Source organism: Oceanobacillus neutriphilus (assembly GCF_014645515.1).
In the GTDB taxonomy this organism is placed as follows: Bacteria; Bacillota; Bacilli; order Bacillales; family Amphibacillaceae; genus Oceanobacillus; species Oceanobacillus neutriphilus.
In genome coordinates this window covers 345,521-396,688 of sequence record NZ_BMLW01000003.1, presented here as the reverse complement: position 1 = coordinate 396,688, position 51,168 = coordinate 345,521, and the positions used below count along the sequence as shown (strand labels likewise).

At 37.0% G+C, this 51,168-nt stretch carries 45 protein-coding genes and 2 riboswitches (1 of these 47 running past the window's edge); of the genes, 18 read left to right on the top strand and 27 right to left on the bottom strand.

The genetic code is table 11. The features are described 5' to 3' along the window. Positions 1 to 884: 884 nt before the first annotated feature. The 3 genes from thiT to IEX29_RS07355 all read right to left on the bottom strand — a co-directional run bounded on the left by thiT (position 885) and on the right by IEX29_RS07355 (position 3,934). Positions 885 to 1,472, bottom strand: coding sequence for an energy-coupled thiamine transporter ThiT (gene thiT, locus IEX29_RS07365; protein ID WP_188733806.1), 588 nt, complete (start codon positions 1,470 to 1,472; stop codon positions 885 to 887). Positions 1,473 to 1,621: 149 nt separating this feature from the next. Further along, a riboswitch (TPP riboswitch) is annotated at positions 1,622 to 1,726 on the bottom strand. A 61-nt stretch (positions 1,727 to 1,787) separates the two neighbouring features. Beyond that, a complete protein-coding gene (locus IEX29_RS07360) occupies positions 1,788 to 3,584 on the bottom strand; it encodes a M3 family oligoendopeptidase (RefSeq protein WP_188733805.1) in 1,797 nt (598 codons plus the stop codon). Between the two features lie 125 nt (positions 3,585 to 3,709). Then, entirely contained in the window at positions 3,710 to 3,934 is a 225-nt protein-coding gene (locus IEX29_RS07355; protein WP_188733804.1) for a phage holin, read from the bottom strand. Positions 3,935 to 4,148: 214 nt separating this feature from the next. On the opposite strand from IEX29_RS07355, the gene IEX29_RS07350 reads away from it, so the two are divergent. After that, on the top strand, positions 4,149 to 4,682 hold the full coding sequence (locus IEX29_RS07350) for a YceI family protein (RefSeq protein ID WP_188733803.1): 534 nt from the start codon (positions 4,149 to 4,151) through the stop codon (positions 4,680 to 4,682). Between the two features lie 59 nt (positions 4,683 to 4,741). Here IEX29_RS07350 and IEX29_RS07345 read toward each other — a convergent pair whose 3' ends face one another. The 3 genes from IEX29_RS07345 to IEX29_RS07335 form a co-directional block, all read right to left on the bottom strand. Then, positions 4,742 to 5,614, bottom strand: a complete 873-nt coding sequence (locus IEX29_RS07345) for a VanW family protein (protein ID WP_229720125.1) — start codon at positions 5,612 to 5,614, stop codon at positions 4,742 to 4,744. A gap of 317 nt (positions 5,615 to 5,931) precedes the next feature. Continuing rightward, positions 5,932 to 7,140: an NAD(P)/FAD-dependent oxidoreductase gene (locus tag IEX29_RS07340; RefSeq protein WP_188733802.1), complete on the bottom strand. Its 1,209-nt coding sequence runs from the start codon at positions 7,138 to 7,140 to the stop codon at positions 5,932 to 5,934. A 208-nt stretch (positions 7,141 to 7,348) separates the two neighbouring features. Then, a complete protein-coding gene (locus IEX29_RS07335; protein ID WP_188733801.1) occupies positions 7,349 to 8,230 on the bottom strand; it encodes a hypothetical protein in 882 nt (293 codons plus the stop codon). 318 nt (positions 8,231 to 8,548) lie between these two features. Continuing rightward, positions 8,549 to 8,653: riboswitch (SAM riboswitch) on the top strand. Positions 8,654 to 8,732: 79 nt separating this feature from the next. On the opposite strand from IEX29_RS07335, the gene IEX29_RS07330 reads away from it, so the two are divergent. Beyond that, a complete protein-coding gene (locus IEX29_RS07330; RefSeq protein ID WP_188733800.1) occupies positions 8,733 to 9,839 on the top strand; it encodes a methionine biosynthesis PLP-dependent protein in 1,107 nt (368 codons plus the stop codon). A gap of 250 nt (positions 9,840 to 10,089) precedes the next feature. Here IEX29_RS07330 and spx read toward each other — a convergent pair whose 3' ends face one another. Both spx and dacB read right to left on the bottom strand, forming a co-directional pair. Further along, positions 10,090 to 10,497: a transcriptional regulator Spx gene (gene spx / locus IEX29_RS07325; protein WP_147207997.1), complete on the bottom strand. Its 408-nt coding sequence runs from the start codon at positions 10,495 to 10,497 to the stop codon at positions 10,090 to 10,092. Between the two features lie 243 nt (positions 10,498 to 10,740). Then, on the bottom strand, positions 10,741 to 12,105 hold the full coding sequence (gene dacB, locus IEX29_RS07320; RefSeq protein WP_188733799.1) for a D-alanyl-D-alanine carboxypeptidase/D-alanyl-D-alanine endopeptidase: 1,365 nt from the start codon (positions 12,103 to 12,105) through the stop codon (positions 10,741 to 10,743). Between the two features lie 137 nt (positions 12,106 to 12,242). Here dacB and IEX29_RS07315 point away from each other — a divergent pair, with 137 nt between their 5' ends. Beyond that, complete coding sequence (locus IEX29_RS07315) at positions 12,243 to 12,338, top strand: YjcZ family sporulation protein (RefSeq protein WP_188733798.1); 96 nt, start codon at positions 12,243 to 12,245, stop codon at positions 12,336 to 12,338. A 201-nt stretch (positions 12,339 to 12,539) separates the two neighbouring features. On the opposite strand, the gene IEX29_RS07310 is transcribed toward IEX29_RS07315, so the two are convergent. Both IEX29_RS07310 and IEX29_RS07305 read right to left on the bottom strand, forming a co-directional pair. Then, the gene (locus tag IEX29_RS07310; RefSeq protein WP_188733797.1) at positions 12,540 to 12,755 is read right to left on the bottom strand and encodes a twin-arginine translocase TatA/TatE family subunit; all 216 of its coding nucleotides are present in this window, start codon (positions 12,753 to 12,755) and stop codon (positions 12,540 to 12,542) included. A 77-nt stretch (positions 12,756 to 12,832) separates the two neighbouring features. Continuing rightward, positions 12,833 to 14,449 (bottom strand): M20/M25/M40 family metallo-hydrolase, encoded by a 1,617-nt coding sequence (locus IEX29_RS07305; protein WP_188733796.1) that lies wholly within the window; start codon positions 14,447 to 14,449, stop codon positions 12,833 to 12,835. 661 nt (positions 14,450 to 15,110) lie between these two features. On the opposite strand from IEX29_RS07305, the gene htpX reads away from it, so the two are divergent. Further along, positions 15,111 to 16,016 (top strand): protease HtpX, encoded by a 906-nt coding sequence (htpX, locus tag IEX29_RS07300; protein WP_188733795.1) that lies wholly within the window; start codon positions 15,111 to 15,113, stop codon positions 16,014 to 16,016. A gap of 65 nt (positions 16,017 to 16,081) precedes the next feature. On the opposite strand, the gene IEX29_RS07295 is transcribed toward htpX, so the two are convergent. The 3 genes from IEX29_RS07295 to pruA all read right to left on the bottom strand — a co-directional run bounded on the left by IEX29_RS07295 (position 16,082) and on the right by pruA (position 19,930). Beyond that, positions 16,082 to 17,116, bottom strand: a complete 1,035-nt coding sequence (locus IEX29_RS07295; RefSeq protein ID WP_188733794.1) for a lactonase family protein — start codon at positions 17,114 to 17,116, stop codon at positions 16,082 to 16,084. Positions 17,117 to 17,200: 84 nt separating this feature from the next. Then, entirely contained in the window at positions 17,201 to 18,205 is a 1,005-nt protein-coding gene (locus IEX29_RS07290) for a proline dehydrogenase family protein (RefSeq protein WP_188733793.1), read from the bottom strand. 177 nt (positions 18,206 to 18,382) lie between these two features. Next, the gene (pruA, locus tag IEX29_RS07285) at positions 18,383 to 19,930 is read right to left on the bottom strand and encodes an L-glutamate gamma-semialdehyde dehydrogenase (RefSeq protein WP_188733792.1); all 1,548 of its coding nucleotides are present in this window, start codon (positions 19,928 to 19,930) and stop codon (positions 18,383 to 18,385) included. 236 nt (positions 19,931 to 20,166) lie between these two features. Between pruA and IEX29_RS07280 the strand changes: the two genes are divergently transcribed. The 4 genes from IEX29_RS07280 (at position 20,167) to floT (ending at position 24,302) form a co-directional block, all read left to right on the top strand. After that, on the top strand, positions 20,167 to 21,528 hold the full coding sequence (locus IEX29_RS07280) for a sigma-54 interaction domain-containing protein (RefSeq protein ID WP_188733791.1): 1,362 nt from the start codon (positions 20,167 to 20,169) through the stop codon (positions 21,526 to 21,528). Between the two features lie 166 nt (positions 21,529 to 21,694). Then, complete coding sequence (locus tag IEX29_RS07275; RefSeq protein WP_188733790.1) at positions 21,695 to 21,874, top strand: aspartyl-phosphate phosphatase Spo0E family protein; 180 nt, start codon at positions 21,695 to 21,697, stop codon at positions 21,872 to 21,874. 202 nt (positions 21,875 to 22,076) lie between these two features. Beyond that, entirely contained in the window at positions 22,077 to 22,604 is a 528-nt protein-coding gene (locus IEX29_RS07270) for an NfeD family membrane protein (RefSeq protein WP_188733789.1), read from the top strand. Between the two features lie 144 nt (positions 22,605 to 22,748). Then, positions 22,749 to 24,302, top strand: a complete 1,554-nt coding sequence (gene floT / locus IEX29_RS07265; RefSeq protein WP_188733788.1) for a flotillin lipid rafts scaffold protein FloT — start codon at positions 22,749 to 22,751, stop codon at positions 24,300 to 24,302. Between the two features lie 95 nt (positions 24,303 to 24,397). Here floT and IEX29_RS07260 read toward each other — a convergent pair whose 3' ends face one another. Continuing rightward, positions 24,398 to 24,811 (bottom strand): HIT family protein, encoded by a 414-nt coding sequence (locus IEX29_RS07260; protein ID WP_188733787.1) that lies wholly within the window; start codon positions 24,809 to 24,811, stop codon positions 24,398 to 24,400. An 18-nt stretch (positions 24,812 to 24,829) separates the two neighbouring features. Beyond that, entirely contained in the window at positions 24,830 to 25,399 is a 570-nt protein-coding gene (locus IEX29_RS07255) for a helix-turn-helix domain-containing protein (protein WP_188733786.1), read from the bottom strand. Between the two features lie 251 nt (positions 25,400 to 25,650). Between IEX29_RS07255 and IEX29_RS07250 the strand changes: the two genes are divergently transcribed. Genes IEX29_RS07250 through IEX29_RS07240 form a run of 3 tightly spaced genes read left to right on the top strand, consistent with a single transcriptional unit; the run spans position 25,651 to position 28,731 of the window. Next, a complete protein-coding gene (locus IEX29_RS07250; protein WP_188733785.1) occupies positions 25,651 to 26,202 on the top strand; it encodes an RNA polymerase sigma factor in 552 nt (183 codons plus the stop codon). Continuing rightward, positions 26,199 to 26,510, top strand: coding sequence for a hypothetical protein (locus IEX29_RS07245; RefSeq protein ID WP_188733784.1), 312 nt, complete (start codon positions 26,199 to 26,201; stop codon positions 26,508 to 26,510). The genes IEX29_RS07250 and IEX29_RS07245 overlap by 4 nt, the downstream gene beginning before the upstream one ends. Then, a complete protein-coding gene (locus IEX29_RS07240; RefSeq protein ID WP_188733783.1) occupies positions 26,500 to 28,731 on the top strand; it encodes a carboxypeptidase-like regulatory domain-containing protein in 2,232 nt (743 codons plus the stop codon). The genes IEX29_RS07245 and IEX29_RS07240 overlap by 11 nt, the downstream gene beginning before the upstream one ends. A gap of 61 nt (positions 28,732 to 28,792) precedes the next feature. Here IEX29_RS07240 and IEX29_RS07235 read toward each other — a convergent pair whose 3' ends face one another. Then, positions 28,793 to 29,695: a hydroxymethylglutaryl-CoA lyase gene (locus IEX29_RS07235; protein WP_188733782.1), complete on the bottom strand. Its 903-nt coding sequence runs from the start codon at positions 29,693 to 29,695 to the stop codon at positions 28,793 to 28,795. Positions 29,696 to 30,171: 476 nt separating this feature from the next. Here IEX29_RS07235 and IEX29_RS07230 point away from each other — a divergent pair, with 476 nt between their 5' ends. Next, positions 30,172 to 31,767, top strand: a complete 1,596-nt coding sequence (locus IEX29_RS07230) for an amidohydrolase (RefSeq protein ID WP_188733781.1) — start codon at positions 30,172 to 30,174, stop codon at positions 31,765 to 31,767. A gap of 216 nt (positions 31,768 to 31,983) precedes the next feature. Here the strand turns inward: IEX29_RS07230 and IEX29_RS26975 are convergent, their stop codons facing one another. Further along, positions 31,984 to 32,115: a hypothetical protein gene (locus IEX29_RS26975; protein WP_268239027.1), complete on the bottom strand. Its 132-nt coding sequence runs from the start codon at positions 32,113 to 32,115 to the stop codon at positions 31,984 to 31,986. Positions 32,116 to 32,318: 203 nt separating this feature from the next. Here IEX29_RS26975 and guaC point away from each other — a divergent pair, with 203 nt between their 5' ends. The 5 genes from guaC (at position 32,319) to IEX29_RS07205 (ending at position 38,738) form a co-directional block, all read left to right on the top strand. Beyond that, a complete protein-coding gene (gene guaC / locus IEX29_RS07225) occupies positions 32,319 to 33,302 on the top strand; it encodes a GMP reductase (RefSeq protein ID WP_188733780.1) in 984 nt (327 codons plus the stop codon). A 371-nt stretch (positions 33,303 to 33,673) separates the two neighbouring features. Further along, the gene (locus IEX29_RS07220) at positions 33,674 to 35,953 is read left to right on the top strand and encodes an ATP-binding cassette domain-containing protein (RefSeq protein WP_188733779.1); all 2,280 of its coding nucleotides are present in this window, start codon (positions 33,674 to 33,676) and stop codon (positions 35,951 to 35,953) included. Next, positions 35,943 to 36,851 carry a helix-turn-helix transcriptional regulator gene (locus IEX29_RS07215; RefSeq protein ID WP_188733778.1) on the top strand — a complete coding sequence of 303 codons (909 nt, stop codon included), beginning with the start codon at positions 35,943 to 35,945 and terminating at the stop codon, positions 36,849 to 36,851. Before IEX29_RS07220 ends, IEX29_RS07215 begins: the two co-directional genes overlap by 11 nt. Positions 36,852 to 37,480: 629 nt before the next feature. Continuing rightward, positions 37,481 to 37,933 carry an HIT family protein gene (locus IEX29_RS07210; protein WP_188733777.1) on the top strand — a complete coding sequence of 151 codons (453 nt, stop codon included), beginning with the start codon at positions 37,481 to 37,483 and terminating at the stop codon, positions 37,931 to 37,933. Further along, complete coding sequence (locus tag IEX29_RS07205; protein WP_188733776.1) at positions 37,926 to 38,738, top strand: PP2C family serine/threonine-protein phosphatase; 813 nt, start codon at positions 37,926 to 37,928, stop codon at positions 38,736 to 38,738. Before IEX29_RS07210 ends, IEX29_RS07205 begins: the two co-directional genes overlap by 8 nt. 106 nt (positions 38,739 to 38,844) lie before the next feature. On the opposite strand, the gene IEX29_RS07200 is transcribed toward IEX29_RS07205, so the two are convergent. From IEX29_RS07200 to lepB, 6 genes are all read right to left on the bottom strand, one after another. Then, the gene (locus tag IEX29_RS07200; RefSeq protein WP_188733775.1) at positions 38,845 to 40,560 is read right to left on the bottom strand and encodes an ABC1 kinase family protein; all 1,716 of its coding nucleotides are present in this window, start codon (positions 40,558 to 40,560) and stop codon (positions 38,845 to 38,847) included. Positions 40,561 to 40,716: 156 nt separating this feature from the next. Next, on the bottom strand, positions 40,717 to 41,136 hold the full coding sequence (locus tag IEX29_RS07195; protein WP_188733774.1) for a hypothetical protein: 420 nt from the start codon (positions 41,134 to 41,136) through the stop codon (positions 40,717 to 40,719). A gap of 39 nt (positions 41,137 to 41,175) precedes the next feature. Then, entirely contained in the window at positions 41,176 to 42,267 is a 1,092-nt protein-coding gene (gene ddlA / locus IEX29_RS07190) for a D-alanine--D-alanine ligase (protein WP_188733773.1), read from the bottom strand. A 269-nt stretch (positions 42,268 to 42,536) separates the two neighbouring features. Then, entirely contained in the window at positions 42,537 to 43,703 is a 1,167-nt protein-coding gene (gene rodA / locus IEX29_RS07185) for a rod shape-determining protein RodA (RefSeq protein ID WP_188733772.1), read from the bottom strand. Between the two features lie 16 nt (positions 43,704 to 43,719). After that, positions 43,720 to 44,349 carry a helix-turn-helix domain-containing protein gene (locus IEX29_RS07180; protein ID WP_188733771.1) on the bottom strand — a complete coding sequence of 210 codons (630 nt, stop codon included), beginning with the start codon at positions 44,347 to 44,349 and terminating at the stop codon, positions 43,720 to 43,722. Positions 44,350 to 44,627: 278 nt separating this feature from the next. After that, positions 44,628 to 45,176, bottom strand: coding sequence for a signal peptidase I (gene lepB, locus IEX29_RS07175; protein WP_188733770.1), 549 nt, complete (start codon positions 45,174 to 45,176; stop codon positions 44,628 to 44,630). A gap of 318 nt (positions 45,177 to 45,494) precedes the next feature. Here lepB and IEX29_RS07170 point away from each other — a divergent pair, with 318 nt between their 5' ends. Continuing rightward, positions 45,495 to 45,782 (top strand): hypothetical protein, encoded by a 288-nt coding sequence (locus tag IEX29_RS07170; RefSeq protein ID WP_188733769.1) that lies wholly within the window; start codon positions 45,495 to 45,497, stop codon positions 45,780 to 45,782. A gap of 811 nt (positions 45,783 to 46,593) precedes the next feature. Here the strand turns inward: IEX29_RS07170 and IEX29_RS07160 are convergent. The 4 genes from IEX29_RS07160 to addA all read right to left on the bottom strand — a co-directional run. Continuing rightward, on the bottom strand, positions 46,594 to 48,093 hold the full coding sequence (locus tag IEX29_RS07160) for an alpha-amylase family glycosyl hydrolase (RefSeq protein WP_188733768.1): 1,500 nt from the start codon (positions 48,091 to 48,093) through the stop codon (positions 46,594 to 46,596). A gap of 225 nt (positions 48,094 to 48,318) precedes the next feature. After that, positions 48,319 to 48,696, bottom strand: a complete 378-nt coding sequence (locus tag IEX29_RS07155; protein ID WP_188733767.1) for a YisL family protein — start codon at positions 48,694 to 48,696, stop codon at positions 48,319 to 48,321. A 243-nt stretch (positions 48,697 to 48,939) separates the two neighbouring features. Continuing rightward, the gene (locus tag IEX29_RS07150; RefSeq protein WP_308423626.1) at positions 48,940 to 50,097 is read right to left on the bottom strand and encodes a DUF418 domain-containing protein; all 1,158 of its coding nucleotides are present in this window, start codon (positions 50,095 to 50,097) and stop codon (positions 48,940 to 48,942) included. Positions 50,098 to 50,099: 2 nt separating this feature from the next. Beyond that, positions 50,100 to 51,168 carry the 3' portion of a helicase-exonuclease AddAB subunit AddA gene (gene addA, locus IEX29_RS07145; protein ID WP_188733766.1) on the bottom strand. It continues 2,654 nt past the right edge of the window, so only the last 1,069 of its 3,723 coding nucleotides appear in the window; its start codon lies off the right edge, out of view; it ends in the stop codon at positions 50,100 to 50,102.

Here is a 51,168-nt window from a genome sequence, read left to right as displayed (position 1 = left end):
TTACCAGGAGAACTTAAATAGCCTGACACCGTTAGAATACCGGTATCAGACTGTTGCATAGATTTTTGTTTTTTTACTGTCTACTTGACAGGGTGCAGTTCACCGCTGCGGCGGACCGTTTTGCTTTCCTAGGGGCATGCTCTTCAGCTAACTTTTGCCAAGAAGAGCACTTGGCAAAAGTGGATCTTCAGATGATGCTATTCCCTCAGGAGTCAAAACGGTCCGCCTTCGCTAGAAGGATGTTCTATACTGTTTAATACAGCTGATCCAATAGAAATTAGACTAGCAAAGAACATATTTTTCGTGGTGCATATAAAAATGTCGCATCATGATTACTTTCTGTTCATGAAAGCTATTCCCGATATTTACAATTCATGCCGTATCTTCATTTAAATTGCCAAATTAACCATTTGAAACACTAAAATGATCTTTTCATCAAGCAAAAAACGGTTATTTCCAGCTTCATCAGGTTATGATTTCTGTCATTCGCTGTAGAAGCCTAACTGAGCGCAGACCAACCACGCAGACTCCTATGGGAACAGGGCGAGCTGAAGATCCACTTGAAAAGCGGTTTTCTTTTCAAGTTAGCTGAAGCCGTCCCCATGGAAAGCGGAGTGGTTGGTCGGAGCGGCGTTATACACAATTTTCATTTCAATAGAAGGATGATTTTACAACATACAAGCAGGATAAATGATGGACATGTTCAAATAGTAAGGTATATATGCTTCTCCTCAAGTCCGAAAATTAAGTTATTTAAATATATTTCTGTTATTCTTTACAAAAAAATCCTGAAGCGATAAATGCTGCAGGATTTTTTGTGTGAGGGAGTTTTCCAAAGTATAATTTGTTAAAAAGCTAATTCGTGGCTGCTTTTCTCTTTTATTTTAAATTTTTCCTGTTAATGTTCTCGGCTGCTTGTAGAATAGAAGAAACACAATAATTAGACTTAGTATAAAAGACGGGATCATATAAGATGAATTATAAATTAATGAGTAGAGCCAGGCCGGCTGCCCGTCTACTGCAGATCCGAAGAAAACCATTCCTGCAATATAATGACAAACAAAACGTGCAGCAGATCCTAAAAATACTCCAATTAAAATATAAGAAAAAGCTTTCTTCATCTGCTTACCTTTTATACTTTCCATAACCTGTTTAGAGACTATTCCGGCCAGGCCGACAACAGTAAATGCTAATCCATACTCAATAATCCCCTGTACTGGATGCATAATGAATGCCGTCCCTGTTGCAACCTGTAAAACGCCCCAAAGAAACCCGGATAAAAGACCGCCTTTAAGCCCCCAGCGAAAAGCAACAATAAAAATAGGAATCATTGCAAAAGAAACGGACCCGCCCTGCGGCCACAGCTTAAACCCTATCGGTAAAATATCCAGTAATAATGCAAGCGCAGTAAATATTGCTACCTCAACTAAAAATAATGTTTTATTTTTCAATTTCTTCTCCCCCAAATACATGACGCTATGCCAAAATCAAATTGCAGTTTTCTCATAGCCTCAACAGTCTTTTTTACACAACAAAAAAGTAATGCCAAGGGAGTCTTCTTGATGGCGACATTCTTAAGATACAGAACATCTAAAACTCCGCTCACACATTACTTTTATATCCATCAAAAAGTCCACAATCCCTACGCCAGCGCTAACTGACAGGTTCAAAGGGTCAGAACATGAATCATGTTCACTCTCAGCCAATGGCTCCCCTTGCAGGCTTTTTTTATTCACTTTTTTGTATAAATTCAGTATAAATCACTTTTCAGTAAATCGCAATAGCTTCTATAACTTTTGAAGTTTCCTGGACAATTCTAAAAATGTCTGGACATCTTGTTCACAGATTTCTATTGCATTTTCCCAGAAATCAGGTTTTGTCAAGTCAACCTGCAGATGTTTTTCAGCAAGCTCTTCAACTGTCAATCGGCCTGTATCTCTTAACAAAGCAGTATATTTTTCTTCAAAGTCTCCTTCGTATTCCTGTGCATATGCATAGATTCCCTGGCTGAATAAATAACCAAAGGTATAAGGGAAATTGTAAAATGGCACACCGGTAATATGAAAATGCAGCTTGGATGCCCAGAAATGCGGATCATATTCTGACAGATTGTTACAATATGCTTCTTTTTGTGCCTCTACCATAAGCTCATTTAATCTGTCTGTGCTTACCATTCCTTGCTTACGTTCTTCATAGAATTGCTTTTCAAATAAGAATCGTGCATGGATATTCATAAAGAAAGCGATACTGCGCGACACTTTATCCTCCAGCAGTGTCAGTTTTTCTTCGTCTGTTTTAGCCATTTTAACAGATGCATCAGCTATAATCATTTCAGCAAAGGTAGAAGCAGTTTCTGCCACATTCATCGCATAGCCTTGATTTAAGCCGTTCACATCATTCATCACATACTGATGATAGCCATGTCCCAGCTCATGAGCCAATGTAGCTATATTAGAAGGAGTGCCTGAATAGGTCATAAAGATACGCGTCTGTTCGCTGGCAGGAAAGCTTGTACAGAATCCGCCCGGGCGTTTTCCTGCCCGATCTTCTGCTTCAATCCAGCGTTTTTCAAATGCCATTTGCGCGAAATCAGCCATTTGTGGACTAAAGCCGCGGAACTGTTCAACGATAAAAGCAGCTCCCTCGTCATAGCTTTTCTTCTCGACCTTTGATTGGATAGGAGCGTTCACATCAAAAATACTTAATTGATCCAAATTTAATAGAGACGCTTTTTGATTTAAGTATTCTACAAATAAAGGCTTATGCTTCTCGATCGCTCCCCACATAGCATTTAATGTTTCTTCCTTCATCCTGTTCTTTTCCAACGGCTCTTTTAAAACATTATCCCACCCATAATGCTTATATGTTTGCAGCCGAAAACCGGCCAAGTGATTTAAAGTTTGTCCAAATAAGTCTTCATTATCTTTCCAGGCCTTGCTTATTTGCCTGTATACATATTCCCTCTGTTCACGGTCTGGTGTTGATAATTTATTAGAAGCCTGTCCGACAGAATAACTTTGTGTTTCTCCGTCTTCGGTAATATCGATTTTCATGTTGCCGACAATGGTACTATACATCTGATTCCACGCATGATATCCATCGACGGCTAAATCACCGATTAAAATTTCTTCATTTTTAGATAATTGTTCGCGTGCCCGTTCTCTTCTTTCCGTCAATATAAATTTAAGAGGTTTTATCGCTTCCTGATCTAATAACATATCCCAGTTTGCTTCTGTTACCGCTCCAAGCTTTTGATCGATTATTTTTGTCAAAGCACTGCTTGAAGCCTGTACTTGAGCTGCCTCAGCAACATATAAAGCAGCCTGTTTATCTGTTACATCCTGCGCACTTAAACAGCTGATGTATGCCCCCATTTCACGTGATCTCTTTGTTAAAAGCTCTAATTTTTCTAAAATTATCTCCCAGGCTTCTGTTTCCCCATTAGCATCTAAGTGATTAGCTTCTACGGTTAATTCTGCAATATTTCTCTTTACCTCATTCACAAATTGGCGAAATTCCTCTGAGTTACTTTGTCCAGGAAAAATAACATCTAAATCCCATGTTGGCTGTAGTTTTTGACCCATTAACATCTCTCCCTTTTTTTATTCTATTATCTAATATTTAGTATACCGAAATTTATAAAAGGAAGCATTAAAAAAGCCTGTAAAGAAAATATTTTTTACAGGCATTATCTCTATTTATATTTGTACTATTTCTTTTTCTTCTTATTCTTTTTCTTTTTCGGCTTCGCCATATATGCTTTCTTCCGTCTCATCCAAGCAATGAGAACAGTGATGATTGTAAATATGGCAGATAATAATTGTTCTATAATGGTACTATCGATAAGCATTGGTGACTTACCTAATAGCACAAAAACTTGGTTTGTTGCAGCGATAATCACGGCAATTATACTAATCATAGTACCTTTGTCCACTTTTTGCCCCCTCCTTTACAACCCTTATATATTATTATTAAAAAAACAGGTGTTTGGAAACGGCGTAAACCTTTAGAAGTTTAATCCTGTATGCATTTGGGTACAGTATATATGTATTTAAAATATTTTTAATTAAAGATACTTGACTTTCTTAATTTATTATTTTACACTAAGTAACATAAAGTAAGTAACTATTTTTTAGGAGGATTTAATAATGGCAAAAATTAATTGGACAGTAGACAAAGCGCATAGTGAAGTAGGCTTTTCTGTAAAGCATATGATGATTTCAAAAGCAAAGGGTACTTTCGATAATTTTGATGCAAAAATCAGTGCTGACGCTGAGGATTTAACAGATGCTGATATTGAAGTAACAATTGATGTAGCAAGCATCAATACTCGTAATAACGATCGTGATAACCATCTTCGTTCTGCAGACTTCTTTGATGCAGAGAATTATCCAAATATCACATTTACTGCAAAAGATATTAAAAAATCCGGCGATGACTATGAAGTTGCCGGCGATTTAACAATAAAAGGAACTACAAAATCTGCTATTTTTAAAGTAACATTTGAAGGTCAAAGTAAAGACCCAATGGGCGGCGGCATTGTTGCAGGATTCAGCGGCTCTACAAGTATTAACCGTAAAGAATTTGGCTTAACATGGAATGCTTCCCTTGAAACTGGTGGCGTTCTTGTTGGAGAAGACGTAAAAATTAACTTCGAATTAGAATTGCAGAAAGCTGAATAATACAAAATAGCTTTAGCTGATAAACAAGTAAGGCTCTGATTTTATTCTCAACGGTAAAATCAGGGCTTTTTTGCTTGAAAAAGTGTGGCATCATTACTTGTATAGATGGCTACCGTCATTTCTCCTCCTATAGTTCTCGCTTGAATAAGCACAGGTTGATTAAATTTATTCCGGAACGCAAAATCAGGCCCCCACCAGCTTACAGTCGCATCTCTTCCCTTTGGAACATATGGAACCTCCCTGCTGTGTGCATAGCGCTCTGTGATTTCAATTCCTTGAAGATCTACTGCATTGAATAATGTCGATGATACTTGACAAATCCCTCCGCCAATATCTTCACTAAACTCCCCTTTTACAATAACAGGAGCTGGCAGATAACCTCTTTCCCTTGTTCTTTCCCCGACAACTTCATTAAAAGAAAAATGCTCGCCCGGGAAAATAACTGTATTATTAATTGCGTCTGCAGCAAGCTCAATATTACGCGTTCTTTCTATATTTCCTTTTCTGAACCTTGTCGTAAAACGATTTAACTCTTTCTCTTTAATTTCTTTTAAAAGCTCTTCATTGACTCGTGCCGGGATTTTTTGCTTCGGTACATGTAAACGCCGGTTATCTGCTCCGCTATAGTAAAATTCATTAATCAGTGTATGAAACTGGTTTACATCCAGCGCTAATCCTGGTTTTTCCTTTACAATCTCTCCATTTTTAGCAATATAAGCATTTTCCGGTTTTTGATAGACCTGTTTTTGCATATATTTTGTTAAATCCTCAATGTCATTCCAATTTAATAACGCCTCATCCATTTCAAATATATAGGGCTTTAAATCAATAAGCCAGGAATCATTCTGTTCATCATAAAGCTCCATGACTGAAGCATGAGATATATGAGGAAATATAAGAAATAAAAATAATAGCAGTACAATCATTCGCATCTTAACACACCCCTTTAGTGTTATTATGTTTGGGATGTTTTATTTCTATACAGTGAATAAAGTTGGAATTATTGTTTCGTTAAGGAAAAGGACACTTATCTTTACTAAAAAACCACAAAAAAAATGCCGGGAATCTATCCCGGCAATTTTTTCGAACTTATCTAAAGTCCCTGTTATCTTCTAAATATTCACTCGCAACACGGTAACCTACCAATGCTGTCAAAGCAAGTAAAACATAGCAAAATAAATTCTTCATATTTCTTACCTCCTGTGGAGTATTTTATCGAATACAGCGATTAGGCCTGTCATCCTATTATTTAGAAAGGACGGAATTTACCTTTTTTAAGTAACGTTTTTGCACCACCGACTAAGAATAGAGAACGGTCATCAACAACTTTCTTCATTGCTGCCGCTGCTTTACCACTCAGTTTTTTACCGTCAAGTACGTTTCCGATACCATCAGATAAACCAAGAGATGCAACTGTACCTTTGTTAGAGTAAACAAAATCAGTAACAACTTCATCGCGGATCAGGGCAACAATGTTGTCAGCAGCTTTTGCTCCTTCTTGAACAGCTAACTGACCAGTTGGTGGGAATGGTCTGCCACTTTCCGGATCCATTGTCCAAGAGCAATCTCCAAGGATAAAGATATTTTCTTCACCTTCTGGACGAAGATCTAATCCAACATTTACTTTTCCTTTAAATAATTCAAAACCTGAATCAGCCAATACCGGGTTACCCATTACTCCACCCGTCCAAACAATTGTACCAGCTTTAATTAATTCGTTATCTTCACCTACAACAAATCCATCTTCTGTACATTCTTTGATTGCAGTACCAATACGGAATTCAACACCACGATTTTCTAAAGATTGCTTTCCGTAAGCAACCAAGTCTTCGTCGAACATAGGTAAAATAGATGGCATTGCCTCTACGTTAATAATTCTTGCTTTGCTGCGGTCAATATCATATTTTTTGCATAGTTCAGGTACTTTATCCGCAAGTTCACCGACAAACTCAATACCAGTAAAACCACCGCCGCCAACAACAATTGTAAGCTGCTCATCACGCTTTTCCTCGCTTGAAGAATACTGCGCAAATTGATACTCAATATGTTCAGCAATTAAACGGCTTGAATCAATATCTGTGATTGCATAAGCGTTATCTTCCATACCCGGAATTCCAAATGAATTGGATACAAATCCAAGCGCAAACACAAGATAATCATAAGCAACTTCACTATTTTCTAATACAACACGTTTGTCTTCACGCTTCACTTCTGTAACGGTATCATAGATTAAGCGTACACGTTTAGGATTAACAACATCTGTCAACATAAAACGGGCCTGGTTCGGGCTGATCGTACCCGCTGCAACCTCATGTAACCATGTACTTTCATAATGATAATTATGTTTGTTAATTAAAACAATCTCAGCTTCTTCAGCAGAAAGCTGTTGAGTTAAACGTCTTGTTGCAACTAATCCAGCATAGCCTGCACCAAGCACAACTACTTTTGGTTTACTCATAATTCATCTTCCATCCTTTCTATACTTCCATAAATAAAATGTAATTTAATAACGAACTATCCTATAATAAATAGTCACTGCAATTAATATAATATCAAATTTTGTTAAAATAGGCTAATATTCGTTGTAATTTCTTAAAAAAATCTCTTTTTGTCTTTTTTTGTTTTCGATTATATTCAAGTTTTAAGAAGAGAAGAGGTATATTTATTTACTCAGAATAAGCAGCCGTGGCTACATTCTTATTGTCATTATCTTTAGGGTTCTTATCTTTTTCCGGCTCCTGATCATGCTCATCATCTTCCTTTTCCTCACCGTCAGCCTGATCTCCATCTTCCTTATCCTCTTCAACCTGGTCAGGGTCATCACTATTTCCCTGCTCACTTTCATCTGTGCCTTCCTCTTCTTTCCCACCATTATCTACATTATTTTCTTTATCCTCTGGCGGATTTTTATTTTCTTTTCCAGTTTCCTCTGTGTCCTCTTTTGAAGACTCAGAATCAGAATCATTTGATCCGGAAGATGACCCACTTTCTTCAGATTGTGGCTTGCTGCCAGACGCTTTGGAGCTTTGATAACGACCAGCTTCTGAATTTTCATTTTTATTCTTCTTTTCATCGCCGGCAGTATATTTTTCACTTGAATGATTATTATTTTGATCATTCTCTTCAGTCTGTGCTTGATTGCTTTCATGTTTTGTTATCTGTGAAGACGACTCTTCTCCGGAAGCTGAATAGGTTTTACTCTTCCCTTCCGTTTCCCGCTTTGCCTCACTCTTATCATTAATTTCTGTTTTTTGAGCAGTTTGCGTACTTTCCTGCACTTCTGCTTCGTTATCCTGAGAGCTATCATGATAATTTAAATCGACAGTCTGATAAATTTGCTGATTATTTGATAACAATTTATTTTCCCAGGAATTTGTGAAAAGCTCTACACTTTCATCAGTTTGTCCATTTGCAGCTTCTCCGACCCTGGTATCCAGCTCCATCTGGTATTGCGTGGAGCGATTTCCATTATAAATCCCTATACCTACAATAATGATACAACCTGCTAACATACAAATGTTAACCCATAACAGCTTTTTTTTACGCATATATCTTCTTCCTTTATATATTTTTTTCAACTAATTCATTTTCACCCTTTTTATTTCAGACCTTCACAATCTTTCATACGTGTCTAATTTACAAATCATTATTCATAAAATACTATCACTACCATTGTAATCTTCCTATGATACCTTTTCAAATACTTTTCGCTTTTTTTTGAATACTGCTTCCCTGTTATTCGCTATCCTATAGAGCAAACGCCTGTTATGACTGAAGTCTGCTTTTAAACATTATTCAAAATAAAACTTGATTTTTTTTCCTGGCTCTTGTACAGTAAACGTAATTATAAATGAATAAAATTTTAATTCTTATCCAGAGAGACGGAGGGACTGGCCCGATGATGTCTCAGCAACCAGCTTGAAACAGCAAGGTGCTAATTCCAGGAGGGTCTATCCCTTTAAAGATAAGAAGCGTATGATACGGATGTTATACCCTTCTTATTCCTAAAATTAAGAAGGGTTTTTTATTTTTAAGGAGGCTGAAGGAAAGATGAAAAAAATAGAAACTGCGTTAGTACAGCTAGGTAACAAAACAGATAAGCGGACAGGAGCAATAAATCCTCCTATTTACATGTCAACAGCCTATCAGCATCAGGGAATCGGACATTCCACCGGCTATGATTATTCCCGCACCAAAAGTCCAACCAGATCTGTATTAGAGGAAGGATTTGCAAAATTAGAAGAAGGGGATGCTGCCTTTGCCTGCAGTTCAGGCATGGCTGCTATTCAATTAATCCTTTCCTCTCTTTTTCGTCATGGAGATCATCTTATTGCTACGAAAGATATTTATGGCGGTACTTATCGAATTTTTGACCATTTTGAAAAAGCATATAATATTTCTGTAACCTATGATGAGTGTCAGGATATCTCGGAAACGGAACAATGTATTACCGACAATACGAAAGCGATCTTTTTAGAAACACCAACGAATCCTTTACTTCAGGAAGTAGATATTGAAAAATACTCGAAACTGGCCAAAAAATATGATCTGCTGCTTATTGTCGATAATACATTTTTAACCCCTTATCTGCAGCAGCCTATTACGCTTGGCGCAGATATTGTCGTTCATAGTGCAACGAAATATATCGGGGGTCATAATGATGTACTGGCAGGTATTGTGGTTACCAAAAGTCCGGCACTATCTGAAAAAATATTTGAAATGCATAACGCTTCCGGCGCAACATTATCTGCGTCAGACTGCTGGCTTCTTATCAGAGGGTTAAAAACACTTGCACTTCGTATGCAGCGTCACGAGGAAAACGCAAAGCAAATTGCGGATTATTTACAAAAGCATCCGGCAATCCGCCAGGTTTATTATCCTAATAAAGGTGGTATGCTCTCTTTTTGTTTAGCAGATCCAAATCATGTAAGGTCATTTTTAGCTAATCTAAATCTAATTGTATTTGCCGAAAGTTTGGGCGGGGTAGAAAGCTTTATTACCTATCCCACTACACAAACACATGCTGATATGCCGGAAGAAGAGAGAAATAAACGGGGAATTGGTAATGATCTTCTTCGTTTCTCTGTAGGAATTGAAGATGCAGGGGATATAATAGCAGATATTGAACAAGCGTTGCAGGATGGCGGGGAAAAATAAAAAACAAAACTCTACTCAAAAAGCCCCCGCTCTTCTCCCAGGAAATTAAGCTGATGCTTTCATTATCCGCACTGGCAAAGAGTGTTACATTGTAATAAATGAGTTACAAAAACGAGGCAGCCTCAACTTGAGACTGCCCCGTATTTTTCTTTATAAAGAAAACCTATTCTTTTTCATAGTCTGTTCAAATTTTAAAAACATACGCTGTTCTGTAGTATGTTCCAATATTTAAAGTTAATTTAAGGTTTATTTAACCTTTTATCAATCCTAAATCTACCTTCCATTGTAACCATTGAAGCTGCCGTGTTTTCCTAGGTAAAAATTGACGAATATCCTCCTCGTGATAACCGACCTGGAATCTTTTTTCATCAACCAGAATCGGACTTTTCAGCAGTCTCGGATACTTATGGATTAATTTTAGTAAGGTTTGTAAAGGAAGCTCCTCTACATTCAAATTTAGTTCTTTGTAAATTTTAGAACGGGTTGAAAGAATTTCATCCGTACCTTCTACAGTCATTTGTAAAATATTTTTCAATTCCTCAATAGTCAATGGTTGGTGTAAAATATTACGTTCCTTATATGCAATCCCATGTTTGCGAAACCACTGTCTCGCTTTTCTTGTAGATGAGCAAGATACTCCGTAAATATGCACTGTCATATCCATTCTCCTTATTATTTGACATATTCATTACAAGAATCAAATTGATAATGTTTGAAATGACAACTATTTTTTAGCTTTTTCATTTCATTAATCTATCTTAGATACAACTTTAGCATGGAAATGTGGTAAAACTATGGTAAGGCCATGAAAAAAACATAAAATGAAGCTTAATTTATATACAATATCCAAATTTCTAAGCAGTATATTTGTCCATATCCCTGATTTATCAACACTTTTACCTTAAACCCAATTTTCTATTTCAGTCAATACAGTGATTAATTCATCCTCCAGTTCTTTCCCTTTATCTTCATCTAATAAATGATTAAATAAAATGGAAAAAATAAGCCGCTCTCCATTTACGTTCGTTAAATAACCTGAAAGTGTGCTGGTTCCTTCAATAGTACCTGTTTTCGCCTGAACATCTAAACCTTTCATCCGCTTCCTTAATGTCCCGCCGACCATTTTATCTTCTTCTCCTGCTACCGGTAAACTCTTTAAAAATACAGGAAACCAGTTTTCCTCCTGTATTTCAAAAAGTAACTGTGTTAATTCTTCAGCTGGAATAAAGTTAGCAGCTGAAATTCCAGAACCATCCTTTAATTGAATAGTATCCAGATTTATACGATACGGAGCTAAATTTTCTTTTACTGCCGCTATGCCAGATTCCCATGAACCGTCATCATACATAATACGCCCTAATTCTTTTGTAAGCATCTCACCTATCCCATTATTGCTCAGCTTCATAAATGGAATTAAAATACTGGATAATGGCAAGGACGACTGTCTGTAAATACATTCTGCCTCTGTTTTTATCTTTCCTCTTTTTATTTGACCTTCCAAAACAATCCCAGTGCTTTTAAAAATATGCCGGATTGTTTTTGCAATATAATTATCAATATCTTTGATAGCCATATATACTTCTTGTTTTCCTTCTTTGATTCCTATTTTCCCGGATATTAAAAAATGATTTTCATCATTAATTCGTTTTACAATCAGTTCTTCTTCATCAGCCTCCTCAACTGTTATTGCTTCATTGGTTATCGAAATTCCTTCAGCATGCGGGAAAATATCTACAGTTGGAGGTTGATTATTTGTCTCCGGTTCTATCGTAAGCTTAATGGCATTCGTATCATAATCTGAATCTGGGACAATCGTTAAAGCAGAGACCTCTGCCCCATACGCAAATTGCTGATCCTTCCATATTAAATCTTCTGACCACCGAATATCGTCATACCAGCTGTCATCAAGAATAAAATCCCCTAAAATATGTCTGATGCCTTGTTGCTTTATAGAAGCTGCAAATTGCATATAATCCTTTAACTGTAAGGTTGGATCTCCTTTTCCAACTAAATATATATTTCCATGGCAGCATTTATTTTCTATTTCTCCATCGTAATATATGCCAGTTTGAAATGTATAATCTGGACCCAGCTTTCTCAAAGCAGCAACAGCTGTCAGTATTTTTAAATTGGAGGCCGGCTGAAGACGTGCGGAAGCAAAATAATTGTACAAACTCGTTCCACTTGTGCTGGAGCGGACATGGAGCCCTAGAATGCCTCCTTCATTTTTACATTTATTTATTAAAAAATTATCCAGCTTCTTCATTGATTTCACCTCAAATTACAGAATATGTGTATCTGAGATTAATTCGATATTCGTAGGTTAAATTCCTTTTTTCTAGTCAAATACCCTCTCAAACAGAAAAGCATTTCATATATTAACCTTACAGGGGGTGTAAATAAATGAGCAGTTATAATGAATTTGGCGGAGGTTTTGCACTGCTGGTAGTCTTATTCATATTATTAATTATTGTAGGTACTTCCTATTGGGGATGCTAATGACACCATGGTAATCAAAATTTTTCCTCCTCTTCTCTATGATTAACCAGCTATTTTGCGTGCAATTAGCTTGTATAAACAGATCGTGATTATGAACGCTTGTAAAGATACTCTGCAAAGCCTCTTTACAAGCAATTTTTATGTTTATTTTCAAATAAAAAAAGGCGCGTGATTTAAACATCAAACGGCGCCTTGTACTTCTTATTTTGTTGAGTTGTTTCCTGATTCATCATTATTCTCTTGCAGTTCGTTCTTTTTGTCTTCCTCAGACATTATATTATTTGCTGAATTTTTGAATTCCCTTAAGGTTTGTCCGGCTGCCTTCCCGATTTCCGGAAGCTTTTTAGGACCGAAAATAATTAAAGCAAGTACAACAATCAAGATCAAACCTGGAATACCTATATTTGCTGGACTCATGGAACTACACCTCCATTCTGATTTTATTATAAAGCATTTCCTTCTATTTTATAATGGGTAAATCAATAAAAATATGACTAATTGTCTTCTTTTTGTGAAATTTGCAGAATGAGCTGACGAATTAAATATGGAAATTGCTCAAAGGCATTGGTTATATGCAGCCTTTCTGTCCTTTTATGCGCATCATGACCAAATGGCCCTACATTTAAAACAGGTGCGTTCAGTTCACGCATGGACGAAAACGGTAATTCATAGGAGTCACCCCAGACTGGTGTATTTTCTTCATAAACCTGTAAATCCGTATCACTTCCCTGGTAATTGACATAGCTCAAATCACAAATACCATTTAAGAAATGGCTCCTTTTTATCTCTAATTGAAATTTCTTTTTCGCTTCTCCTTCTACAAAGTCCACACAAAATTCTACAAAAGGGTTTCCACTGGAATTCACAGACGGATAAAAGGGCGGTGCAAATAAAATTACAATTGCAGGTGCGAGCTCCTGACAATGAATCATTAAACTATCTGTAATCCGCAGCGATTTTTCTCTGTCATCATATTCATCATTATAATGAATATCTTTTTTCAATTCTTCAATAAATTCTTCGCCCAATTTATCCTTAGCATACTCCAATAACTCACTATAGGCAATTACTTTGACATGCCCAATCGGCTGTACCTGATTATCTTTACATATCTGTTTATACCGTTCATTGCATTGTAATGCTGCTTTTTTTGCAGTCTGCTCAAATAATGCGAAGGCTTCCTCAACAGTCCTCTCTAAAAGAAAAATATTATATAAAGCTGAAGAACGATATGGTGTTTGTGTAGAATAGCGCAGCCGTAAATCGGTTTGCTGCAGTGTAACGGGCAGCGGAGCAGTTTCTTCCAGCGCCGTTTCCTGAAAAATCGGATTCCATTCCATCTCTCTTGTTAAAAATGAAGATATAAATGGGGACGTCATTCCGCTTAAAGGCTCCCCGGCATGCGTTTCCTTTCCATAAAATAAAGCTCCCCCCAGTATCTTTCCAATCGTTCCGCTATAAATATAGTGAGTGTTATCTTTGGGATTATGCCTAAAGGTCGGCTCACTATTTAAAAACAGAGTATAGGTTATATTATGCTGTTTCTGTAAATCAATAAGTGCAGGTATTGCATAGCGCATCCCAGCGGAATTCACCTCTTCATCCGGGACTGTCAATAGAACCAAATTAATCGGCCACTCCTCTATACTTGCCTGTTCAATCAAGCTCATATGCATGACAAGACCCATCTTCATATCCATTGTTCCGCGTCCAAATAAGAAATCTCCAGATTCAATATCTGCACGAATATCTCTTGTAAAGGTATCCTTTTGTTCCAAATATACTTTGGTAAGCTCCTCCGGCTGTGTAGCAAGCGGCTCTAAGGAACCGTATTCCTCCGTATTTACTGTATCGAAATGACTAATTAAACAAATTGTTTGCCTGGCATCCGGATGTTTATATAAAGCAGTTAAAAGCTTACGACGCTGATCTGCCTCATGTAAATTTAAGTAAGAAGGATTTTTATGAAAATAATCTAAATCTTGAAGCTTTGCATACAACTTTCTGGGAAACTGTTTTTCTCCTTCTGAAAGACTGATACTTTTCCAGGTGACAAGCTCATTTAGCAGCTGCCGCAATTGACCGGCACTGTTCCATTGAAATTTACTCACTAAAAACCCCCGCCTCTCTCTCAACATTACTTTCTATTATACCAGCAATTGAATGCGTTTACATTATTTACAGTTATTCTCTTTTTTAAGAATTTACATTTGCAAGCTAGATAACAGTTCAGCCTGCCGGAAAAAATATGATATGATTTATATAAGTTGAACTTATATACTATCCATGCTGTGTGCTGTGGCATAATTTTAATTGCCAAATCAACCATTTGAAACGCTAAAATGATCTATTCATCAAGCAAAAAGCGATGATTTCCTACAACTCCATCAGGATATGATTTCTGTCATTCGCTGTAGAAGCCTAACTAAGCGCAGACCAACCACGTAGACTCCTATGGGAACAGGGCGAGCTGAAGATCCACTTGAAAAGCGGGTTTCTTTTCAAGTTAGCTGAAGCCGTCCCCATGGCAGACTAAAATCGCAACGTCCTGTTGCAACGTCTGCACTAGTACGTCCTGTACGTCGGAAAGCGTAGTGGTTGGTCGGAGCGGAGCTATACACAATTTTTATTTCAATAGAAGGATGATTTAACAACATACAAACAGGATAAATGATGAACATGTTCATTCTGGAATAGCAAGGTATAGATGCTTATTCTCAGGTGCGAAAGTTGAATGATTTAGAAAAGAGAAAATTCATCAGGAGGTTATTTATGGGGAAAAGAATTACTTTATTTCTGTTAACAAACATCTTAGTTTTGACGACAATCGTCATTGTCTGGTCCATTATTACAAGTATATTTGATATTGGACCAAGCTATCGTTCAGATGGTGGAATTAATTACCTTTCACTTATGGTGTTTAGTATTATTGTAGGTTTCACCGGCTCCTTTATTTCTTTAGGGTTGTCACGCTGGATGGCCAAAACCATGATGAAGGTCAGGATAATTGACCCAAATAATGCTGTCAGCGGTCAGGAACGTGCTGTTTATGAAAAAGTAGAACGGTTATCCCGTGCTGCAGGACTGAGCCACACACCACAGGTTGGTATTTACCCTTCTCATGAGGTAAATGCATTTGCAACAGGACCGAGTAAGAAACGTTCTTTAGTTGCTGTGTCTCAAGGGCTGCTGGATAGCATGGATGATGATGCGGTAGAGGGAGTAATTGCGCACGAAGTAGCTCACGTAGCAAACGGTGATATGGTAACAATGACTTTATTACAAGGAATTATTAATACATTTGTCGTTTTCTTATCCCGTGTTGCTGCTATGATTGTTTCCAGATTTGTACGTTCTGAGCTGCAATGGATCGTTCAATTCGCCGCTATTATTATTTTTCAAATCTTATTTTCTATTTTAGGAAGTTTTGTCGTCAGTGCTTATTCCAGACATCGGGAATATCACGCAGATCGAGGCGGCGCTGATTTAGCAGGAAAAGATAAAATGACGCATGCTTTACACTCTTTAAAAGCCTATATTAATCGTGCAGAAGCAGATGATCACACAAATGATACAGCAATTCAAACAATGAAAATCAGTAATAAATCCGCTATTTTTAAAGCTTTATCCTCTCATCCCCCACTGGAGGAACGAATTGCCAGATTAGAACAGCGTTAAAAAAATAAACTTCCTTCTATGGAGAGTTTACACTCTTCCGCAGAAGGAAGTTTTTTAATACTTAATTATGAAAGAAATTTCACACAAACTACTTCTGGTACATCAATTACCTGATCTGTCTGCGTTAATTTTCCTGTTTCTGTATCTCTGTTAAACAGCACAACATTTCCAGTGTTCTGATTAGAAGCAAGCAGGAATTGTTCCGTGGGATCAAGAACAAAGTCTCGTGGCCAATCTCCGCCAGATGCTGTAAATTCAAGGAATGTCAATTCGCCGCTATTTTCATCGACTTTAAATGAAGCTATACTGTTATGCCCGCGATTGCCGGTATAAAGAAACTTTCCATCTGAAGTGATATGGATGGCACTTGCATCATTTGTTTCTTTAAAATCAGCAGGTTTTGCAAGAATCGTCTGCTTCTCCGTAAATTCCCCTGTTTCACGATTATAGTCTAAAACAATAACTTCTGTAGAAAGTTCTGTAATTAAGTAAGCAATTGGTTTATTGGGATGAAACGTAATATGCCTTGGTCCGCTTCCCGGCTTTGCATGAAAGGTACTTACTTCTTTCAAAGAGGAATCTTCTACCTTATATGTTACTAAACGATCTGTTCCCAAATCTGCAACGACAACAAATTTTTTATCTGGTGTAAATCCAGTGAAATGAACATGTGGTTTTTCTTGTCTCTCATGCGGACCATTTCCTTCATGATTTGTAAAATGGCCCTGTTCTACTTCTCCATCTTCATTTATAAAATGGAGTCCAACATTTCCCTTATGGTAATTTCCTGTTAACACTATATTTTCTGCAGCCTCTACATAACAAGGAGGGTTTCCTTCTACCAATTGACCGTTTACCGGAAGTAATTCACCGCTTGTTTTATCAACACGGAAAGCATTTACGCCTCCCATATCCCCTTCCTGGGCAACAGCATATAAGAAATCTTGCTTTTCATTAAAATTAATATATGTCGGACTTCCAAGCTCTGCTGCTATCTCAGAAGCAGACAGCTGTCCTTTCTCTGTATCCAAGGTAAATCGATATACTCCCTGGCTTGTCTTTCTTGTGTATGTTCCTGCGTAACCAAAGTATTTACTCATTTGAATGCATCCTTCCTTAAAGCTAACTTGTTTATTAGCCTATTGTACCATCTAACTTAAAAAGGTTACATTCAAAAGTATTTTCTAATATTCTTTCTTCTTTCGCTTCCCAAGAAAGAACAGCAGTGCCAGTACTGCCGAACCTATGATAATTGGCTGTTTTTTTATCTTATTTTCCTCTGTATAAAAAACATCCTTTACAAGCAGATTCAGATTCTGCGGCCTCTCTGCCAGACGGCGCATAAAGTAGCCGAACCAATCTTCTCCAAACGGAATATACGTACAGAATCGATAGCCTTCTTTTACAATTTGATGCTGCATATCTACACGGAAACCATAAAGCATTTGAAATTCAAAGTTATCTTTAGAAATTTGATGTTCTTCTATAAACTTCTTCAGCTCATTGATAATACGGTGATCATGTGTTGCAATAGAAGTATAAGCTTTTCCAAGCAGTCTTTTCTTAGCAATTGCAAGGAAATTGTTATCGATCTCTTCTTTAGTAGAATATGCTACCGTGCTTTCTTCTTTATAGGCTCCTTTTACAATACGCAGCCGTACATCCTCGAGCTCTTCTATGTCTTTCTCCACATCGTACAAATAAGTCTGTATGACTGTACCGATATTAGAATATCTTTGACGAAGCAGCTTTAAAATCTCTAAAGTCTTTCCATAGTGGCTATACTTCTCCATGTCAATATTCACAAAAATATGATAATCATTTGCTGCTTTTAAAATTTGTTCCACATTTTGAATACAGAAAGACTCTTCTATGTCTAAGCCTAATTGCGTTAACTTAATAGACACGTGACAATCTAAATTCTCTTTATGAATTTGATGAAGCATATGAATAATTTTCTCTTTAGCACGTTCTGACTCTTCTCTGTCTGTCACGAACTCGCCGAGGTGATCCATTGTACAAGATATCTTTTTTTGGTTTAATTCCCTGATAACAGGAATAACCGCATCAAAATCAGTCCCGGCTACAAAGCGCTCTGCTCCAAAGCGCGCCCCGAATTTTTTAGCACTTTTATTTAAAATTTCATTGTTTGAAAGCCCTATAAAAAAATCCTTTGCCAAGCTCGCCATTATAACTTCCCCCATCTCCCAAAACAAACTATGTGTTTGCAGAGCTTTTTTATATCTGTCCCTGCCGTTTATTATCTTAGAAAAACTCTAACCTTCTCAAATAAATCTGAAATGATAAAAAGCTCCCTCTAAGCAAAGAATGATGTTTTCTTCTGCTTACAGGGAAACCTTCATTTATTAAAACTGTTCAGATACAATCTTGGCTTCTAAGAAATGCTGCAGATAATCCGGTCCTCCAGCTTTAGAATCTGTTCCTGACATTTTAAACCCGCCAAACGGCTGATAGCCGACAATTGCTGCTGTGCAGCCGCGATTAAAATAGAGGTTACCTACATGAAAGTCTTCCCGGGCTCTTTCTAAATGTGCTCGATTTGTAGATATTACAGCTCCAGTCAGACCGTATTCTGTATTATTTGCTATTTCCAACAGTTCATCAAAATCCTTTGCTTTTGCAAAAGCAACAACAGGTCCAAAAATTTCCTCCTGCATAATGCGTGCCTTAGGATCTAAATCTTTGAAAATTGTCGGATAGATAAAGAACCCATTGGTGTCATCTGCTTCTCCACCAAAAACAAGCTCTCCTTCTTCTTTACCGATTTCTATATAATTTTTAATTTTATCAAATTGCGCTTGATTAATAACAGAAGCCATATAAACATTTTCTTCTGATGGATTTCCGACTGTTAATGTCTTCGCAATTTCAATAGACTTCTCTATGACTTCCTCATAGACATCCTCATGAATGATAGCACGGGAACACGCAGAACATTTTTGTCCTGAGAAACCAAATGCAGAATGAACAATAGATTCTGCAGCCAGATCTAAATCTGCAGTTTCATCCACAATAATGGTGTCCTTCCCTCCCATTTCTGCAATAACTCGCTTCAGATGCTGCTGACCTTCCTGAATTTTAGCAGCGCGTTCAAAAATACGGACGCCTGTCGCTCTGGACCCGGTAAAGTTAATAAAATGAGTATCTTTATGATCTACCAGATAATCTCCAATTTCCTTTGGATCTCCAGGCACAAAATTTAATACCCCTTTTGGAAGACCTGCTTCTTCTAAAACTTCCACAAGTTTATATGCAATAACCGGCGTGTTTTCAGAAGGCTTTAGCAATACTGGGTTTCCTGCAACAATTGGTGCTGCAACTGTTCCACATACAATAGCAAAAGCGAAATTCCATGGCGGGATAACTACACCCGGGCCCATAGCTTTATAAAAGTATTTATTGTTTTCAGTTATACGATCTTCAACGTGTTTCCCCTGATCAAGCTCCAGCATCTGACGGCCATAATATTCCAGGAAGTCAATTCCTTCCGCAATATCACCATCTGCCTGATCCCACGGCTTTCCGGCATCTTGAATCAGCCATGCAGAAAATTCTTGCTTACGTCGGCGCACAATAGCTGCAGCACGGAATAAAACATGCGCACGATCTTCAACAGGGACTTTTCTCCAGCTCTCATAAGCCTCTACTGCTGCTTCAAAAGCCTGTTCTACATGTTCTTTCGTTGCTTTGGATACTTTTCCAATCACTTCTTCCTTATTGGCTGAGTTAATTGATATCAGCTTATCCTCTGTATAAATTTTCTCCCCGTTAATTACAAGAGGATACTCCTTGCCCAGCTCTGTACGAACAGCGCTTAAAGCAGTCTCAAGCTGTTTTTTATTTTCTTCTACCTTAAAATCAGTAAATGGTTCATGTTTAAATGGTAATACCATGTAAAATACCCCCTAGAAAATGATTTGACCCTATACTACTTACAAGCAAAAAACGTGCCAATTTTAGCTTCAAAGTTGAAATAATACTGTCGAAACCTTGAAAACTATGATAACGGTTTCATTTTTATAATTTTTCTATTGCTTTTATCTATGTTTTATATTTACAATAGTGTAAAGTATACTTACACATATTGCAAAGACAGTTTACACATTCCTTTACATTTTGAGGTGATCATATGAATGAGGTTTTTTTCTTTGAAGAATTATTACAATCCGAAGATGATGCTATTACTATTGTCAACACTGAGAAAAAAGTAATCTATTGGAATATGGCTGCAGAACAAACCTATCAAATTGCTAAAGAACAAATTATCAACCACCCTATTACTGATTTTTTTTCACATGATGATCTGATGGTAATGAAAGTTTTAAGAACCATGAAGCCTGTTAAAAATGCCTACCATCGACCAAGAAAAGACAAACATGTTGTCGTAAATACCTCCCCTGTCTTCAATCAGGAAAATTCATTAATCGGTGTGATTTCTATTGAACGGGATGTTACACATATTGTGAAACTGAACGACAATTTAGAAAGCACCTCTCAGGAGCTGCAGGAACTGAAGCAGAAAATGAGACCTGCCTCCTCCGGTTCTCCTTTTGCAAAATTAGTAGGAGAAAGTCAAGCACTTCACCAGATGATCCGGCTTGCCAGCAAAACAGCTGATACAGATGCGACTACCTTGATCCTTGGAGAAAGCGGCACAGGAAAAGAAGTATGTGCGAGAGCTATTCATGATGCCAGTAACAGAAAAAACGCCCCTTTTATTCCGGTCAATTGCGGCGCAATTCCTCAAGCACTGTTCGAGAGTGAATTATTCGGGTATGAGAGCGGCTCCTTTACTGGCGCAGAAAAAGGTGGAAAAGCCGGAAAAATTGAAATGGCTGATGGCGGGACTATTTTTTTAGATGAAGTCGGAGAACTGCCTTTAGATATGCAGGTGAAGCTTTTACGGGTTTTGCAGGAAAATCGTATTTATCGTATCGGTGATTCCCGCGGAAAACAAATTGATGTTCGTTTTATAGCAGCAACAAATCAGGATTTGGATAAATTAATGCAGGAAAATAAATTCAGATCGGATTTATTTTATCGATTAAATGTGATTCAATTAACGATGCCTCCTTTGCGTGACCGTAAAAAAGATATTGAGATACTCGCAGAAACGTTTTTAAAGCAATTTGCCCTTAAATACCAGGCTTCTATCCCTAAGCTTCCTGCAGAAACAATGGAAGTATTGCGGCAATATCATTGGCCCGGGAATATAAGAGAAATTAGAAATTTGATGGAACGGGTCATTATCCTGCATGAAGGGGCAACCCTAACAAAACAAGATATGCTAAGTTTCCTTCCTGTTTCATTTTCAACCCCTCCTCTAGCCCATCCAGAGTCACTGCCTCTGGAAAAGGAGAGTATGGAGAAAACATCTATTGAGCAGGCTTTGGAATTATGTAATGGTAATAAATCCAAGGCAGCTAAGCAGCTGGGCATATCTCGTGTTACTCTGTACCAAAAAATAAAAAAATATAATCTATCTGAATAGCTCCATAAAATTTGTCGAAAGAAATAAACTAATTACTAGTTTTGTCGAAAGCATTCCATTTTATTTCACTTTTTGCGATAATTCTTTTGGTACTTTGATAACAGAACTTTTATTCACGTTATTAATCGCAGCCAAATATTACTAAGAAAGGTGCAGAGTATGAGATATGAATTCTGAAGAGAAAGTTGATAAGCACAAAAGGGAAGCCATTGTACTTTCCATTGTTAAAAAGAGGAGTGAAATGCTGCAACAGGCCCAGAAGAATGGTCTGGCAGCCCAAGAAACCGTTAACTGCAGCCAAGAATTAGATGAGCTGATGAATAGATTAGTTCTTTTAAATAATTAACATAAATGGTGAAAGAGGCCCTTTTTTAAAGAGGCCTCTGTTTTATTATAATAATATAACTATGAAACTTCATTCACAGGGAATTTTTCACGTTTATTTATGATAAAATAGAATCTGTCTCCCGATAAGAAACAAAAATTTGAAACCAAACGAAGATTTAAAACGTACTATAACTAAGATAAAGAGCAAGGGAGGTTACATAATGACGTTATTTGGTTATGCTATACAGGATTTATACTTATGGATACTTATTATAGCAGCAATTTTAACCGTAGTGGTTTTGCTGTTTGGAGATTTATTGGATGGTATTTTTGAATCCGTTCCTTTCTTACACCCTGTAATTGTTCTTTCCTTTTTCATTTTTTTATCCGCCATCGGATATGTTCTTGAATGGTTTATGAACTGGGGAAGTCTTGTTATTCTCATTGTTTCTTCTATATTAAGTATTATCTTTGTAACCCTCCTGCATATATTTGTGCTTGTTCCAATCCGCTCCGCAGAGCAATCCTGGGGCTATTCTGAGGAAGCCTTAATGGGAAGTGTAGGGACTGTGATTGTATCTATTCCAATCGATGGATACGGAGAAGTAATGGTGCAATGGAAAAGCGGGGTTATTTCTAAACCGGCTGTAAGCTATGACAATGAAGCACTCCCTCAGGGAGAACGTGTTTTGATCATCGAAATTAAAGATGGTGTTTTCTATGTCAGCCCTTATGAATCGTTGGATTAGCTAATATATATTAGCTTTTCACATATAATGAAACTTCATTCCTTATTCATTGGAAGGAATGCTAGTGGATGAAATCAGCTTGTTATCATTAATTGGAAGACAGGTGATAACGGGCTGAAAAATAAAACATAGAGGAGGAAAATAATGTCAGAAATTTGGATTGTCATTATTGTAGCGGCAGCGCTTCTGTTAGCTTTACTTGGGCTATTTGTAACAAAGTATCGTACAGCAGGACCTGATGAAGCGCTCATTGTTACAGGAAGTTATCTTGGAGGAAAGAATGTTCACGTTGATGAGGCCGGGAATAAAATTAAAATTATTCGCGGTGGCGGGACATTCGTCGTTCCTGTTTTTCAACAGGCTGAGCCTCTTAGTCTACTATCCAGTAAATTGGAGGTAACTACTCCAGAAGTATACACAGAGCAAGGTGTTCCTGTTTTAGCAGATGGTACAGCAATCATAAAAATAGGTGGATCTATCAGTGAAATTGCCACTGCAGCAGAACAATTCCTTGGAAAATCCAAGCAAGATCGGGAAATGGAAGCGAAAGAAGTGCTGGAAGGACATCTTCGTTCTATCCTTGGCTCCATGACTGTTGAGGAAATTTATAAAAACCGCGATAAGTTCTCTCAGGAAGTACAGCGCGTTGCCTCTCACGATCTGGCAAAAATGGGATTAGTTATTGTATCTTTCACCATTAAAGATGTAAGAGATACAAATGGATACTTAGAATCACTTGGTAAGCCCCGTATTGCTCAAGTGAAGCGTGATGCAGATATTGCGACAGCTGAAGCAGAGAAAGAAACACGTATTAAACGTGCGGAAGCTGCAAAGGATGCTAAACGTGCAGAATTACAGCGGGCAACTGAGATTGCCGAGTCAGAAAAAGAAAATCAATTAAAAACTTCCGAATATCGCCGTGAGCAGGATACTGCAAAAGCAAGAGCAGACCAAGCTTATGATTTTGAAACAGCCCGTTCTAAACAGGAAGTTACAGAACAGGAAATGCAAATCAAAATTATCGAGCGTCAAAAGCAAATTGAATTGGAAGAAAAAGAAATTCTGCGTCGTGAAAAACAATATGACTCAGAGGTTAAGAAAAAAGCAGATGCAGACAGATATTCTGTTGAGCAGTCAGCCATTGCAGAAAAAGCCAGAGAAATGGCTACTGCAGATGCAAACCAATATCGTATTGAAACAGCTGCCCGCGCTGAAGCCGAGAAAGTCCGTGTGGATGGTCTTGCAAAAGCAGATGCAGAACGTGCTCAAGGGGAATCTGAAGCAGAAGTTATCCGCCTGAAAGGTCTTGCGGAAGCTGAAGCAAAAGAAAAAGTTGCGCAAGCCTTTGAAAAATACGGTGAAGCAGCAATCCTTGACATGGTTATCAAAATGCTTCCTGATTATGCTAAACAAGTTGCGAGCCCGCTATCTAATATTGATAAGATTACTGTTGTCGATACTGGAAGCAACGGTCCAAATGGTGGAGCAAACAAAGTCTCCAGCTATGCAACCAATCTAATTAGTACATTGCAGGAAAACCTGAAGGAAACCTCCGGAATTGATATTAAAGAGTTACTGGCTGGTGCATCCAAAGGTAAAGTTAATCCTGGAACCCATCAAACGCCTGTAGCAACAGCAACTTCTGAAGCAGCTGCAGCGAAAACAGATAAAGAAAATACGGATGATACATCTAAATAGAAATGATTTCGAAAGAATCTATTCTGTAAAACTATAAAATTAAAAAATGACTTTCTCCTTTTTTGAGAGAAGGTCATTTTTTATTCCAATTTTGCTTAGTCATTTCCCATCCTGCTGTTCGATCCATTTTTAAATAAATACCGTATCCCCTTCCCTTTCATTTGTTCGTCTTCATAACGGGGCAATACATGCAAGTGCGCATGCATAATATGCTGTCCGGCAACTTCACCGCTATTCCAGCCAATGTTATAACCAGCTGGTGCATGTTTTTCGTCGATTATATATTTGACTCTTTGTAAAAGCTCCTTGATGGACAGCCATTCTTCATCTGTTAAATCAAATGGAGTGACACGATGCGCTTTGGTCACAATTACTCCAGCCCCTTCAAGAGCAATACCTGACTCCTGCGCTTCGTCTAATTGTAAAAACATTGCTTTTTCATTTTCTAATATAATTTGCTGATTCTTTATTAAATACGGATAACAAAAAGGACATTCAGATCGATTCATTATTTTGCCTCCCCTTACTCAAACCCGATCAATAAAACATGTCAGCACTTTCGCCTCCTGGTCATCCACGGGAAGAAATAAATGCGGCTTAGAGCCGGCAAAATAAGCACTGTCTCCTGTTTGAAGCAGCTGCTTTTTTCCATCGTATAATAATTCAATTTCCCCTTCTAATATATAAATAAATTCATCCTGTGAATGCGTATACGTTTTTTCATCACGCAGATTCAGAGATTTAGGCGTAACATGTACAATAGTCGGTTCAATCCCGCTATATTGTGAACGATTGGCCAGAATTTCATAGGAATACCCCATACTTTCGTCCCCTACTTTTTGTGGCCGGTTCCTCTTCTTCTGAACGACAATATCCTGCTCCTCATTGTCATCTAATACCCATGTCAGCTGTATATGGAGACTATCACAAATCCTGGATAAGGTAGCTATTGCTGAAGCTGTCTGTCCATTCTCAATTTTGGACAGGAGACTCTTAGAAATTTTGGAAGCGTCCGCAATTTCTTGCTGTGTCTTATTCTCCCGACGTCTTGCATACTTAATTTTTTCGCCGATTTTATGTAATTCGATACTGCTCATTCCTTCCCGCTAAACTGAATTCATATTCTCTGTAGTATATTTAATCATAAGCCAGACAAACCAGTGTAGTCAATCTAAACTCTGATACTATTCTAAAAAATAACAGTCTTTGAAAAGTGATATTTTTACTTTGTTTTCTATACTATAATTACTCTGTATCATGCATAAAGAGAATAAATTAATAATTTTTCCGTTTTATGCAACCTGTGAATCAAAAAAAGCATCTATATAGTGAAAGGAGTGATAATTTATTGGAACTCGCAAAACGTATCAGGCAACAGAATGAAGAAGCTTACATAGAAACCATGCAGCTATATGGTGATTATTTAACCCGCACCGCTTTTCTTCTATTAAAGGATTATCAGCTCTCTCAAGAAATTGTTCAGGATACTTTTCTAAATGCTTTTCAAAAAATACATCAGCTGGAAAATCCGGATCGGTTAAAAGCCTGGTTAACAACCATTTTATTAAATCACTGCCGGAGCATTATGCGTAAATCTGCCTTAAAAAATGTATTTTCTTCAAGTAATGATAAACTTGAGAGCTCTATTGATGGCAACCCGACACCTGAGGACAATACCTTAGTTACAGAAAGAAATTCAGAGCTGGCTCATGCGATTCAACAGCTTCCTTATAAATATCGTGAAGTCATTATTCTTTATTATTATAACGACTTAGCGATTGCAGAAATTTCTCATCTTACCAAAACAAAGGAGAGCACGATTAAATCCAGATTAAAGCGGGGGCGTAATTCTTTAAAAAGTGTATTAACGTCAACCGGGAATGGAGGCGAAATTAGATGACTGATAAAACTAAAACAAAGGAAAAACTGGATTCGGATCTGCATTCAATACATTTTACAAAACAGGAGAATGTTTTACAGAAGCTGAAAGAAAAGGAACAAAGAACAAAATGGCACCGCTTCTGGAATAAGGAAATTTCAATTCCTGTTATCCCTGTCAGTACTGTTTTTATTACGGGATTAGCTATTTTCACCTTCATTGGATTAAACGGAAATAAACCGGTGGACGATGAACCTTTATTCATTGAGTTTGGCGGAAGCACTTATCTGCAGCAGCAATTTGAGAGGAAGATTGAAAATGAGAGTTAAATTAAAAGTAAAGCATCTCACCTGGATGCTTGCTGTTTTCCTTATTATATTACCAGTGTGTATGATCTTTCTTCTCCCACAGGCAGAGTTATGGATAGCAAAGCAAAAAATCGAAAATGGGGAACCTGCCGGTAATGAAAAATTACTCGGTGTTTTAGATAAAAAAATAACAAAAAAACAAAGATATGATGCTGTTCAAACATATATGGTGGATACAACAGATGGCAGTTTATATGATATAAACATCTCTCCCTCAGGATCCGGATCTACCTCGACGAACGGTATGTATTCAAAATTTACATGGACTGAAAAACTTCCCTATCTGCAGGACTATATAGAAAACGGTCCCTTACAATCGGAATATCCTTATGCAGTTAGAAATCTTGCTTTTTATTATCAACAGAATGGTAAGCCAGAGTTATCTGAAGAAACCTTTGGACAGGGTCTAAAACGATTGAAACAAAATGGTGATCCTTTTCTATTACAGGAGCTGCAGCTTTTTTCAATAGAAGCAAGTGTACAGCTTCGTAACTTTCAGGGAGCTGAAAATATACTGAAGGAATTAAAGAAATATGCAGACCCTTCGAATATGGATTTACAAATACAAATAGCAAAAGCAGAAGCGGAAATGCAAATTCAACAAGGGCAAACAGAGCTGGCAGCAAATACGGTCGGACAAATATTAACGGATATTGAAAAAAGCGGGGGAGATATTACGCTTACAGATTCTGTTTTATACGAAAAACTGCAGGCACTGAATAATCGTCTTCAATACGCTTTATTAACAGATGAACCTTTAAAAAAAGTAACAGGGAGAGTCATCTATGCAGATGGAACTCCGATAGCCGGTGCAGGTATATTTCTACGCGATACTGCGTTTGCTAATTACTCTATCTTTTCAAATGAAGAAAATCATACGGAGACAAATGAAAATGGCGAATTTTCGTTTGATCATGTGTTACCCGGGAATTATGAAATCACCGCCGGACTCAGTTTGGATATGATAGATGGCTATATGGTTCCATTTGAAGCTGGTGATGTCCTTTCCTTAGACGGAAACAATGATGAAGTATATGATATCACCTTAGAACCAGTTATTAATCTGGTCCAGCCAGTAAATGAAGCAGTAATTCAGGAAGATCATTTCGATTTAGAATGGGGGCCTGTGGAAGGTGCAAGTTATTATATGTTGGAATTTACCGCAGAAGAAGATGGAGCCAGCTATAGCGTGAAATTAGATACTAGAATAACAAGCCATAAAACTACCGTTGAACTGGAAGATTTATACGCTCTTTCAACAAACTTTATTTTAAATGAGGAGGATACCAAAGAAGACTTTTTTGAACCTGCTTCCCTGCTCGGTTTTTCTAATCCGGAAGGAACCTACTCTTGGGGAGTGTCTGCTTATGACAATCAAGACCAGCTGATTAGTTCCAGTGGCGGTTATCGGTTAAGTGAGGAAAATATAAATAACATTCCAATGATTCATTTGCAAAACAGAGAACTGACGAGTGCAGATGAGCTGCTCCTTGATGGAAAGCTGAAGGAAGCTTTACAGGAATATAAATTAAATGTGAAGAAAGACAAATCCGATTTGCACAGCTTACGTATGATTACAGCAATGATTGGGGTGGAAAGTGATGGAACCTGGTTAAATCGTACAGAACTTGCCCTCCCCTACTACATTATGCTTGCAGAGCAGACTGAAAATGCAGATTATGCCTGGGAGATTCTAGATTATTATCAGTATCAGCGCGATTGGGATAATTATAATCACTGGTTTCAGCAGTACATCAATTGGACTAATAACATATTGGACGGCTATGAGGCGTCCTCCCATGCATCAGCTCTCTTATTTCAAAGTAAAAAAGAACAGGCACGTACATTCTTTCAAAAAGCTGCGAACAGTGACTGGAACAATGCTGATCTGGAAAATTGGTTCGTGCTGGAACTGCTTGGCGGACAAAGTATTGATGAAATAATTGATTTGGCTATGCGATATCCAAGTCAATATGCAGCTTCCCAATATACAGATTGGAGCATTATTTTGCATCATATGAATGAAGAATCAAAAAACAGAGATGACTATCAGGAAGAATTGCAGCATGTTTTATCTTTATATATTGCCGGGGATGTTACTGCATTGAACACATGGATAGAATCAACTGATCTGGAAGCATTAAAGGAATTTATACAGCAATTAAAAGAAATGAATTTCTGACGCATAATAAAAGTCTTGTCAAGTATGTATTGACAAGACTTTTATACTAGTTACCGCTATTTCAAGCATTTTTTAAATAAGCTACTGATCTGCTTGGCAACGTTTTTCCCAGCTTATTTTGAATATAAATACTTGCTTCCTGAATGCGTTTCTCATTAATTCCTGTTTCAATTCCAAGTCCATTTAATAAATATAAAACATCATTGGTAGCAACATTCCCTGCAGCTCCCGGCGCATAAGGGCAGCCTCCTAAACCTCCGACAGTGCTGTCAAACCGGGTAATTCCCATATGAAGTGCCGTCATGATATTAGCTATCGCCATTCCTCTTGTATCATGGAAATGCAGTATCAGCTTATCCTTTGGAAAATAAGGAAAAAGCCCCTCAAGCAGATTCTCCACCTGCGTTGGTACAGCAGTTCCAATTGTATCTCCAAGTGAAAGATAATCTACCCCGCTATCAATTAATTGGCCGCATACCCCGAGTACATCATCTACAGAAATTCGTCCTTCATATGGGCAATCAAAGACCGTAGATACATATCCTGTTACAATTTTTCCTGCATTTTTAGCTTCTTTAATGACCTCTGTCAGTACCGGGTATGTCTCAGAAATACTTTTATTAATATTTTTCCTGTTATGCGTCTCGCTTGCCGACATAAATACCGATGCTCCATCGATACCTGCTTCCAAAGCGTACTCTAATCCCTTCATATTTGGAACTAAAGCAGAATATGCAACTCCACTTTTACGAATAATCCGCTTTCCTACCTCTCTTGCATCCTTTAATGCCGGAATCATTTTGGGATGAACAAAGGAAGAATACTCAATTTCCGAAACACCTGTTTTTGAAAGCATATTAATCCAGACAACCTTATCATCTGTAGAAATCCATTGCTTCTCATTCTGCAGCCCGTCTCTTGGCCCTACTTCCTTCAAATAGACATTGCTTGGTAAGCCGCGCATCAAAATCCCTCCCGTTGTATCCGTTTTCATTTTAATTTATGAAAATAGAAATGAAATGTTATTTGCACAAGTACAATTAAAACTGAGGAATGCTCTTTTCAATTTAATTTACAATTCAATTCAGTTTCATTTTATTCAACTTTGTTGAATCCAGTATATAATAAAATTTCTGAAAATGTCAATCTTCCTGCTGTTAAAATGAAACAATTTTGGTAAGATAAATACACAGTACAGTTTATCTGATTTAATTTCTATTTAGTCAGCTGTTTCAACCTGTATAGAACGCCCTTCCATCGGTGATCTCATACATCACCTTTTTCCTGGATAGAGTTTATGCTTTTGTCAAGAGATAGATGGAAGGATCAACACCTGTCTCTATGATAAGCAAGTTAATTTTTAAGGTGTGAAAGTTGAGTCATTTATAAATGAAATTAAATAAAGATTACCATAGGATAATTTAGACAAGGAGAATCTCGATGATAACGATATATACCAATGGTGTTATACATACATTTGAATCGTCTCATCCGATAGTAGAGGCTGTTGTTGTCAAAGACGGACGTTTTATTGATATGGGTTCAAGTAATCAAATACTTGCTTTTTGGAGTACAAAAAGCGATACAATTATAGACCTTGAGGGAAAAACAGCTACGCCGGGATTAACTGACACCCACCTCCACCTCTCTATGCAGGCAATGAAATTTATTGATTTAGATGTGACCGGGGTCACCAAGAAAGAAGTATTCTTAAATAAAATCAAACAGCATGCCAATACCCTGAAAAAAGGCGAGTGGCTGCTTGGTGCCGGCTGGGACGAAAATTTATTTACAGATGGCGGACTGCCGACAAAACAGGAGCTTGATGCTGTTGCCCCACATCACCCGCTTTTTCTTACAAGAATATGTGAACATGCTGCAGTGGTAAATTCCAAAGCTCTTGAGCAAATTAATTATTCCAGCAGCCTGCCTGTTCCAGAGAGCGGTGAGATTGTGATGGGTGAAGACGGAGAGCCTAACGGATTAATTTTGGAATCGGCATCCACATTATTTAAAGCTAAAATTCCTGATAAATCTTATGACACGTGGAAAAAAGCACTCCAAAAAACCATTTCCACTGTTATTCAATACGGTATTACTAGTGTCCACTCCAATGACCCGGCTTATTTAGGAGGTTTGCAGCAAACCTATCGCCTCTATCAGGAATTATTAAATCAGGAAGGTATGGGGTTGCGGACAAATCTTTTAATTGATTATGATTTCCTGGAAGACCTTCACAAAGAAGGTATGTATGCCGGTTACGGGGATAACACACTGCAAATTGGGGCAATTAAAATATTTGCAGACGGTGCGTTTGGCAGAAGAACCGCATTATTAAAAGAGACTTATTCTGATCAACCTGGACAATTTGGCGAGGCCATGCTTTCCCAGGATACCCTTTACAATATTGTTAAACGTGCGCGAGAGCTTGCAATGCCTGTTGCCGTTCATACGATTGGTGATCAGGCATTAGAAAATGTGCTTGACATCCTGGATCAATTTCCAGCTGCTGCATATAGAGACCGCCTGATACATGCGCAGGTTATCAACTCTGAGTTAGTAAAGCGTCTAGCAACGCCTGATCGTATCGTTGATATTCAGCCCCGCTTCCTTGCGAGTGATTATCCCTGGGTAAAAGATCGACTCGGGGAAGACCGAATGCCTTTTGCCTATGCCTGGAAAACCTTGCTGAACAACAATGTTATTTGCGGAGGCGGATCAGATGCACCTGTTGAACCAATTAATCCTTTACTTGGAATTCATGCTGCTGTTACAAGAAAAGCTCCAGGAGAAGCTCATAACGGCTGGTATCCTGAGCAGAAGCTAAGCACGCAGGAGGCATTTTATTTATTTACAAAATATGCAGCTTACACAACCAATGAAGAAAAAATAAAGGGAACAATCTCCCGGGGCAAGCTTGCAGATATGACAGTCTATTCTGCTGACCCATTTCAATTAAAGGATGCTGATGGACTACTGGATACTAGTATTGAAATGACAATTATTGGCGGAGATATTGTGTATAGAAAAAAATAAAGATAATGAAGAATAAGATAATCTATTTCTTAAAAAAATACAATGATGGAGCAGGAAGGCGGTATTGAAGAAAGCGAGGAACTGGGAGTTGCGGCAGTCGCCCTGTTAGTCCTTTTTTAATATTATCTCATTACTGCTCCATCTGATATTTTCACAGACTCCCCTACTATATTCCTTGCCGCATCAGTCTGCACAGATATGCTATTGTATTGCCTGTCACATCAGCATCTGTAATTCTTTTTGAGGATAAAGATTCTTCTGCTGATTTTCATACTTCTTCACAGGATTGATTAGTATTTTCCGCTTTTTCTCCCCTCTTTCATCCAATTCTTTGATTTGATTTCTCATTATATCATGTCTGTCCTTGTCTATTAAAAACGTTGCTTTATTACAAAGAATTGTTCGGAAAACTCCTGTTTCTTATTTTCTAATTATTTTGTCGATATTCGAGCATAAAACGTTGACAAAATATCCTTATTGGGTTAAATTACTAAAGGCGAATGTTTTTAATATATAATACAAATTTTATTCGTGTTTAGGAGTGTTTTTTCATGGAAAACGTTTTTGATTATGAAGATATCCAGTTAGTTCCCGCAAAATGTGTTGTAAATAGCCGTTCAGAATGTGATACATCCATTGAGTTTGGTGGAAGGTCCTTTAAGTTACCGGTTGTTCCTGCAAATATGCAGACCATTATAGATGAAAAAATTGCAACCTATTTAGCTGAAAATAATTATTTCTATATTATGCACCGCTTTGAACCGGAAAAGCGTGTTGACTTTATTAAAACAATGCAAGAACAGGATTTATACGCTTCTATCAGTGTAGGTGTAAAAGACGAAGAGTATGAATTTGTTGAAGAACTTGCTAATGACAACCTGATACCTGAATATATTACAATTGATATTGCACATGGACATTCTGATTCCGTTATCCGTATGATCAAGCATATCAAAAAGCATTTACCTGACAGCTTTTTAATCGCTGGAAATGTCGGCACACCAGAAGCCGTCCGCGAGCTTGAACACGCCGGAGCAGATGCTACAAAGGTTGGTATCGGACCCGGTAAAGTATGTATTACTAAAATTAAAACCGGTTTTGGCACTGGCGGCTGGCAATTAGCAGCACTTCGCTGGTGTGCAAAAGCAGCAACCAAGCCAATTATTGCAGACGGCGGCATCCGGACGCATGGAGATGTTGCAAAATCTGTACGCTTTGGAGCTTCTATGGTAATGATCGGCTCTTTATTTGCCGGCCATGAAGAATCACCAGGAGAGACAATTGAAAAAGACGGTAAAAAATTAAAGGAATACTTTGGTTCTGCATCAGAATTCCAAAAAGGTGAAAAGAAAAACGTAGAAGGCAAGAAAATGTATGTGGAGCATAAAGGCGCGCTTCAGGATACGTTGACTGAAATGGAGCAGGATCTTCAATCTTCTATTTCTTATGCCGGCGGCAAGCATTTAGATTCTATCCGCACAGTAGATTATGTAGTGGTTAAGAACTCCATCTTTAATGGCGATAAAGTATTTTAATAAAATAATTCAAAAAAGCTTATATCCGAACAATAACGGGTTTGGTTATTGGTGAGAAAATATTAACTTACAACCTCATTAGAGGCACAATTTGCATATGAATTGGTGCCTCTTTTTTGCTGCAGAGAGATACGAATTTTTAGAAAACTATACCAATATTACTCCTTTTATATTAAAAGGAAGGCAGATGAATCAAAGGCTTTGATATTATATTAAAATTATTGAAAACAAAAAAATATAGCTCTTTGCAAGTAGAATGTAATATTGCACTTTGAGCTTGATTAGAAAAAATTTAATCCCTGACATAATGTTGTCAGGCAGCTCCTGTATAATTTGATTTATATTACAACAAATATACAGGAGCGATTACTATGAGTGAAAATCAATTTATTAAACTTGTTGGACTAAAGGAAAACAACTTAAAAAATGTAACACTTAGGATACCAAAGAAAAAACTTACCGTATTAACGGGTGTTTCTGGATCTGGAAAATCGTCTATCGCATTTGATACAATCAGCAAAGAAGCACAACGACAGTTAAATCAGACTTTCACTACTTTTATACAAAATCGTTTACCTAAATATAGTGAACCTGACGCAGAATTGATTGAAAACCTTTCACCAGCCATTGTTATTGATCAGAAAAGACTAGGAGGTAATGCACGTTCCACACTTGGAACCATTACAGATATTTATTCATTGTTACGCCTTCTATTTTCTAGAATTGGTATTCCCTATATCGGATATTCAAATGTTTTTTCATTTAATGATCCCCAAGGAATGTGCCCTAAATGTGAAGGATTGGGACGACAAATGCTGCCGAATGTATGTAAGATGTTTGATACGACAAAATCTTTAAATCAGGGAGCAATAAGATTTCCCCTATTCAAAGTGAATAGCTTTTATTGGAAATCCTATGTTTTGTCAGGACTTTTTGATAATGATAAGAAACTAGAAAATTATACAAAAAGTGAATGGAATCAACTGTTATATGGAAAAAATATTAAGATTAAGTTACCCTCAAGTGCTGGTGATATCAATTCTGACTACGAAGGTGTGTTAATCAAATTCGACAGGCTTTATCTGAAAAGAGATCTAAGTCAACACTCCAAAAAAACACAGGATTACGTGAAAGAATATACCATTTCAGGGCACTGCTCTGCTTGTAATGGGACAAGATTAAATGATAATACGTTAAGCTCTAAAATTAATTCCTATAACATTGCAGAACTTTCCTCAATGGAAGTAGAGGATCTTTATCATTTTCTTCAATCTATCGAAGAGGAAAAAGTAACTCCACTTATTTGTGGATTACTTACAAGAATTTCTCATCTGTTAAATATGGGGTTAGGTTACCTCACTTTAGATAGGGAAACCTCTACTTTATCAGGAGGCGAATCACAACGTATTAAAATGGTTAGGCATTTGAATAGTAATTTGGTGGATATGATTTATATTTTTGATGAGCCTAGTATTGGTCTGCACCCTCGTGATGTTACGAATTTAAACCAAATGTTAAAAAAATTGCGTGATAAAGGAAATACAGTGATTGTGGTAGAACATGATCGTGATGTCATTACTATTGCTGATCATATTATTGATGTAGGTCCTAGAGCTGGAGAAAATGGTGGGGAAATTGTGTATGAGGGTGATTTTCTAGGTCTGATTCATTCCAAAACATTGACTGGACAGTATATGAATTCGAGAACACTTATAAAAGAATTTGTTCGCCAACCACAAGGCTATTTGGAAATCAAAAATGCAACAGCACATAACTTAAAAGGGTTTAATGTCAAGTTTCCAATAAATACATTAACTGTTGTAACAGGAGTTGCAGGATCGGGTAAAAGCAGCCTGGTACATCAAGAACTTGTTCCCAACTTTGAAGATATTGTTGTTATTGATCAAAAGGCAATTAGTACGTCTAGAAGATCAACTCCCGCTACTTTTACGGGTATAATGGATTCCATTCGTAAATTTTTTGCAAAAGAAAACCATGTAAGTGAGTCCTTATTTAGTTTTAATTCCAAAGGAGCTTGTCCTAACTGCGGTGGTAATGGGTTTGTTTATACTGATTTAGCATTTTTAGAAGGTGTTCAAACAACCTGTGAAACATGCCAAGGCAACCGTTTTAAAGATTATATTCTTCAATATACACTAGGTGGAAAAAACATCAAGGAAATTTTAGATATGACAGTTAAGAATGCACTGCATTTTTTTAGGAGAGATGAAGTTGTTTCTACTTTAAAAGTATTATCTGAAGTAGGGCTGGATTATATGAAATTAGGTCAACCACTAAACACATTATCTGGTGGAGAATGTCAACGAATTAAATTAGCTAGTGAGCTACACCAATCTGGAAACATTTATGTACTCGACGAACCAACAACAGGTCTCCATTTGGCAGATATCGAACATCTATTAACCATTTTGAATCGGTTAGTGGATAATGGGAGTACCGTCATTGTGATTGAACACAACCTTGATATCATGAAACAAGCAGATTGGATTATTGATCTCGGACCAAGCGGCGGGAAAAAAGGTGGGGAAATCATGTTTTCAGGTACACCTCATGATTTGATAACAAAGAACAATTCCATCACAGCAAAATATCTAAGAAATGACACAAGGAGGGATAACCTTGAAAATTGACCGATTATTAGGAATTATTGTATTACTGATTCATAGAAAAAAAATGAAAGCAGCGGATCTATCGAGGTACTTTGAAGTATCGGAAAGAACGATATATCGAGACATCGATTCTCTTAATCGTGCTGGATTTCCCATCTTATCGCTTCCTGGGCAAGAAGGCGGTTATGAATTAATGGATGGGTTTCGGCTGGATAAAAGTCACCTCACTTTAGAAGATTTATTTTCTATCACTTGGTCATTGAAGAGCATGGAACAAGCAACTGGATTTGAGGATATCAGTAAATTAATCTCGAAAATTAATAAATTCATTGATTCTACTCCTATAGAAGATCCAAAAATCCAACTTCATTTTTCAAATGCAAAGAATCATATTCAAACTATTTATAAAGCAATTCAACACAGTAAAGTGATTGAGATTCGCTATATAGACCATAAAGGAAAAGAAACAAAAAGAGCGATTGAACCAATGGGAATTTATTTAAGTGACTCCAACTGGTACACATGGGCTTATTGTTTATTACGAGATGAACTCCGAGTATTTAAAATCACACGTATTATAGAAGTGAATGATACGATTCGTTCATTTAACAGGCGTCCTTTTGTGATGGAAGATATAGACGCAAATAGAGAAAAATCAGTAAAGAACAGAACACCTTTTACTGTTCATCTCCAATTTAAAAGTAGGATGAGAGCAAAAGTGTTAGATGATTTCCGAGAAAAGGAAATCACAAGTAATCAGGATGGAACACTGAATGTGGTCAGGGATTTTTACACCATGGATCAGGCTATATCACAAATTTTAAGTTATGGGAATCAAGTCCGTATTATTTACCCGAAAGAATTAATAACAAAATTGGTTGAATATGTCGAGCAAATAAAGGGATTATACAAAAAATAAATAATAGGTTAAAAGATGGAAAAATTAGAGTGTGACAAGCAATATGATTTTGATGCCGATAAAAATCAAGGTGAAATATAATTTTTGGGGGATTTCACTCTAAAAAAGAAAGCTTATTTATCCTCTCTTTTACGCATAATAAACCACCTCTATATATTTTACTGTTCCTGTTAAATTGCATACAGGTATAGAAAAACGCATTATGTGGTTAATGAATTCATATTAGTAATATCAGTTTTTATAATCTACTGGCGGATAGCAATTAAAAAAACCGTTATCTGGCAGTACTCTTTTCATGCATTAAGAATATCTTCTTTTTTTCTAGACGACGGTTTAAATAGCTGTCGTCTCTCTTTTTGTACAGCATTTATAGATGGAAAAAAGAAAACAACAGGAACAACCTGCTGCTTAGTAGTAACAAATGAATTTACTATTTATTTACCACTTTTGGCAGCTAAGTCATATGAAAATATGTGAAGAAACGTGAAGTATCTACCGACAGTAAAAATGCTCGAAAGCCAATAAAATAAAGCTATACGAGCATTTAAGAAAATTTAAAAAGATAATCAGAAATTTATACTTTGTTTCCTATATAATTCTATAAATAATTAAAAAAAGGGCGAATTCCTTTGAAAGACTGTTTTATTTGCAATAAACATGCTGGAAATATTGAAACTTCTGGAGTTATGATTTACGAGAACGAATATGTTTACGTGGGGCATATTGATAGAAATGGAAATCCAAATTATTTAGGTCACATTATGATTGATTTAAAAAGGCACGCTCCAACGCTTGGGGATATGAGTATGGAAGAAGCAAAAGCATTTGGTATGATTATTGCCAGAGTAAGCAAAGCATTATTAGAAAGTGAAAACGCTGAACATATTTATTCATACGTTTTGGATGATGCCGTTCCTCATCTTCATATGCACTTAGTGGCTCGTTACCCAAATACCCCTAAAGAATATTGGGGACCTAATGCTGTTTATGATTGGGAAGACGCTCCTTTTGGCAACAATAAAGATGTTATTGAATTTTGCAGTCGTATAAAAACATATTTAGAGAAAAATGAAAATGAGTAACAATATCATAAATTTTAACTGGATAGGGAGCCAAGAAAATTTCGTTGATAAACCAGCCGTTCTTCAGCTTAATCATATTGTGGTGGGGCGTTATGGCGGTAATTCGAACGCGGGACAATATAAAAATGAAGATGGATGTTTAATATGGTTAAACGAAAAGGAAGATTGGGAATTCACCATTCTTTTGGATGCACATAATTCATCAGAGAGTGCCGAAATTATTGTAGAAAATTTCGTTAAAGAAAGTTCTCAAATAAAAGATTTGTTAGCTTTACCGACAACGCATCAAACATTTAAAAGGTTGGAAGAAAAAATATTAAATATGTTTCAATCTCCAGAATTTTTATCTGCTTGTCAAAATGTCAAAGGAGAAACTGCCTGTTTAATTGTGTTAAGAAAAGATAAATATGTGTGGTGGTTTTCAGTTGGGGATTGTATTCTCTATTTATTTCATCCAGAACTGTCTACATTAGGTCAGTATCAATTAAATCAAAGACAATTCTATGAATGGATAGGACAAGTAAACACTTTTGAACAGGTAGTACCTTGTTATAGTGTGGGAATAAAAGAATTAAGACAAGGAGAAAATCATTTTTTTCTAACCACAGATGGCCTGATTGAATGCCCTAATGAGCCATATTCAGATCCGCTAAACATTTATAATTCTTTCTTTAACTCTAAAGAAAGTAAAAGTATCCACTCTATGTTGAAGAATATCCAAGGTAATAATGTTAGAGATAGCACTACCATAGTTTCCTGGAAAGTAAATATTTCTAAGGAAGCCACTAAAGCCAGCAATCAATAGGTTAAAAATTGCTGATTGCTTCGCTAATTATGAAGTTAAATGATATATAAAAGAGGTGCACATCAAATTGCACCTCTTTTTCCAAAGTTAATTTATGTTCTCTTCCCTAAAACCTTCCCGATCTGAAAATCGAAAAAATTAACCATATAAACAGCAGTACTGCAACAACAAAACCGATTTCAATAACCGGCAGACTCCAAAAGTAAGACACTTCTCCGGCAATTGCCGAGCCGATAATTAAACCGACCATTATAATACTAAAAGATAACAGTACAATACTGAAGGATAGCCGGTTACTGACTCTGTCAAGCTTCTTAAGAATCGTGTCCACCCTGGCAACCGATATTTCTAAAGGAAACTTCCCGGAACGCAGCAGCTTATAAATCGCATTGATATGCTCCGGTAAATCCAGAATAATATCTTTATAATCATCGACCTGCTCATAAACTTCTTCAGCTACTTTTTTCGGGCGGTATTTCTCCTTTATTAATCTTTTACCAAAAGGCTGCGCTATTTTAACAATACTTATATCTGGATCTAATCTTTCTACTGTACCCTCAAGCGTTAAGAGCGTTTTTCCGACTAAAGAAAGGTCAGCAGGAATCCGGATTCGATGTTTGGAAGCAACACGGAACAAATCATTGACTGCTTCTCCCAAGCTCACCTGACTAAATGGGATATCATAATATTTATCACGCAGTTCTTCCATATCTGCACGCATCATATCGTCATCTACATCGTCAGGAACAACACCCATTTTATAAATAGACTTCACAATAGCATGTGTATTTTGACGTGCCAGTGCAATAATCATATCTGTCAAATGATCCTTCATCATCGGTGTCAGCCGGCCGACCATTCCAAAATCCATAAATAATAATTGGTGGCCGGGAAGAACCATTACATTTCCCGGATGCGGATCAGCGTGAAAAAAACCGTCTATCAGAATCTGTTCAAATAAGTTATGAATTAATTTTTCCGCAATAATTTTGGGCTGATAGCCTTCCCTGAGAAGCTGTTCATTCTCATCCAATTTTATACCTTTGACAAATTCCATCGTCAAAACACGTTCTGTTGTATATTCCCAATAAACATCGGGAACTTTGACACCTTCTTTATCATTTTTAAAATTCATTGCAATTTTATGTGCATTTCTTCCTTCCAGCGTATAATCCAATTCAGCCAGAATAGATGCCTTAAATTCTTCAATGATTTCTGTGATTTTATATTGCTTTGCCCATTCTAAACGTGTTTCTGCAAGTGCTGCAAAATTCATTAAAATTTCTAAATCTGTATGAATTTTCTTTTCAATATTTGGGCGCTGCACTTTCACAGCCACCTCTTCCCCGGTCTGCAGAACTGCATGATGGACTTGTCCTATAGATGCAGCCGCTAAGGGAGTTTGATCAAAATTCTTAAATATTTCCTCAATGGGCTCCCCTAATTCCCGTTCTACAATTTCTTGTATGTCGGCATAAGGAATTTTCCCGACCTGGTCCTGAAGCTTCTCCAATTCTTTTATAATATCCGGTGGAATCAAATCATTTCTTGTACTTGCGATTTGCCCCAGCTTGACAAAGGTTGGTCCTAACTCCTCCAGGAAAAGTCTGATTCGCTCCCCTGTTGTTTTATTATGTATTTCTTTTTTCCCTCTGAGCACTCTCTCAGGTAAAGAAACCACTTTTTGCAATCCTAATTCTTTTACAATATAACCAAAACCATTTCGGGAAAAAGCTACCAGTATTTCACGATAGCGTTGTATATGGCGAATACGTTTATTGAAAATGGCGAGTCCCCTCCCTTCGTATCTGCTTCTATTCATAGTATACCCATTCTTATCCATCTGCTAACAGGAAATCCAGGCTTTCATTAGAAAGAGGAACTGTTTCTTTATTTATCGCAGCTCCTCTTTCTTTTCATTTACCGGGGAGGATCATCTGTCACATTTGTTCCAAATAATGTTCCTGTTAATGGCATATTATTTTTTAAAACTGGTCATCAATACTTTCACGTATAACCCGATCAGCATACAAACAGAAGGTAATATAACAGCTAAATAAATGAATTGCCCGTTTATAAAACCCAAATAAATATATGGCAGGGAATAAAACATCAGCGCCTGCGGCAGCACCACAGGGAGCAGTGTATAAAGTATCAGATTAATAATGAAAACCAATGAAACAGATTGCAAATTTTTTAATAACGTCCCTTGGTTAGTCAAAAACAATCCAAACAAAGCATATATAATTAAAATACTGAAGAATATTCCCTTTATCTGGTTTGTAAAGAGTACCAACAGCATTGCAGACACGGTCAGGAAAAAATGAAACATCACTGAAGGAAGATTACTTTGAAAGTAAACTTTTGCATTATTTTTTTCTGTTTTGCTGTTAGACATTCAATCATCCTTTTACAACTTTTAATCTGGAAGACACAATTAAATAGAGCTCTTTAATTGCTGATCTCTCTGATGGCGTTCGATTGCCAATTCAATTAATCTCTCAATCAGTTCCCGGTAGGAAATCCCGCTTTCTTCCCAAAGTTTAGGGTACATACTTATTTTCGTGAAACCTGGCAATGTATTAATTTCATTGATAATAATAGTATTGTCCTCTTTTAAAAATACGTCTACTCTGGCCAGCCCTTCACAATTTAGTGCTTCAAAAGCTTGAATGGCAGTAGTTTGAATTTTTTCTGCTACGTCTTTTTCCAACGAAGCCGGAATTTCCAGATTTGCCCCGGATTCATCAATATATTTCGCTTCGTAAGAATAAAATTCGACAGTTGGAAGTATTTCTCCAGGTACAGAAGCAATCGGATGATCGTTACCTAAAACCGAGCATTCAATCTCTCGTCCTTCGATAGCTTCCTCTACTAAAACTTTATGATCGTACATAAAAGCATCCTGAATAGCATGGTTAAATTCTTCCTCTGTTTCTACTTTGTGTACTCCAACCGAAGATCCCTGATTTGCCGGCTTGATAAACAATGGTGTGCCTAATCCCGCCACAATATCCTGATAGACTATTTGATCCTGCTTCGCTTTACGGAAGCTATATCCGCGGGCAACATTTAAACCAGCATCCTGAAGCAGACGTTTGGCAATATCCTTATCCATACTAATCGCCGAGCCAAGCACATCGGAACCGACAAATGGAATATTAGCCATCTTCAGCATTCCCTGCAGGCTTCCATCCTCCCCGAGTGTCCCGTGTACGATAGGAAAGATAACGTCCAATTGATCCATGCTTATATCAGAGCCAGTCTGAATAATCTGGTTCTCCTCTGCTCCAGGAACAATAGCAATTCCCTTCCCTGTTTTATTTAATGCAATCAGGCTTGGGTCCTCTTCATTTATTAAATAACGGGAACGATCATTTACATGCCAGTTTCCCTGCTTGTCAATGCCCAGCAAATGTACTTCATACTTATCTAAATTAATAGCATCTACAATATTTTTGGCTGATTGTAAGGAAACCTCATGCTCAGATGATTTCCCCCCAAATACAATACCAACTTTTTTCTTCATTTAAACCCTCTCCTTGTTGACTCTAATAACATAATTATTATATTCATCACATAATATGTTCTTACATCATGATTTGTTTGACCTGTATCGCTATTTTATCATAGAGTTCATTTCGACGGGGAATTAAATGCGCTAAATTCATAAGAAGAGGTGCCTCCTGCATGGGATAGAAATAAAGAGACGCTTAAATATCCATCTAATTTCTTAAAAATATCTCAGATGGTCTAAAAGTTACCGGCAAGCCAAAAAGAATTACCATTACCCTCTGTCTAATCACTGATAGCTTTTTTACGGAATAAATCATCCCTGGAAGAACGGATTTGCACACTAATTACTAATCCGACCATCATCAGATTGGTTATTAGAGAGCTGCCGCCATAACTTATAAATGGTAATGTAATACCTGTAATTGGCATTAACCCTATCGTCATCGCAATATTTTGGAAAACTTGAAAAGCAAGAATTCCAATGACACCGACACAAAGATAGACACCAAATAAGTTATTTGTCTCATAAGCGATCTTTGTAATCCGGTAAAGAAGCAGAAAGTACAACAGAATCAGAATGCTTGCACCAATAAAACCATATTCCTCTCCAATTACTGTAAAAACAAAGTCTGTATGTGCTTCCGGAACCTTCCCATTTTGAATCTGCATCCCCTGATTAAATCCGGCACCGCTTAATTGACCTGAACCGATGCCCATAATTGCCTGGTGAAGCTGATATCCATAGTCAGACGCATACTCTGACGGGTTTAACCAGCCATAAATTCTTTCCATTTGATGCGATTGAAACAAACGGGAAAAAGTATCTGAATAATAAGCATATATAAAAACTAAACCGGCTACTGAAGCAGCCATTGAAAAAAGTATTGGTAAAATAACTTTTATCGATATACTGGAAACAATAATCATTGTAAAAGCAATGGCAAATATAGTCAGAGCAGAACCTAGGTCCGGCTGAAGAAAGATAAAAACAAACGGAATAAGGGTTACTGCCATTATTTTCAATGTTAAATGAATACTCATTTTTAGAGACAGCTTTCGATTACCATGGCGTTCCAAAAGAACTGCCAAATAAATTATAAGAAATATTTTGATAAACTCAGACGGCTGCACTTCAAAAAAAACCAAATTTAGCCAGCGTTGTGAGCCATTGCGAAAGACGCCAAAAAAATGAACACAAATTAGAAGAAAAATACCAGCAGCATACATCCTGAATGCCTGATGCTTCAAAAGCTCATAATCAAAGAAAATAACTGCCAGCATGATCAGGATACCAAAAACGTACCAAACAGTCTGACGGATCACAAAATAATAAGGCTGTGACTGCGCATACTGCCCTGAACCACTATATATAGCAATTAAACTAATTAAAAATAATAAAAATAAGATTGTTATAATACTATAATCCAAATTATATTTCTTCTGCCGCATATCAAAAACCTCATTACTAGTATTTATTAGAAAGTAAATTCATTACTACCTGAACTGCTATAGCATCATCTAAATATCCAACCGGAAAAAGATAGTCTGGCACAACATCTGCTGTACTGATAAAATAAATTAGCGCTGCTCCCATTAAAATCAATTCCTTACGTGTGCCTTTTTTATGACAAAATCGATGAAAAAAGGATGTAAGCTGCTGCATGTATGCACCTTGATTCCCGGCGCTTTCTTTTTTTTCCTGGAAATTTTCAATTATCAGACGCTGACCTTCTTCTGTTTCAGCATCCTGCTCATATTCATATAATTTCTCCTCTATTTTTTTCATAGAAAAAGAATCGCACTGATCACCTGACTGCTTTAAAAAATGTTTAACCATTGCAGTATAATCCTGTTCGTCATTTATCCTTTTCTCAGTTGTTTTTACCGGAAGTCCATTTTTCTGAAGCAGCTCTTCAAAAGGTATATCCAAAACCTTTGAAATTTCCATTAAATGCTGATTTGTCGGCTTGCGTTTGTGGTTAATAATGCGTGATACAGTAGATATATTAATATTTGTTTTCTTACTAAGCGCCCGCATGGTAATTTGTTTTTCCTCTAATTTCTCTTTGATGTAATCTCCAATTCTATGATTCATTAACTATCCAGACCTTTCTATCATTCTAAATATTTTCTTTTGTTACTCCTAATATAAGAGCAGTGTTGACAATATGTCAAACTTTGTCGTAATTTTATTAGAAATATGGAAATATCTCAGGAATAAAAAATCGCCTTCATATACAGATGTATATAAAAGGCGGTATTCCAGTGTGACCTCTATTTTATTCTGAATAGCGTAAGCCCCGAAGTACGGCGTAAAATCCTTGATAAATAAAAACCCGCATGTAAAGGTATATCAGTCCTTCACATACGGGTTTATTGTGGTCTGCCAATATTACTGAATGGATAAATCCGGAATGTTACTTCTCCAATAATTGCCTGTTCATTTAAAAATCCAAAAAAGCGGCTGTCATTACTGTTTCCACGGTTATCTCCCAAAACAAAATAGGTGTTTTCAGGAACAGTAGAGTAGCCTGTCAACTCTTCTAATGTAAAATTCCCGGTTTGAAAGGCAAGTTTTGCAGGACTGTTTTCGTTCAGCAAGTACGGCTCATCTACCGGTTCTCCATTTAAGTATAAAACATTGTTTATATATTCAATTTGATCACCAGGCATGCCAATCACACGTTTTACATAGTAATTATCAGAGTCAGGAGCATGGAATACTATCACATCAAACCGGTCAATGGACGCGATTTTATTGACAATAATCTTATCTTGATCCCAGAAAGTAGGCTGCATGGATTCTCCCCAGACAACAGAGGGAGCAAGAAGGAAATTTTTCACAAAAAACACAGTAATAGTAATAATTACTGCTATTCTGCATAACAGATAAATTTTTCTCTTCAGAAGACCCTTCTCCATGCCCTGTACCTCCTTAAAGTAAATTGTATCTTTCACTATATTTCAATTTTATTATACTATATAATCAGGAGAAATGTCACATAAATAAAAATTACTGTACAAACACTGTATCTTGTTATATCAATGTTTTTATTAAAACATCAGTAAGCATATAATATTTTATAGAACAAACTAAAAAATGACGGTTCCTTTCGATTGGTATACTAAAATAGAAGTGACACCTACTTGTTGGTGTTTTTTATTTTTCATTTTTCAGTGCTAACTGCTAAGTGCTTTAGTACAATAGTGTAAAGGAATAAATAAAAATGAGGTGATTAAATGAGTAATAAAACGTGGAATATTATTTGGGTGTTTTTTGGAGTAACAATAACTGTCGGCGGGCTGACAATGGCTTATTTCGGGGAAAGGGATCAGTTGGGTTTTGTTATGAATAATAAACTTATCAAAACGGCGATTTGGTTTTATGTGTTTGTAGGAATTTATTGTATGGTATATTCTGTAGTCCGCGAAAGAACAAAAGCTAGCACTAAAAAGAAAATATTGTATACTTTTATTGTATTAGGTATTGCTTTTTTATATTTAACAATTACTCGGATAATATTATAAATATGAAATTGAAATAAGGAAGTTATTTTATATAAGTTTAATTAATAATTTTAACTTACAACCTTACACAAAGCCGGTCGATAGATCATATGCTTGCACGGAATAATATCATCAATAAATTCTCTGACCTTGAGCGAATTTTTCGGACATCCGAAAAAAGAAGCATTTTTTCAGCCCTTTCCATAACCCTTCAATGAGGTTGAGTTCTGGGCTGGAGGGTAGTAAATACTCAAGTTCCAGCCGGCCTTTGTTTTCATCTGGAAAAGGACGGAGAAGTCAGGTGGGTCAAATAAAATTTACTGTACAATCTTACTATGTGTATTCAAGCCCCGACACTCCTTTTCAACTGGCCAAAAGACAGGATGTTATCAATTTTAAAGCTTCTCACCTGTTTACGATAGTAGCAGTAAGCTAAAATTTTGAGGCTATCTATGTCAACCACGCTTATTATTCGTTGGCTGACCTTGCCTTTAGAGTCTATATAATAGATCATTACCTTTTCTTTTTTCTCCATCGCCTTTGTTAAGAAACGGATCATTTTAACCACCTCAATAAGAACTTTTGTTCTGAACACTTGTTCTTATTATATCAAAATAGATGAAGTTGTAAACATGTAATAAGTGGAAGAAATTATATCACAGATAAATTAATCTTGGTTTACTTTATCTAACTTACGTTCGCATTAACAGGACTAGTTGTACACATAAAAAAATAAGCCCTCAAAAGGACTTATTTTTATAATAGATTCATTTTCTAAGCTGATACCACAGGCATTTGTGCCTGCACTGGAAAAACTTCTGTGCTTTTATTTTCAGCTTTCTTGATGTTCCCTTATTTTTTGTTTTCTTTTTAACAGTATAACTGCAATAACAAACAATGCGAGAACCGAAACGATAAAACCGATAAACAGCCAATTAAAGCCTTTAGCTTCTTCTAAAATATACACTTCAACGGATTCTCTTGGTATTCCAATCCGGTAGTTGCCTTCTTTGTTTTCACGTACTAAATTATCCTCTAAGATACCTTTTAACTGCATGCCAGATTCTATATTATCTACATCTATATACGCTGATTCACTTCCGTTATTTATAGCTGCATACATTACCTCATCTTGATAGCTGCGACGGAATACCAGCATGGACCCTTCAGACCCGACATATTCAAAATCACCAAATCTTAATGCAGGAAACTCATTATGCAGGGAAGCAATACGTTTATGAAATTCCTTTAAATCGTCATCTCCGCTATTAAACGGAACAAGCCGCTGGGACTCCTCAGCATCGCCACCATACATTGGAAGCTCTGTCCCTTGCGTAATCATTGTTGCACCCGGTGTTGTATACATATATGTTAATGCCAGCGTCCAGGCTGTTAAAGTATTACGTTGATTTTCTGAAAAAATATTTGTAAAACGTGCCTGCCCAAAACCGTCTATCTGTTTATAAAAATCGATTAATCCTTGTTCTTTCCAGGTATCATAAATCGCAGAAACATCATTGTCACTTTCTGCAAATGTTTCACTTAATTCTTGATTCAACTCCGGATAATTAATCATATCAAGCGATGTATTTTCTAATAAATTCTCTGCTTCATCCCTGGTTGCTTCTGTTATATCACCAATAAGATAAAAATCAGGGCGATTTTCTTTTAAAGCTGCAGTAAAATCTTTGATAAACGCTTCTGGTGCAGCATCAACATCAGGCAGCTTAAATCCATCAATATCCGTTTCGGATTCCCAATACATAGCAGCATCTAATATATAATCTGCAGCATCCAGATTCGTTAAGTCTAATTGGACCGTTTCGGATAACCTTTCATCTTCTGAAGCCGGTGCTCCCAGCCACCAGTCTTCTTTATCCGGATCATCTGTCAAAGGGCTTGTATCTGCAGCATAGTTAAGCACAAAATCAATAACAATTTTCATATCACGCTGATGCACTTCTGATACAAGGCGCTCAAAATCTTCCATTGTTCCAAACTGTGGATTTACTTGATAAAAATCCGTAATCCAAAATCCATGATAGCCTTTTTCCTTATTCTCCATAATCGGTGACAGAGAAATCGTAGTAATCCCGAGATCCTTCAGGTCATCTAATTTATTTATGATTCCCTGAAAGTCACCGCCATGATAGTTATAAGGATCATCAATATCTATTTCTCCCTGAATTTCAGTGTCCCCATTATTAAACCGGTCAACCAATATTTGATAAAATATTTCATTATGTATATTCTGGTCCTGTGCATGAGCTGGTATTTGTATGATGAACATACTTATGAAAGCAGCAAGTCCCATACTAATTTTTTTGATCACAGACTTTCCCCTCCAATGATAATAAAACTGTCATTTTTATTGTACTTTTTGAACATCTTCTATTATCACTTATTTTCTTAAAAAATCATACCTTGATTAAAATGATGTAAAAAAGCGTTCACAATTATCTTTGCAAATAAATAAAGTACCCCAGCCAGCTGACCAAGGCACTTTATTTTATCCTGTCCCACAGGAAGTTATTGTTTTAGCATAATTCCTCTTATTTTAGAATAAAAAGCCCATTGGCAGGCGGAAGAAGCCTAAAACAATGACAATAATCAGCGCAATAAAGAATTGAACCCATTTGCCTGTTGCCGGCTTTCCTTTTTTCGCAGAAACTAATATCATTTCCATCATTACTACAATCCAAATACCAGCAAGTGCTTTTACAATTACTTCACCTAGTATCGGCATGGAATAGCCTTGAAAATAATCCCAGGTTAATAATCCTCCGGTGATGATGATAAATAAATAGACAAGACGTAAAATCATATGAATAATCGTTGCAGGCTTATTACTGCTTTTTTTGTACAAGACTAATGCAATAATAAAGAAAATCAGTCCCAGTGCCCACGCAGTAATATGCAGGTGTGTTCCCCCCATGTAAGTTTCCTCCTTCATTTTTATAAGTACATGTAATAATCATCTTCCACATTTAACAAAAATGACTAATAATCCGTTTACTATAAGTGCTTGTTCAAAAAGTAGTCAAATTAGAAGCAAGAAGGTCAAGGCGACGTAGAGATTCGCAGCTTATCATTTGGGGACTTTTTGAACATCCTCTATAATACCATTTTCTTCCCTAAGATGACATTTTAATGTCCCTTTGTCAACAAATCGCCATGATTAACGTCTAAACGGCTGCATTTTTTTATATGTGATACATCTCCATAACCACTCGACAGGTCCAAACTGAAAATAACGAAGCCAAATCGTACTGCCAATAATTTGCAGGCAGAAAATAATAAGGACAATCAAAATTTGCTGAAAAGGACGAACTTCTCCGTAAAGTCCGACACCGACACCGTAGAAAAGCCAAAAGGAAATAACAGATTGCAGCAAATAATTGGACAGTGCCATTTTACCGATCGGTGCCAGAACACGAAGTATTTTTCGTGAGATACCCTTTTGCCATAATAACGTAATGCTGGTCAGATAGAAGACTGCAGATGCTGTCCCTCCGATATTATCCTGCACCAAAGCAAACCAGAGCGGGTTACCAAACAGATAAGGCCCGATTTTAAACAGAATAAATACAATCAGCGAAATGATCCAAATCTTTTTCAAAATACCACTGTAGGAAAGCGGGTCATGAAACCATCTCTTTCTTGCCAGATACATCCCGAATAAAAATAAAGGTAGAATAATAAAGGGATAAATGAAAAAGCCTAAAATACCATTCGACAGCTGCCAATCTTGAAAATTCTGCGCCATGATAATAGAAAAATCACTGGAGCGATAGCTTTGAAAGGCCTGCTCTATTTCGGATGTATTGCCCAGAACGATAAAATCCCTTGCTGCGTATTGCAGACTTGTGAATGCAATTGTTGAAAATCCTAATAGACCAAACCCCCAGCCTGCCAGGGTTTTATCCCCGCTATTTAAGAATAACAGCAGTAAAAATCCCATCGTTCCATAGGTTAAGAGAATATCTCCATTCCACACTGCAAAAGCATGAATGATTCCAAAAACTATTAAGGTTCCCAGTCTTCTTCCGAAAAAAGCATACGGTGAAATGTCTTTTTTATCCAGACTATCCTTTTGATTTTGAATTCCGAAGCCAAAGAGAATAGAGAATAAAGTGTAAAAACTGGCTTGAAAGAAAATATCAATAAAAGCCAGGCTGAATTGATCAATTCCAGCAGTCCAGGTATCTTCTGCTCCGCCATAGAGAAAATAAGGAGCAGAAAATGATCCTATATTAACCATAAATATACCTAAAATAGCAAAACCCCTTGCAGCATCTATCCATTCTAATCGTTTATTCACTTGATAAGGTTGCACTTTTATTCTCCTTTGATAAGAAGCTTTTTAGAAAAGAAATAGAGATATGTTTCCTTAACAGGCCGCTTCCAGATTTCTTCAATTGCATAGCGGTAAAGCTCCATCTGTGTTTTATACCGTTTTCTCAGCTTCTCCTCTAATTTTTCTGTGACATCTTCTGTAATCATATCTGTTTTGTAATCAAGGATAATACAGCCTTCTTCCAAAGGAATGATACAATCGATAACCCCTTGGATTAATACCTTTTCTTTCATAGGGTCCTTCCAATCAGGATATACTTTTTCAGCTGGAAGCATCAAACTGAATGGTACTTCCTTAAATACGTTGTTCTCCGCAAAAATTTTCTGTGCAATCGTTGATTCTAAGAAGTCTACAATAGCTGAAGCAGATACACTTTCCGCTTCTGGAGTTGTCATTTTCTCCTCTTGAACCAGCTTCTCCATAAACTCCTCCACTTCTTCTTTGGAGAGTATTCCCTTTAAAGGAAGATGCTGCATCACGGTATGAAGTGCAGTCCCTTTCTCAGCCGGAGTTAATTTCTTTTCAGCCTGCATAAATCTCGGCCGGTTTGTAATCGGACGTATCGCAGATTGTGGAATCATTCTCTCATCACTGTACGCATCCTTCTGCTCCTGCTGCCTTTTTAATTCTGTGACGGATTGCTTTGCACGGGAGTGTACAGCCTGTTGATATGGATATTGGTAGGAAAGCCGTCTGTCGACCCAAGTATCCAGGTCTTTATTTTCCTGTTCAAGCCTGTCCCAATTTCTAATTTGATTTTTTAACGCATCTTGTTTTTGCTGCAGCGTATTCTCAAGGAAAATAAGATCCTGACTCGGATGAATGTGTACATTCCACTTTGATGAATCATCCGTGATTTCAGATAAAACGCCGGTTCCAATCTCCTCTTCTCTCAAAATTTCCGCTTGAGGATGACGAATTAGTGCTGGTCCGACCCAATCAAGATAATTCTTTGCTCCAACCCGAAAATACGCAGGCAATACCCACTCTGCATGATGAACAAGCCATGACCATGATGCTTTCCGCTTCTCTGCAGAATTGACTGTTCCT

Bases quoted from the DNA above. Each gene is read 5' to 3' on its own strand.
- IEX29_RS07170 (WP_188733769.1), top strand. From the start codon at position 45,495: ATGAGTAATAAAACGTGGAATATTATTTGGGTGTTTTTTGGAGTAACA.
- IEX29_RS07260 (WP_188733787.1), bottom strand. From the start codon at position 24,811: ATGAATCGATCTGAATGTCCTTTTTGTTATCCGTATTTAATAAAGAAT.
- IEX29_RS07180 (WP_188733771.1), bottom strand. From the start codon at position 44,349: ATGAATCATAGAATTGGAGATTACATCAAAGAGAAATTAGAGGAAAAA.
- IEX29_RS07345 (WP_229720125.1), bottom strand. From the start codon at position 5,614: ATGCGAATGATTGTACTGCTATTATTTTTATTTCTTATATTTCCTCAT.
- spx (WP_147207997.1), bottom strand. From the start codon at position 10,497: ATGACAGTGCATATTTACGGAGTATCTTGCTCATCTACAAGAAAAGCG.
- IEX29_RS07205 (WP_188733776.1), top strand. From the start codon at position 37,926: ATGAGTAACAATATCATAAATTTTAACTGGATAGGGAGCCAAGAAAAT.
- thiT (WP_188733806.1), bottom strand. From the start codon at position 1,472: ATGTATTTGGGGGAGAAGAAATTGAAAAATAAAACATTATTTTTAGTT.
- dacB (WP_188733799.1), bottom strand. From the start codon at position 12,105: ATGAAGAAGCTGGATAATTTTTTAATAAATAAATGTAAAAATGAAGGA.
- IEX29_RS07155 (WP_188733767.1), bottom strand. From the start codon at position 48,696: ATGGGGGGAACACACCTGCATATTACTGCGTGGGCACTGGGACTGATT.
- ddlA (WP_188733773.1), bottom strand. From the start codon at position 42,267: ATGAAGAAAAAAGTTGGTATTGTATTTGGGGGGAAATCATCTGAGCAT.
- pruA (WP_188733792.1), bottom strand. From the start codon at position 19,930: ATGGTATTACCATTTAAACATGAACCATTTACTGATTTTAAGGTAGAA.
- IEX29_RS07230 (WP_188733781.1), top strand. From the start codon at position 30,172: ATGATAACGATATATACCAATGGTGTTATACATACATTTGAATCGTCT.
- guaC (WP_188733780.1), top strand. From the start codon at position 32,319: ATGGAAAACGTTTTTGATTATGAAGATATCCAGTTAGTTCCCGCAAAA.
- IEX29_RS07330 (WP_188733800.1), top strand. From the start codon at position 8,733: ATGAAAAAAATAGAAACTGCGTTAGTACAGCTAGGTAACAAAACAGAT.
- IEX29_RS07220 (WP_188733779.1), top strand. From the start codon at position 33,674: ATGAGTGAAAATCAATTTATTAAACTTGTTGGACTAAAGGAAAACAAC.
- IEX29_RS07290 (WP_188733793.1), bottom strand. From the start codon at position 18,205: ATGGCGAGCTTGGCAAAGGATTTTTTTATAGGGCTTTCAAACAATGAA.
- IEX29_RS07340 (WP_188733802.1), bottom strand. From the start codon at position 7,140: ATGAGTAAACCAAAAGTAGTTGTGCTTGGTGCAGGCTATGCTGGATTA.
- htpX (WP_188733795.1), top strand. From the start codon at position 15,111: ATGGGGAAAAGAATTACTTTATTTCTGTTAACAAACATCTTAGTTTTG.
- IEX29_RS07350 (WP_188733803.1), top strand. From the start codon at position 4,149: ATGGCAAAAATTAATTGGACAGTAGACAAAGCGCATAGTGAAGTAGGC.
- IEX29_RS07280 (WP_188733791.1), top strand. From the start codon at position 20,167: ATGAATGAGGTTTTTTTCTTTGAAGAATTATTACAATCCGAAGATGAT.
- rodA (WP_188733772.1), bottom strand. From the start codon at position 43,703: ATGCGGCAGAAGAAATATAATTTGGATTATAGTATTATAACAATCTTA.
- IEX29_RS07240 (WP_188733783.1), top strand. From the start codon at position 26,500: ATGAGAGTTAAATTAAAAGTAAAGCATCTCACCTGGATGCTTGCTGTT.
- IEX29_RS07255 (WP_188733786.1), bottom strand. From the start codon at position 25,399: ATGAGCAGTATCGAATTACATAAAATCGGCGAAAAAATTAAGTATGCA.
- IEX29_RS07195 (WP_188733774.1), bottom strand. From the start codon at position 41,136: ATGTCTAACAGCAAAACAGAAAAAAATAATGCAAAAGTTTACTTTCAA.
- IEX29_RS07295 (WP_188733794.1), bottom strand. From the start codon at position 17,116: ATGAGTAAATACTTTGGTTACGCAGGAACATACACAAGAAAGACAAGC.
- IEX29_RS07235 (WP_188733782.1), bottom strand. From the start codon at position 29,695: ATGCGCGGCTTACCAAGCAATGTCTATTTGAAGGAAGTAGGGCCAAGA.
- IEX29_RS07270 (WP_188733789.1), top strand. From the start codon at position 22,077: ATGACGTTATTTGGTTATGCTATACAGGATTTATACTTATGGATACTT.
- IEX29_RS07245 (WP_188733784.1), top strand. From the start codon at position 26,199: ATGACTGATAAAACTAAAACAAAGGAAAAACTGGATTCGGATCTGCAT.
- lepB (WP_188733770.1), bottom strand. From the start codon at position 45,176: ATGGAGAAGGGTCTTCTGAAGAGAAAAATTTATCTGTTATGCAGAATA.
- IEX29_RS26975 (WP_268239027.1), bottom strand. From the start codon at position 32,115: ATGAGAAATCAAATCAAAGAATTGGATGAAAGAGGGGAGAAAAAGCGG.
- IEX29_RS07275 (WP_188733790.1), top strand. From the start codon at position 21,695: ATGAATTCTGAAGAGAAAGTTGATAAGCACAAAAGGGAAGCCATTGTA.
- floT (WP_188733788.1), top strand. From the start codon at position 22,749: ATGTCAGAAATTTGGATTGTCATTATTGTAGCGGCAGCGCTTCTGTTA.
- IEX29_RS07335 (WP_188733801.1), bottom strand. From the start codon at position 8,230: ATGCGTAAAAAAAAGCTGTTATGGGTTAACATTTGTATGTTAGCAGGT.
- IEX29_RS07310 (WP_188733797.1), bottom strand. From the start codon at position 12,755: ATGAGTCCAGCAAATATAGGTATTCCAGGTTTGATCTTGATTGTTGTA.
- IEX29_RS07315 (WP_188733798.1), top strand. From the start codon at position 12,243: ATGAGCAGTTATAATGAATTTGGCGGAGGTTTTGCACTGCTGGTAGTC.
- IEX29_RS07360 (WP_188733805.1), bottom strand. From the start codon at position 3,584: ATGGGTCAAAAACTACAGCCAACATGGGATTTAGATGTTATTTTTCCT.
- IEX29_RS07200 (WP_188733775.1), bottom strand. From the start codon at position 40,560: ATGAATAGAAGCAGATACGAAGGGAGGGGACTCGCCATTTTCAATAAA.